Annotated in this window: 50 protein-coding genes and 1 pseudogene; 17 read left to right on the top strand and 34 right to left on the bottom strand. The window is 61.1% G+C overall.

What is annotated here, in order from left to right:
• Positions 1–402 (top strand): SRPBCC family protein (locus ACPYOI_RS15255; protein ID WP_481416591.1); only part of this gene is annotated, 402 nt, incomplete at its 5' end.
• Positions 403–468: 66 nt separating this feature from the next.
• On the opposite strand, the gene ACPYOI_RS15250 is transcribed toward ACPYOI_RS15255, so the two are convergent.
• Positions 469–777 (bottom strand): Dabb family protein, encoded by a 309-nt coding sequence (locus tag ACPYOI_RS15250; protein ID WP_481416592.1) that lies wholly within the window; start codon positions 775–777, stop codon positions 469–471.
• A gap of 21 nt (positions 778–798) precedes the next feature.
• Positions 799–1,482, bottom strand: a complete 684-nt coding sequence (locus ACPYOI_RS15245; RefSeq protein ID WP_481416593.1) for a hypothetical protein — start codon at positions 1,480–1,482, stop codon at positions 799–801.
• Positions 1,483–1,610: 128 nt separating this feature from the next.
• Between ACPYOI_RS15245 and ACPYOI_RS15240 the strand changes: the two genes are divergently transcribed.
• The gene (locus tag ACPYOI_RS15240; RefSeq protein ID WP_281408070.1) at positions 1,611–1,745 is read left to right on the top strand and encodes a hypothetical protein; all 135 of its coding nucleotides are present in this window, start codon (positions 1,611–1,613) and stop codon (positions 1,743–1,745) included.
• Positions 1,746–1,779: 34 nt separating this feature from the next.
• Here ACPYOI_RS15240 and ACPYOI_RS15235 read toward each other — a convergent pair whose 3' ends face one another.
• Both ACPYOI_RS15235 and ACPYOI_RS15230 read right to left on the bottom strand, forming a co-directional pair.
• Complete coding sequence (locus ACPYOI_RS15235) at positions 1,780–3,222, bottom strand: DNA-packaging protein (RefSeq protein WP_481416594.1); 1,443 nt, start codon at positions 3,220–3,222, stop codon at positions 1,780–1,782.
• Positions 3,197–3,871, bottom strand: a complete 675-nt coding sequence (locus tag ACPYOI_RS15230) for a hypothetical protein (protein ID WP_481416595.1) — start codon at positions 3,869–3,871, stop codon at positions 3,197–3,199. The genes ACPYOI_RS15235 and ACPYOI_RS15230 overlap by 26 nt, the downstream gene beginning before the upstream one ends.
• A 357-nt stretch (positions 3,872–4,228) precedes the next feature.
• Between ACPYOI_RS15230 and ACPYOI_RS15225 the strand changes: the two genes are divergently transcribed.
• Complete coding sequence (locus ACPYOI_RS15225) at positions 4,229–5,338, top strand: calcium-binding protein (RefSeq protein WP_481416596.1); 1,110 nt, start codon at positions 4,229–4,231, stop codon at positions 5,336–5,338.
• 119 nt (positions 5,339–5,457) lie between these two features.
• Here the strand turns inward: ACPYOI_RS15225 and ACPYOI_RS15220 are convergent, their stop codons facing one another.
• The 3 genes and pseudogenes from ACPYOI_RS15220 to ACPYOI_RS15210 all read right to left on the bottom strand — a co-directional run.
• Complete coding sequence (locus ACPYOI_RS15220; protein WP_168828882.1) at positions 5,458–6,060, bottom strand: hypothetical protein; 603 nt, start codon at positions 6,058–6,060, stop codon at positions 5,458–5,460.
• Between the two features lie 135 nt (positions 6,061–6,195).
• Complete coding sequence (locus ACPYOI_RS15215) at positions 6,196–6,495, bottom strand: hypothetical protein (protein ID WP_168828881.1); 300 nt, start codon at positions 6,493–6,495, stop codon at positions 6,196–6,198.
• A 253-nt stretch (positions 6,496–6,748) separates the two neighbouring features.
• Positions 6,749–6,982, bottom strand: a pseudogene (locus ACPYOI_RS15210) (transposase); the annotation flags it as partial.
• Positions 6,983–7,251: 269 nt separating this feature from the next.
• On the opposite strand from ACPYOI_RS15210, the gene ACPYOI_RS15205 reads away from it, so the two are divergent.
• Entirely contained in the window at positions 7,252–7,743 is a 492-nt protein-coding gene (locus tag ACPYOI_RS15205; RefSeq protein WP_481416657.1) for a c-type cytochrome, read from the top strand.
• Positions 7,744–7,871: 128 nt separating this feature from the next.
• Here the strand turns inward: ACPYOI_RS15205 and ACPYOI_RS15200 are convergent, their stop codons facing one another.
• Positions 7,872–8,786 (bottom strand): SDR family oxidoreductase, encoded by a 915-nt coding sequence (locus ACPYOI_RS15200; protein ID WP_481423002.1) that lies wholly within the window; start codon positions 8,784–8,786, stop codon positions 7,872–7,874.
• A 103-nt stretch (positions 8,787–8,889) separates the two neighbouring features.
• Between ACPYOI_RS15200 and ACPYOI_RS15195 the strand changes: the two genes are divergently transcribed.
• Both ACPYOI_RS15195 and ACPYOI_RS15190 read left to right on the top strand, forming a co-directional pair.
• A complete protein-coding gene (locus ACPYOI_RS15195) occupies positions 8,890–9,471 on the top strand; it encodes a TetR/AcrR family transcriptional regulator (RefSeq protein WP_481416598.1) in 582 nt (193 codons plus the stop codon).
• 72 nt (positions 9,472–9,543) lie between these two features.
• A complete protein-coding gene (locus ACPYOI_RS15190) occupies positions 9,544–11,052 on the top strand; it encodes a mechanosensitive ion channel domain-containing protein (protein WP_481416599.1) in 1,509 nt (502 codons plus the stop codon).
• 10 nt (positions 11,053–11,062) lie between these two features.
• Here the strand turns inward: ACPYOI_RS15190 and ACPYOI_RS15185 are convergent, their stop codons facing one another.
• Positions 11,063–11,443 (bottom strand): hypothetical protein, encoded by a 381-nt coding sequence (locus ACPYOI_RS15185; RefSeq protein ID WP_481416600.1) that lies wholly within the window; start codon positions 11,441–11,443, stop codon positions 11,063–11,065.
• 67 nt (positions 11,444–11,510) lie between these two features.
• Positions 11,511–11,987 (bottom strand): YcgN family cysteine cluster protein, encoded by a 477-nt coding sequence (locus ACPYOI_RS15180; RefSeq protein ID WP_481416658.1) that lies wholly within the window; start codon positions 11,985–11,987, stop codon positions 11,511–11,513.
• A 186-nt stretch (positions 11,988–12,173) separates the two neighbouring features.
• On the opposite strand from ACPYOI_RS15180, the gene ACPYOI_RS15175 reads away from it, so the two are divergent.
• Positions 12,174–14,312, top strand: coding sequence for a transglycosylase domain-containing protein (locus tag ACPYOI_RS15175; RefSeq protein WP_481423001.1), 2,139 nt, complete (start codon positions 12,174–12,176; stop codon positions 14,310–14,312).
• 111 nt (positions 14,313–14,423) lie between these two features.
• Here the strand turns inward: ACPYOI_RS15175 and ACPYOI_RS15170 are convergent, their stop codons facing one another.
• Positions 14,424–14,714, bottom strand: a complete 291-nt coding sequence (locus ACPYOI_RS15170; protein WP_481416659.1) for a GIY-YIG nuclease family protein — start codon at positions 14,712–14,714, stop codon at positions 14,424–14,426.
• Between the two features lie 366 nt (positions 14,715–15,080).
• On the opposite strand from ACPYOI_RS15170, the gene ACPYOI_RS15165 reads away from it, so the two are divergent.
• Positions 15,081–15,668, top strand: coding sequence for a DUF1214 domain-containing protein (locus tag ACPYOI_RS15165; RefSeq protein WP_481416602.1), 588 nt, complete (start codon positions 15,081–15,083; stop codon positions 15,666–15,668).
• Entirely contained in the window at positions 15,661–16,212 is a 552-nt protein-coding gene (locus tag ACPYOI_RS15160; RefSeq protein ID WP_481416603.1) for a DUF1254 domain-containing protein, read from the top strand. Before ACPYOI_RS15165 ends, ACPYOI_RS15160 begins: the two co-directional genes overlap by 8 nt.
• 3 nt (positions 16,213–16,215) lie before the next feature.
• Here ACPYOI_RS15160 and ACPYOI_RS15155 read toward each other — a convergent pair whose 3' ends face one another.
• Complete coding sequence (locus ACPYOI_RS15155; protein WP_168828871.1) at positions 16,216–16,383, bottom strand: hypothetical protein; 168 nt, start codon at positions 16,381–16,383, stop codon at positions 16,216–16,218.
• Between the two features lie 522 nt (positions 16,384–16,905).
• Here ACPYOI_RS15155 and ACPYOI_RS15150 point away from each other — a divergent pair.
• Both ACPYOI_RS15150 and ACPYOI_RS15145 read left to right on the top strand, forming a co-directional pair.
• Positions 16,906–17,112: a hypothetical protein gene (locus tag ACPYOI_RS15150; RefSeq protein WP_481416604.1), complete on the top strand. Its 207-nt coding sequence runs from the start codon at positions 16,906–16,908 to the stop codon at positions 17,110–17,112.
• A gap of 230 nt (positions 17,113–17,342) precedes the next feature.
• Entirely contained in the window at positions 17,343–18,371 is a 1,029-nt protein-coding gene (locus tag ACPYOI_RS15145) for a DUF2336 domain-containing protein (protein ID WP_481416605.1), read from the top strand.
• On the opposite strand, the gene ACPYOI_RS15140 is transcribed toward ACPYOI_RS15145, so the two are convergent.
• Entirely contained in the window at positions 18,368–18,724 is a 357-nt protein-coding gene (locus ACPYOI_RS15140) for a DUF1491 family protein (RefSeq protein WP_481416606.1), read from the bottom strand. The two genes, ACPYOI_RS15145 and ACPYOI_RS15140, sit on opposite strands and share 4 nt — an antisense overlap.
• Before the next feature lie 415 nt (positions 18,725–19,139).
• Between ACPYOI_RS15140 and ACPYOI_RS15135 the strand changes: the two genes are divergently transcribed.
• On the top strand, positions 19,140–19,769 hold the full coding sequence (locus ACPYOI_RS15135; RefSeq protein ID WP_481416607.1) for a TetR/AcrR family transcriptional regulator: 630 nt from the start codon (positions 19,140–19,142) through the stop codon (positions 19,767–19,769).
• 78 nt (positions 19,770–19,847) lie between these two features.
• Here ACPYOI_RS15135 and ACPYOI_RS15130 read toward each other — a convergent pair whose 3' ends face one another.
• The 6 genes from ACPYOI_RS15130 to ACPYOI_RS15105 form a co-directional block, all read right to left on the bottom strand.
• Complete coding sequence (locus tag ACPYOI_RS15130; RefSeq protein WP_481416608.1) at positions 19,848–20,963, bottom strand: porin; 1,116 nt, start codon at positions 20,961–20,963, stop codon at positions 19,848–19,850.
• Between the two features lie 398 nt (positions 20,964–21,361).
• Entirely contained in the window at positions 21,362–22,483 is a 1,122-nt protein-coding gene (locus tag ACPYOI_RS15125) for a porin (protein WP_481416609.1), read from the bottom strand.
• 327 nt (positions 22,484–22,810) lie between these two features.
• Positions 22,811–23,938 carry a porin gene (locus ACPYOI_RS15120; RefSeq protein ID WP_481416610.1) on the bottom strand — a complete coding sequence of 376 codons (1,128 nt, stop codon included), beginning with the start codon at positions 23,936–23,938 and terminating at the stop codon, positions 22,811–22,813.
• A gap of 341 nt (positions 23,939–24,279) precedes the next feature.
• A complete protein-coding gene (locus ACPYOI_RS15115; protein WP_481416611.1) occupies positions 24,280–24,903 on the bottom strand; it encodes a hypothetical protein in 624 nt (207 codons plus the stop codon).
• An 835-nt stretch (positions 24,904–25,738) separates the two neighbouring features.
• Positions 25,739–26,668, bottom strand: coding sequence for a peptidoglycan-binding domain-containing protein (locus tag ACPYOI_RS15110; RefSeq protein WP_481416612.1), 930 nt, complete (start codon positions 26,666–26,668; stop codon positions 25,739–25,741).
• A complete protein-coding gene (locus ACPYOI_RS15105) occupies positions 26,640–28,169 on the bottom strand; it encodes a sensor histidine kinase (protein WP_481416613.1) in 1,530 nt (509 codons plus the stop codon). Before ACPYOI_RS15105 ends, ACPYOI_RS15110 begins: the two co-directional genes overlap by 29 nt.
• A gap of 452 nt (positions 28,170–28,621) precedes the next feature.
• Here ACPYOI_RS15105 and ACPYOI_RS15100 point away from each other — a divergent pair, with 452 nt between their 5' ends.
• Together ACPYOI_RS15100 and ACPYOI_RS15095 are read left to right on the top strand one after the other, a co-directional pair.
• A complete protein-coding gene (locus ACPYOI_RS15100) occupies positions 28,622–29,113 on the top strand; it encodes a DUF5330 domain-containing protein (protein WP_481416615.1) in 492 nt (163 codons plus the stop codon).
• 205 nt (positions 29,114–29,318) lie between these two features.
• Complete coding sequence (locus tag ACPYOI_RS15095; RefSeq protein WP_481416616.1) at positions 29,319–29,741, top strand: SufE family protein; 423 nt, start codon at positions 29,319–29,321, stop codon at positions 29,739–29,741.
• Between the two features lie 6 nt (positions 29,742–29,747).
• Here the strand turns inward: ACPYOI_RS15095 and ACPYOI_RS15090 are convergent, their stop codons facing one another.
• Entirely contained in the window at positions 29,748–30,641 is an 894-nt protein-coding gene (locus ACPYOI_RS15090) for an AraC family transcriptional regulator (RefSeq protein WP_481416617.1), read from the bottom strand.
• A gap of 165 nt (positions 30,642–30,806) precedes the next feature.
• Here ACPYOI_RS15090 and ACPYOI_RS15085 point away from each other — a divergent pair, with 165 nt between their 5' ends.
• Entirely contained in the window at positions 30,807–31,535 is a 729-nt protein-coding gene (locus ACPYOI_RS15085; protein WP_481416618.1) for an SDR family oxidoreductase, read from the top strand.
• 92 nt (positions 31,536–31,627) lie between these two features.
• Here the strand turns inward: ACPYOI_RS15085 and ACPYOI_RS15080 are convergent, their stop codons facing one another.
• Positions 31,628–32,401, bottom strand: a complete 774-nt coding sequence (locus ACPYOI_RS15080) for a siderophore-interacting protein (RefSeq protein WP_481416619.1) — start codon at positions 32,399–32,401, stop codon at positions 31,628–31,630.
• A gap of 405 nt (positions 32,402–32,806) precedes the next feature.
• Between ACPYOI_RS15080 and ACPYOI_RS15075 the strand changes: the two genes are divergently transcribed.
• Positions 32,807–33,397, top strand: a complete 591-nt coding sequence (locus ACPYOI_RS15075) for an HdeD family acid-resistance protein (RefSeq protein ID WP_481416620.1) — start codon at positions 32,807–32,809, stop codon at positions 33,395–33,397.
• 51 nt (positions 33,398–33,448) lie between these two features.
• Here the strand turns inward: ACPYOI_RS15075 and ACPYOI_RS15070 are convergent, their stop codons facing one another.
• The 11 genes from ACPYOI_RS15070 to ACPYOI_RS15020 form a co-directional block, all read right to left on the bottom strand.
• Positions 33,449–34,243: a DUF6456 domain-containing protein gene (locus ACPYOI_RS15070; RefSeq protein WP_481416621.1), complete on the bottom strand. Its 795-nt coding sequence runs from the start codon at positions 34,241–34,243 to the stop codon at positions 33,449–33,451.
• On the bottom strand, positions 34,236–34,673 hold the full coding sequence (locus tag ACPYOI_RS15065) for a helix-turn-helix domain-containing protein (protein ID WP_246704368.1): 438 nt from the start codon (positions 34,671–34,673) through the stop codon (positions 34,236–34,238). The genes ACPYOI_RS15070 and ACPYOI_RS15065 overlap by 8 nt, the downstream gene beginning before the upstream one ends.
• Positions 34,674–34,880: 207 nt before the next feature.
• Positions 34,881–35,312, bottom strand: coding sequence for a Ros/MucR family transcriptional regulator (locus ACPYOI_RS15060; RefSeq protein WP_168828855.1), 432 nt, complete (start codon positions 35,310–35,312; stop codon positions 34,881–34,883).
• Between the two features lie 431 nt (positions 35,313–35,743).
• The gene (gene mnhG, locus ACPYOI_RS15055; protein ID WP_481416622.1) at positions 35,744–36,076 is read right to left on the bottom strand and encodes a monovalent cation/H(+) antiporter subunit G; all 333 of its coding nucleotides are present in this window, start codon (positions 36,074–36,076) and stop codon (positions 35,744–35,746) included.
• The gene (locus ACPYOI_RS15050) at positions 36,073–36,462 is read right to left on the bottom strand and encodes a cation:proton antiporter (protein ID WP_481416623.1); all 390 of its coding nucleotides are present in this window, start codon (positions 36,460–36,462) and stop codon (positions 36,073–36,075) included. The genes mnhG and ACPYOI_RS15050 overlap by 4 nt, the downstream gene beginning before the upstream one ends.
• Positions 36,459–36,932 (bottom strand): Na+/H+ antiporter subunit E, encoded by a 474-nt coding sequence (locus ACPYOI_RS15045; protein ID WP_481416624.1) that lies wholly within the window; start codon positions 36,930–36,932, stop codon positions 36,459–36,461. The genes ACPYOI_RS15050 and ACPYOI_RS15045 overlap by 4 nt, the downstream gene beginning before the upstream one ends.
• The gene (locus tag ACPYOI_RS15040; RefSeq protein ID WP_481416625.1) at positions 36,929–38,476 is read right to left on the bottom strand and encodes a Na+/H+ antiporter subunit D; all 1,548 of its coding nucleotides are present in this window, start codon (positions 38,474–38,476) and stop codon (positions 36,929–36,931) included. Before ACPYOI_RS15040 ends, ACPYOI_RS15045 begins: the two co-directional genes overlap by 4 nt.
• 326 nt (positions 38,477–38,802) lie before the next feature.
• Positions 38,803–39,180 (bottom strand): Na+/H+ antiporter subunit C, encoded by a 378-nt coding sequence (locus tag ACPYOI_RS15035; protein ID WP_481416626.1) that lies wholly within the window; start codon positions 39,178–39,180, stop codon positions 38,803–38,805.
• Entirely contained in the window at positions 39,180–39,599 is a 420-nt protein-coding gene (locus ACPYOI_RS15030; RefSeq protein WP_168828849.1) for a Na+/H+ antiporter subunit B, read from the bottom strand. Before ACPYOI_RS15030 ends, ACPYOI_RS15035 begins: the two co-directional genes overlap by 1 nt.
• Positions 39,596–41,974 (bottom strand): putative monovalent cation/H+ antiporter subunit A, encoded by a 2,379-nt coding sequence (locus tag ACPYOI_RS15025; RefSeq protein ID WP_481423000.1) that lies wholly within the window; start codon positions 41,972–41,974, stop codon positions 39,596–39,598. Before ACPYOI_RS15025 ends, ACPYOI_RS15030 begins: the two co-directional genes overlap by 4 nt.
• 193 nt (positions 41,975–42,167) lie before the next feature.
• The gene (locus tag ACPYOI_RS15020) at positions 42,168–42,368 is read right to left on the bottom strand and encodes a hypothetical protein (RefSeq protein ID WP_481416628.1); all 201 of its coding nucleotides are present in this window, start codon (positions 42,366–42,368) and stop codon (positions 42,168–42,170) included.
• Between the two features lie 192 nt (positions 42,369–42,560).
• Between ACPYOI_RS15020 and msrB the strand changes: the two genes are divergently transcribed.
• Positions 42,561–42,971 carry a peptide-methionine (R)-S-oxide reductase MsrB gene (gene msrB, locus ACPYOI_RS15015; protein ID WP_481416629.1) on the top strand — a complete coding sequence of 137 codons (411 nt, stop codon included), beginning with the start codon at positions 42,561–42,563 and terminating at the stop codon, positions 42,969–42,971.
• A gap of 25 nt (positions 42,972–42,996) precedes the next feature.
• Here msrB and ACPYOI_RS15010 read toward each other — a convergent pair whose 3' ends face one another.
• Both ACPYOI_RS15010 and ACPYOI_RS15005 read right to left on the bottom strand, forming a co-directional pair.
• Positions 42,997–43,503: a P-loop nucleotide/nucleoside kinase family protein gene (locus ACPYOI_RS15010; protein WP_481422999.1), complete on the bottom strand. Its 507-nt coding sequence runs from the start codon at positions 43,501–43,503 to the stop codon at positions 42,997–42,999.
• The gene (locus ACPYOI_RS15005) at positions 43,500–44,006 is read right to left on the bottom strand and encodes an N-acetyltransferase family protein (RefSeq protein ID WP_481416631.1); all 507 of its coding nucleotides are present in this window, start codon (positions 44,004–44,006) and stop codon (positions 43,500–43,502) included. Before ACPYOI_RS15005 ends, ACPYOI_RS15010 begins: the two co-directional genes overlap by 4 nt.
• Positions 44,007–44,013: the final 7 nt, after the last annotated feature.

The following is a 44,013-nucleotide window of genomic DNA, read 5'->3' as shown; positions in this document are numbered from 1 at the left end:
CCAGAGAAGGTCTATCGCGCGTTCATCGAGGCGGACGCGCTTGCCAAGTGGCTTCCCCCCAACGGCTTTGCCTGCACTGTGCACCACCTCGAAGCAACGGTCGGCGGCAAGTTCAGAATGTCTTTTCGGAACTTTACGACAGGCAAAGGCCATGCGTTTGGCGGCGAATACACTGAGCTCGTTCCGGGCGAACGCGTCCGCTACACGGACAAATTCGACGATCCCAATCTCCCCGGTGAAATGGAGGTAACCGTTACGTTGACGAAAGTCTCGGTCGGGACCGAGGTGGATATCACGCAGGCAGGTGTGCCAGACCTCATTCCGGCTGAGGCCTGCTATCTCGGTTGGCAGGAGTCGCTGCGAAACCTGGCAAGGCTCGTCGAGCCGGAGATCAACCAGTAGAGCAGCAGGATCGAGCAAAACGCTGTCGAGATCGGATCGCGTTGACGTTTCCCGCGATCCGGCTCCTCACGGCATCGGCCGCTTCACCGCCGCGTCACTGTCATAGTCCGCCGCAATCCGGATTTCCCTGAGCGGCCGCACCATGTCGATCGAGCGCTGGTAGTCGGGGTGCGCCTTGTAGGCGGCAAGCGCCGCTTCATCGTCGAATTCCCCGTAAACCACCAGATCGACGTCGGTTCCCAGCTGGTCGGTCTTCACATTGGTGCCGATTTCCAGAAGCCGCGCATGCGGTATCGCCGTCAGCACCGAGAGACCGGCCCGCACCTTCTCCAGATTTTCCGCCTTGGCTGTGAAGAAAACGATATGGCGGATCACCGGGTACTCTCCATCTCATTGTCAACCGAGCCGCGCGATAGCACGCGCGAGCCACCCCTTCAACCGCTGCCAGGCTCCTGGCGCCGCCTCGGGGCGCAATGCCGCGTAGAACGTCTTGCCGTATTCGGCGAGCTTTTCCGCCCGGTCCGTGCCGTTGACGATGCGCCGGGCATTCACCCAGTCCTCCTTGTCGGCGTTCAGGTGATCGACGAGCTTGTGTCCGGTGAAACTCCCGGCCACCATGCCTTCGATCAGGATCTTCACGGCCGTTGCCATCTCCATCGCCCGATCCGGCTCGGCCACGAGATCGATGCCGGTCATCGGGCTCATCGCCTCGTAGTTCCGCTTGTGGGTAAGCTGCACCAGCCCGCGACCCAGCCAGCTTTTGCCATCCTCGTCCGGGCGCCAATAGACCGTCTTCACCCAGGGAAGCTTGCCCGCCGCATAGGCGCGATCCAAAATCTCGATCGCCTTGGCGTCGCTGTCGGCCAGCGTCTCGCGCACCGGCTGCATCGTATAGGCCGTCTCGTGAAAAGCCGTCGCCAGGATATAGGCCAGCCAGCGCAAGTCGCCGTCCGGCATGTGCGTCTCGAAGTAGTCGAGGATCGCGGTCATGCCCTCGACCTGCCCTTCGGAAAGCGTGCCCTTGAACAGACTGTCGCGGACGGAATCGAAGAAGAATTTCCGGTCTATGTGGATAGTCATGAATCTGTCCTGCTCTTAATCGATTAAAATTATTTTAATCGTTTAAAGCATTTAAGCCCCTGATTTACAGCGCATTTACCCTATGTCATTCCTTGATCGTCGAAGCTCGTTGAAGGACAGGAGACCGAATGCAAACGCCCGCCAACAGCCAGCCTACCACGATTCCGCAGCACCTCGTCGACCAGATGGAAAACGAGTGGCGCCAGATCCGCACGCCGCGCGAAACACCGCGCCCGGCACCGCAGCCATCCAATCAGCGATAACTCCCTAAATAAAAAAGGCGAGACGGCGAACACGTCAAATGCCTCGCACCCGCGGTTCGCCGCCGCCATCCAGCATCAGCGCCGTCAGCGCCCAGACAAGCGCGTCCAGCCTGTCCGGCGAGCGGCCATTCGAGAGCCCATCATGGCCGAAATCACACATCTGGTCTTCGAGCGCGGTGAACCGCGCGGCATGCGCCACGCGGCCCTGCTCGTAAAGTGCCGCCACCGGCTCCGCCCGTAAAAATTTGCCGCGCGTCGCCCTGACTGCCAAAACCGGCAGCGTCGCATCGATGCTCCGCAGCATCGCAGATACCATGTCCCCGCCCTGGTTCACTTCGGCGACGATACGGTCGGCGCCGAAGCGATGATAGGCTTTCGCCACCGCACCCGCCCAGCCGGCCGGGCTTGCGCCCTCCACCGAACAATCGGCAAGCACCACCGCCCGTCCGGAAGCCTCCAGTCCCGCAACGACGATGCCGCAACAGGACCCGGCCCCTGCCGAGGCCGGCGGGTCGACCGCAACGACGATGCGCCGCAACGTTCCCGTAAACCGGATCGTCAGCGCCTCGATCGCGTCGCGCTTCCAGAGCCCGTCCTCGCGATCCTCGATCAGTTCGCCATCCAGCTCCTGCCGTCCCAGCCGCGTGCCGCCGTATCGCCGCGATAGCGCATCGATGAAGCCCGGCGCCAGGTTGCGTGCATTCGCTATGGTGCTGATGCGCTTGAGCCGCGTCCCGGGATCCGCAATCAGCGCCTTCAAAAGCGGCACCGGCCGCGGCGTCGTCGTCACCAGCTGCCGCGGCGCCTCTCCCAGCCTTAGGCCGAATTGCAGCATGTCGAAGGTCTCCTGCCCATGCTTCCACTTCGCCAGCTCGTCGCACCAGGCCATGTGAAATTGCGGTCCGCGCAGGCTTTCCGGATCTTCGGAGGAAAAGACCTGCGCCACCGCGCCGTTCGGCCAGACCAGTCTACGCCTGGAAATCTCGAATTCCGGCTGGTTCTTCCGGGCGATCCGGCAGATGCCGGAAATGCCGTCGATCATCACCTCACGCGCGTCGCCCAGCGTCTCGGCAATCAGCGCGATCCGCAGATCCGAACGGCGTCCAGCACTAGCAACCGCATGCACCCATTCCGCGCCTGCCCGCGTCTTGCCGGAGCCACGCCCGCCAAGCAGCAGCCAAGTCCGCCAGTCGCCCTCCGGCGGCATCTGTTCCAACCGCCCCTGAAAGCTCCATTCCTTCGGCGCCTGCGGAAAATCCGAAAGCAGCCGGGTGCTGAGATGCTCGAACTTTTGCAGCGCAGAGAACGTCGCATCAAGCGCCATCGGCCAAACCCTCGCGCCATCCTCTAGCGGCGGCGGATCAACCTCGCCCAAACCCGCTTCGCTGATCACCGCATCGCCCATTCCCGCATTGCCCGCGACATCAACGCTGACCTTGCGGAGAGCCGCTTCACGCTCCGCCGTGATACGGCCCATCCCTTGCTCCAGCGCGTTCGTCACCGCCTGCGCCCGGGCCATCGCCCGCAGAAGCTCCACTTCCCCGCCCCGGCGAACCTGCCGCTTCGAACCCGTCGCCGCTGTTTGCCGAAATGCCGTCATATCCTGCAGTCTCCAGCGCGCGCAGTCTCTCCTCGACGATCAGCGCGGCCTTCTCCTCGGCGCGCTCCTCGATGATCTGCAGCAGCTGCGCCTTCGCCTGGGCATAACCTTGTGCCTCTTCGCGGCTCTCCGCCTCGAGTTCCCGGTCACGTGCCAGCTGCCGCTGCAGCTGGTCGATCTTTTCCAGCGTGCGGACGATCAGCCCCATGGCGTCGACCGCCGCCTTCAGGTCGGCCCGCGCAAGCTTCCCCGCCGCCTCGTCGCCACCCTGGGCAGCCGCCGTCTCCGCCGCCTTTCGAAGTTCGACGAAAGCGGAAAACTGCTCCCGCATCTCCGCCGTCATCTGGTTCAGCATCACCCGCAGCTCCTCGCCGGCAGAAGCCTCGCCGGACTTGGTCTCAAGAAAATATTCCTGTACCGCAGCCCGCGTCTCCTGCTCGCTCCAGTCGGCAATCACCTCGCCGCCATAGACACGCCTCTCCGGCCAGAAGCCGCAAAGCTCCGGCGCAAACCCTTCGACGCTCATCATGAAATCCCCATCGCGTAGCGCTAAGCTATGCAGCAGAAACAAAAAACCGGGTCAACGCCCGGCCCGATCTCGAAACCACGGCCGCACCACTCTGCAGCCGCAACTTTCCGACTATGCCTGAACCCTATCAGACGGCCGTCACGCTGTCAAGGATTATTTTCCTATTTCTGCGAGATGCAACCCAAAGTGATCCGATATAAGGAATAGCAACTGTTTTTATGCCGTTGTTAACGAAATGCAATCGATAGTCGCATCGTCTCATCCCTATATAACGCTTTGGGCATGATGCCACGAGGCCCTGTTTTCAATAGGCCGGCGCCGATGTTGGTTTCCGGTCGATGAGAGGAAAGCTTCATGACATCCATTTCATCTCTTCATGCCTCGTCGGCCATGGTCATTCTCAACGCCGCCCGGGCACAGACATCACAGCCTCCTGCCTCTGCCACCGGCGTCATTCTGGATTCCATCATCGGGGCGGATCCGTCCGCGAAGAAAGCCCAGGACTCCCTGCTCGGCATCCTGACCGGCGTTCTCGTCAACGGAAGCAAGGACGACGACAATATCTGGGCGAATACCGGCACCGCCATCAAGACCGGCAAGGGCAATGACCATGTCGATGCGAACAGCGGAAACATCATCAAGACCGGCGCTGGCGACGACAGCGTTCACGTTAATGCCGGCAACACCGTCTTCACCGGCAAGGGAAACGATTACGTCCAGGCGAACGCCTCGAACGTGATCCACACCGGCGGTGGCGATGACCTGCTATTGGTCAACGCCAGCAACACGATCGTCACCGGGAGCGGCGACGACAAGCTCTTCGCGAATGCCTCGAACACGATCCACACCGGCGGCGGCGACGACCAGCTGACGGTCAACGCCGCCAACACGATCACCACCGGGGCCGGCAATGATAAAATCTTTGGGAATGCCGAGAACACCATCGACGCCGGCGATGGTGACGATATCGTCTCGGTCAATGCCGGCAACATGGTCGCGGGCGGCGCCGGCAACGACAGGATCAACGGCGGCGGGAACAATGTGATCGACGGCGGCGATGGCGACGACCGCATTTTCACCGGCTCCGGTCAGGCCCTCGGCGGCGCGGGCAACGATATCGTCACCGTGTTTGGTAGCGGCGGCGTGATTGCGGGCGGCACGGGCGACGACCAATTGACGATCGGCTCCGGGGGCCTCATCCGCTACGATGCCGGTGACGGCAAGGATATCGTCCATGGCGGCAGCAATTCCACGCTGGCTTTCGGCGAGGGAATATCGGCCGACGACCTGCGGATCGAAGTCTCTGGAAACACCACAACGATCTCCTTTGCCGGCAGCGATACGGACAGCATCACGCTGGACACCTCGGCGGCCAGCACGCTGACGCTCGCCTTTGCCGATGGCAACATGCAGAGCCTTGGCGGTCAGGCCGCCAATGTCACCAACGCCTACCAGCAAAGCTGATCGCGCTACCCTGCGGAAATGACTGACGGAGGGCGATGCACATCGCCCTCCGCTCCTCGAAGCATTCAGTTGCCTTATTCTTGGGGTCGAGAGCTTGGGCGCTGGGTGTCCCCGGAGGACTACCCAGCGGATCCACGCGATTTAGTGAGTTGGGTGTATTCGGATATGGCGAAGTACGCCGACAACTGCGCGGACGCCATTGATTTACCCCAAAGGTAGTCCTCTTCCCCTTCTAGCCAGTCGTAGAACTGAATGATGGACCCAGCGTAATTTTCCAGCGCTCGTATTGCTCTGGAAAGGGCGTAAATCTCGTCGGAAGATATAGGGGCGTAGTCGCCAAGAAGGATCTCAAGTTTATTGAACGGCACCTTCTTGAAGCGAGTTTTGTATGTGTGTCGTTCGAATGATTCAGATCCATAGTAGTAGATCGGGTCATGCACATATCTGTTGCGGTTTACTCTGATGTCTCCGTCGATCATGTCCACGAGTACGGGGATATGATCGCAGTGATCGTGCCAGTGATTTGCGACAGCATGGCCTTTACAGACTTGAATTGCTCTCCTGAAATCCAGCTCGTTGCGAATAAGTTGATAGGCGGTGTCTTCGGTGCCCATGATAAAGAAGAGGATAGAGAAGCAGGCCTCCTCTAAATGCGCCCACGCGGTACACATATCCCCTAAGGCGTGCTTAATCCTGTCAATCTCGAACTCATCGTAGGCCATGTCAGAAACCGAAAAGAAAATTGACGAAAAGAAAGGCGACGACATTTTGAAGTGAATGCTCAAGTCGCCGCCCGATCACAAAACCCCTCCCAAGCCGAAGCCTGGGAAGGGTAAGCCTCACAAAGGCTCCGATGACTAAGCAGCCTTGGAGCGTTCGTTTGCTTCGAACGATGCCTTAAAGGCATTGCCGTCAACAAGGAGGCGTGTCCATGCCGCATCTGCCATCTCGGTCACAATCAGAAGATCATTCTGACTCAGGATACGCCGTATGTAGTCCCTCAGTTGCGGGGAGTTGGTCGGTCCCGCAAGAAACCATACGGTTTCCAGAATGCGGCCACGCAAGAACGCTGGCCCCAGCGCCAGCAAATGATCGTCCATTTGCTTGTGAGACGGAGCAGGTCCGTTCAGATCGTAGGTGATAAGAAAGTTTGCCAATACTGGCTCCTGTGATTTGCGCACACGGAGCACTTGACGGGCTCGCCTAGAAAAGTAGGTTGGCGATCGAGATACATGACTAAGTCGCTCCGTGACTTGGTTTCAATAGCGGTGACAGCTTTTTTGGGAGAATCAGGTGTCACCGCTATTCATGTAATCGCAACTTTGACGCGGAATCAAAGTTAGGGAGCGCGCTTTCCACAAGCGCTATTTGTTCTTTTTTCGTTTCCACAGGAATTTGCGCGCCTTTTGCTTAGGCGTGAGCGCTTTCGTCAGACCGCCGATAGGTAAGGCGCTTGTCACGAGCCTGACGAAGCAAGTCTTCGGCGCGTTCTGCATCTGAGATTTTCAGGGCAGCGCGGCGGTTATACCTGAAATCGAACTCGGCAAGGTAGCGGTGAAGATGGGCTTCGCCGCAGTGCTGATAGACGCCGATCATGCCACGCTTGAAGACACAGAAGACGCCTTCAATGGTGTTTGAGTGGATCGCAAAGCCTTCGCGTCGCGCGGCTGGAACCATGCCCTTTCGCCGTTCCACCAGGATCCCCTACGCTAGGGCTGTCACCGCTATTTTCTCCCCCATCAGCTGTCCGCCATGTAAATCCTAATGCAAGCAAGAGGATGACTCGAAGCAAAAATACTCGCTTCGCTTTCGGAGTGGTCCGAATTGCTAACTCCTTTGCTGTAGTTGCCGCCCGCATTCCTCGCTGATACTTTCGCGCCTCTCAAAACGGGGAGATCATTTTCATGCATCCGATGCGGAAATTCGCAATTCTTGTCAGCCTTCTCTGTCCCATTCTCCTTCCGGCGCCGGCTTCGGCCGCAGAGAGTACCGTGGAGCGCGGCAAGTACCTCGCCACGATCGGCGGTTGCAATGATTGTCATACACCCGGCTATTTCTTCGGCAAGCCCGATACCGCCCGCACGCTCGGCGGCTCGGATGTCGGCTTCCAGACGCCAGGCGGCACCTTCGTCGGGCCGAACCTCACGCCGGACAAGGAGACCGGGCTCGGCAAGTGGACGAGCGAGGAAATCGTGACCGCGATCCGCACCGGCGTAAAGCCCGACGGGCGGATGCTCGCCGATGTCATGCCGTGGCGCGGCCTTTCTCATCTCACCGACAGCGATGCACAGGCGATCGCCGCCTATCTGAAGAGCCTGCCGCCGGTCAAGAACAAGGTGCCAGGCCCGCTCGGTCCTAACGAAAAGCCGCAATTCCCGGTCCTGACGATCGTCATGCCGCAGTAACTGCTTTGCTCCGGGGCGGCCCACGACCGTCCCCGGAGGCGTGCCGTGATCTAAGACGAGCCGGTCGCCTTCGCGCTCGGATTGCCGCACCATTGAGGCAAATGGACGCGTGAGCTCCTGAGACCGCCTCACCGATAGCCCGCGGCATCCGCCTCCTTACGGGCCTCCATCACCTCGTCCATATAGCGCCAGCAATCCGGCCGCGAACCGTCCACGTCGTCGAAGCCATAGACCTTCGCCAGCCCGCCGCTCGACAGCGACTGCCCGTTGAACCGGGCGCGATCCGGATCGGCGGCAAGGGCTGCGACGGCGCGGCCGGTGAAGCGCGGGGTTTCGGAGATGATGAAATGCGGCTGCACCTTGGTCGCGTCGCGCCAGTTCTCCTCGCGCACCTGATAGGCATCCAGCATCATTTCCGAGCGCATCCAGCCGGGCGTCAGCGAAACCGCCGTCGCGCCATGCGGCGCGAGGTCCTTGGCACGCGCCCAGGCCATGCGCGTCACGCCGGTCTTCACCAGGTCGTAGTAGGGGTTCAGCCGGTAATGCGTGGCGTTGTATTCGCTCGTCCCGTCGGTCAGCTCCACCAGCAACCCGCCCGGCCCCTCGATCATCAGCGGCAGCGCGAAATGGGCGGTGATCAGATGCGTGTCGATCGCCAGCCGCAGCATGCGCAGCCCCTTGTCCAGCGAGTGCTCCCAGACCGGCTTGTTCCATTCCGTCAGGTGCTCGCCGCCCCAGATGTCGTTGACGAGAATGTCGAGCCGTCCCTCCTCGCGGCGGATCTTAACCACCAGTGCCTCGACCTCGGCCGCCTCAAGGTGATCGACGCGCACCGCAATGCCCCTGCCGCCGGCGGCCGTGACCATTTCGGCGGTTTCCTCGATGGTCTCGGGTCTCGCATATTCCGATTGCCGGTCTTTCGTCGTGCGCCCGGTCACGTAGACGACAGCACCTGCCGCGCCGAGCTCCACCGCAATCCCGCGTCCGGCGCCGCGGGTGCCGCCCGCAACGAGTGCCACCTTTCCTTTCAGGTCTGCTGTCACTTTCTTCTCCTCCACGCTAGAAAAAATCGGCCGGCCTCACCGGCTTGCTTGAATATAAACGAACGTTCGTTCATAAATATGACGAACGCAAGAGGAAGTTTTCATGCCGCGTCCCCGAACGCTTTCCGACGAGCAGTTGCTTGCCATGGTTCTCGCGCTTGTCCGGGTCGAAGGGCCGGATGCCGCGACCTTCGCGGCCGTTTCGAAGACAAGCGGGCTTTCCGGCTCCACGCTGGTGCAGCGCTTCGCCACCAAGGCCGGCATGCTGCGCGCCGCCCTGCTCTACGCCTGGGACCGGCTGGATGCCGAGACGGCGCGGCTTGCCGAAAGCGTGCCGAAGACCCCGGAGGGCGCGATCGCGCTTCTCACCGGCCTGTCCCGGGACTACGGCGACAACCCCTCGGCCTATGCCGAAGGGCTGCTTCTGCTGCGCGAGGATTTTCGCGATCCCGTGCTGCGCGCCCGGGGTGCTGCCTGGGGTGCAGCGCTGACGGCAGCACTGGCCGAACGCCTTGCCGGACAGAAAGAACCGCAGACGGTCGCCCGGCTGATGCTTTCGCAATGGCAGGGTTGCCTGCTCTGGTGGGGCTTCTCCTCGGAAGGCGCGGTGGCCGGTTATGTGGAAGCGGAACTGCGGCTGATGCTGAAGGCGCTCGGCATCCCCGCCAAATTCGCACCAACCTGACCCCTGTGCCAACGACATCGTTTATTCATCCGTGATATACGGGCGGAGCACCCCTCACTCAGGATGAAATGCATGTCACCGCATATGCTGGCAGATCCGCTGGTCCAGTTCATCGCTCTCGTTCTGCTCAGCGCCGTCGCGCGGTTGATCTTCGGGCGAAATCCGACTTTCCGGCTGATTGCCAGTGTGATCTTCTTCGCGCTGCTGACGATCCTGCTCGTTTCACACGGTATCGCGCCCTATACGGCCGACACGGGTAATGCCGACGATCTCTTCCGACGGATTTTCGTCGGGATTGCCAAGGCCGTCTGGTGGATCGGCGGGGCGATGGTGCTGACGAGTTCTGTGCGGCTCTTCCTCATCTTCGAGCGAAAGCCGCACGAGGGGCGGCTGCTTCAGGATCTCGTCGTCGGCATCATCTATCTCGGCGCAGGCCTTTCGATAGTCGCCTATGTGTTCAGAGTGCCGATCGGCACGCTCATCGCCACATCGGGCGTCTTCGCCATCGTGCTCGGTCTTGCGCTGCAGAGCACGCTGAACGACGTCTTTTCCGGCATCGCGCTCAATCTCGGGCGGCACTACAGCGTGGGGGACTGGATCGTTCTCGATGATGGCGTGCAGGGCCGCGTGGTCGAGACGAACTGGCGCTCCACCCATCTGCTGAACGGCACGAACGACCTCGTCATTGTTCCCAACAGCGCGCTCGCCAAGGCCCGGCTCACGAACCTCACCAGCCCTGAGGAGGCGCACGGCGTATCCCTGAAGATCCGCGTGCTCCCATCGAGCCCGCCGGCGGCGATCGAGGAGACGATGCGCACGGTGCTTCTGAGCAGCAATGCCATCCTGAAAACCCCTGCCCCGACCGTCAGTGTCGTGGGGCTGGACAGCAATGCGATCGAATTCGAATTGTCCTTCCGCGTCAGCGGTCTCGGCGAGGCAAATGCGGCCAGGAACGAAGTCTACGATCTCGTCTATCGTCACGCCAAGGCGGCCGGCCTGCAGCTTGCGCCGTCTGCCGGGTCGCCGGTTTCCCCAGGTCCCGATTCGCCGGAGGCGGCCGGGAAGCATCCGGACTCGGCCCGGCGGCTGCTCAACGCCATACTGCTCTTTGCCTCGCTGACGGAAGACGAGAAGGAGACGCTCGCCGCAGACATGAAGCGCCTGACCTTCCGGAAGGACACGCTCATCGCCACGCAGGACACCTCGCTGACCTCGCTGATGATCGTCAGGCGCGGCGTTGCCGTGGTGGAGCGGAAGGAAGCCGGCGATACCGTCGAGCTGACGCGGCTTGCGCCGGGCGACCTGTTCGGCGAACGCGGCGTGCTGATGGGCGCGCTGGAGCCCGGCAATATCCGCGCGCTGACAGCCGTTGTGGTCTACGAGATTTCCAAGGAGCATCTCGCCTGCATCATGCAGGCACGACCGGCGCTTGCCGAAGAGCTGGGCCTGCTGCTTTCGCGTCGCATGGAATCCGAAAAGCATCTTTTCAGCGCCGGCATGCCGGGGGAAGGCAGCCATCCGACCACGCTGGCAACGCGCATCAAGCATCTGTTCCAGATCCCTTACGGCACCCGGTCCTGATGGTAGAGCCTTATCTTGCCCCTTCCAACTCGGGGTAACGATAGTAGCGCAAACGCTTGTCATGGCAGCGATAATCGTTGACGGTCGACCCGAGGATCGTGCCGTTGCGCATCGATACACCGATGTAGTCGCCGCCCCGAAAGTCGCTGTTCTTTGTGGCGCGCACGCAAAAGGCATAAGTCTTCGATTTTGCATCCAGCAGAACGACGCTGGAAATATGGGCGATGCCGACATCTTCCGGTCCAACGCCGGCATTGCGCGCCACCTTCAAGAAATGCTGGCGAACTGCAGTCGACGGCGGCTGTTGTGACGATGCCACGGCTTCCGGCGCAGGTGGCTGGCAGCCCGTCAGACCGAGAACGGCGGCGGTTGCAAGCAGTCTGATTTTCATGTCAGATTCTCCCCGGATGCGAGCATCGGCCGACAATAAAACCGCTACTAGAAATTGTCTATACTATTTACTCGGCCCTTTCCTCCGCATCGTCGCCCACCGTCAGCGGCCAGTCGACGACGTAATCCTCCAGGTCGTCAGGGTCGATCTCGGTCTCGCTGATCGTTCGCCCGCGGGCGGAAATCCCCGCCTGATGCACGGTTTCCGGATCGCCGGAGACGAGCGGATGCCACCAGTAGAGGTCGCGTCCCTCGTTCACCAGCCGGTAGCCGCAGGTCGGCGGCAGCCAGGCGATCTCCGGCACGTTCTCCCTTGTCAGCTGCACGCAGTCCGGCACGAAATCCCAGCGCTTCTCGTAGTTCGAACAACGGCAGCTCTCGCCATCGAGAAGCTTGCAGGCGACGGAGGTGAAATAAACATCTCCGGTCTCCCACTCCTCCAGCTTGTTCAGGCAACAGAGTCCGCAGCCGTCGCACAGGCTCTCCCATTCCTCGCGGCTCATTTGGTCCAGCGTCTTGCGCCTCCAGAAGGGTACTTCGTCCATCATCTGTTTTTCTGCAACAGCGCTCCGCAAATCAGCGTGAGACGCCTTCAACTCTCTTGTTATCGACCGCCAGATCAACCAATTATTCAGCATGCTCCTTTAGTGAAGAGCGCAGTGCCGAAGATTGGCTGTGCTCTGACGCCTGGCTCGCCAGCCGTCAAGGGCGATCAGGCGGGAATCTAGAACGTGCAGGATCCGGACAATCCAGAAAAACGCCCGCGCAAGAGTCGGCACATCCTGCTGAAGATCGACTCGTGGATCGATTCCACGCTTTGGAATGCCGGTTTCCGCTCCGCTGAAATCTGGGAAGACATCACCATCTTCTTCCGCCGTTTCCGCGTGCGCGGGTGGAAGCGCATCGTCTTCGAACTCGGCGGCGAAGCTTTGACGCTCGGCACGGCCGGTTTCGTGCTGATGCTTGCTCTCGCCCAACCCGCATTCGAAGCTACCAAGGAAGATTGGCGCAATCGCGGCGATTTCGCCGTCACCTTCACTGACCGCTACGGCAACGTCATCGGCCATCGCGGGGTCATCCATCAGAACTCGGTGCCGATCGACGAGGTGCCGGATTCGCTCATCAAGGCCGTGCTTGCCACCGAGGACCGGCGCTTCTTCGACCATTTCGGCATCGACGTCATCGGCCTCTTCCGCGCGTTCGTCACCAATGCGCAGGCGGGCGAAGTCGTGCAGGGCGGCTCGACGCTGACGCAGCAGCTTGCCAAGAATCTGTTCCTGTCCAACGAACGCTCGATCGACCGCAAGATCACCGAAGCCTTCCTGGCGCTCTGGCTCGAGGCCAATCTCTCGAAGAAGGAAATCCTCTCCACCTATCTCGACCGCGCCTATATGGGTGGCGGCACCTTCGGTGCGGCTGCGGCAGCGCAGTTCTATTTCGGCAAGAACATCACAGACGTCAATCTCGCCGAATCGGCCATGCTCGCCGGCCTCTTCAAGGCGCCGGCGAAATATGCGCCGCACGTCAACCTGCCGGCGGCCCGCGCCCGCGCCAACGAGGTGCTGACCAATCTCGTCCAGAGCGGAATGATGACCGAGGGCCAGGTGATTGCCGCCCGCCGCACCCCGGCGACCGTCGTCGATCGCAACGAGCAGGAAGCGCCCGACTTCTTCCTCGACTGGGCCTTTGACGAGGTCCAGCGGCTCGCCTCGCGCTTCCATCAGCATTCGCTGATCGTGCGGACCACGATCGACATGGGCATCCAGAAGGCGGCGGAAGATTCCATCGAGACCTCACTGCGTGAATACGGCGAGTCCTACCATGCCAAGCAGGGTGCGATGGTGATGCTTGAAAACGGCGGCGCGGTGCGGGCCATGGTCGGCGGAAGGGACTACGGCGAGAGCCAGTTCAACCGCGCCACCAAGGCGCTGCGCCAGCCGGGCTCTTCCTTCAAGGCCTACACTTATTCGGTGGCCATGGAGAGCGGCATGACCCCGAAGACGACGATCATCGACGCGCCGATCTACTGGGGCAACTGGAGTCCGCACAATTATGAAAACCGCTATGCGGGCCGCGTGACGCTGGAAACGGCGATCGCCCAGTCGATCAACACCGTTCCCGTCCGCCTCGCCAAGGAAAAGCTCGGCATCCAGCCGATCCGCGCCATGGCCAAGGCGATGGGGGTGGAATCGCCGGTGCGCGACGACGTGACGATCCCGATCGGCACGTCCGAAGTCACGGTTCTCGACCAGGCGACCGCCTATGCCGTCTTCCCGGCGGGCGGTTACCAGTCGCGCCGCCACGGCATTACGCAGATTCTCGATTACGACGGCGACGTGCTCTACGATTTCGATCGCGACGAGCCTCCGGCGAAACGCGTGCTGTCGGAACAGGCCGACACCTACATGAACCAGATGCTGACCCGCATTCCTTATGTCGGCACGGCGCGCAGGGCCGCACTCGACAACGGCATTCTCACCGGCGGCAAGACCGGCACGACGCAGGCCTATCGCGACGCCTGGTTCGTCGGCTTTACCGGCAACTACACCTGTGCCGTCTGGTTCGGTAACGACGATTACACGTCGACGAACAACATGACCGGCGGCTCGCTCCCCGCCATGACCTTCAAGCGCGCCATGGACTACGCCCATCAGGGCATCGTGCTGCGCTCAATCCCCGGCGTTCAAAATCCCGCGCCCTCGCCCAAGGACGCCGCCAAGACCGTCGCCGCCAAGCCGGAAGACGGCATCCCCCAACTCATCCGCCCCCGCATGCTCTCGGTCGAATCGACAAGGATCCTCAAGGACCTCGGCGAAAAGCTCAAGGACGCCCTACCGCTCGATGCGCAGAAGGTGGCGAGCGCGAGGTAGGACCGTTCCTGGCCGCACACCGCCAGCTGATGCGCAGACGCATCGCTACTTCCCTCATTCCTGTGCTCGTCACAGGAATCCAGCCGCCGCGCGTCGGCGCGGCGAGAAGACTCATAAACCGTGCAGGTAGTGCGAGATATCCTGCCAGTCAGGATTCGTCGCCTCGATCAGATTGAGCTTCCACTGCCGCGGCCATTTCTTGATGGTTTTCTCGCGGGTGATCGCCGAGACAAGGAGGTCGTGTTCTTCGAACCAGACAAGCGTTTTCACGCCGTACTTCGATGTGAAGCCGGGTGTCAGTTCATTCTGATGCTCATAAAGCCGCCCGGCAAGATCGCGGGTGACGCCGGTATAGAGCGTGCCATTGCGTTTGGATGCAAGAATGTAGACGTAACCCTTCATGGTTGAATGATGTCCGGGCTTTTCCTTGATTTCAAGCATCATTCACGGCGCAGACGCGCCGTAACCGGATTCCTGTGACAAGCACAGGAATGAGGGAGTGTGAGGTGAGCGCCATGCTCAAACGGACAGATCGAGACTTGTGGCACCCGGCAATCGGCTTCTCGTATCACGCAAGCGCTTCACCGCTCTCGCCCTCATTCCTGTGCTTGTCACGGGAATCCAGCAGCCGCGCGTCGGCGCGGCGGAAGACTCCTTCCGTAACAGCCGGGACGGAACGCCGACACCAACGGGAAAATTGACCGCACCATTCCACCCTGCCGGAATCAATGCTAACCCTTTCGCCTGATTTGTTTTCAAGGGCCTGCAGTGTTTCGATTCCCGCTCTTCATCGCGATCACGCTGGTTGTCGCTTTCGGCGGCGGGATCATGGTTTCGCTTTATGCGCTGGATGCCACGCAAGGCTTCGGCGCGATCAAGCTCGGCGCGTGGGAGGCTTTTCCCGAGCTGCAGACGGCCGATGCCGATCCTTACGCGAAGTCCCACCGCGCGCGCGCCGGCAAGCTGCTTTACGGCACAGCCGAAGGGCTGGCGTTCACGGCGAGCGTGGACGACAACGGTGAGCGGCTGAATGCGGTGTGCACTTATCGCATGAGCGGGCAGACGCCGCCTGCGCGGCTTTGGACGTTGTTCACCTCCGATAATAGCGGCAATCCCGCGGCGGTGCGCGCCGGCCTGCCGGCTGCGTTGAATTCCTGGACGGTGCTGCGCAACGCCGACAGCAGCTTCACGATCGAGATCTCGTCGCATGCCAAACCGGGAAACTGGCTGGCGCTGCCTGCTGCCGGCACCTTCCGTCTCGTCCTGACACTCTTCGACACCCCGACCGCCGGCAGCTCCGGCGTTATCGATCTCGCCATGCCGAAGCTTGAGAAGATCGGGTGCGGCAATGCTTAGGATGATCTTCGCGGTCCTGACTGGCCTTTTCGGCGCTGCGCTGCTGCATCTCGTCATCATCCTCGCCCTGCCTCACTATACCGGCAGGGATGCCGCGACGCGGGTGCTTGCCGAGGGCGATTCGAACACGTTCTATCTCCTCTCGGCACTGGGCGATGAAACGGGGCTTGCAAACAATGATCCGTTCGTGCGCACCGCCGTCTGTTCCTTCGATCTGGAGGACGGTCCTGTTCGCTTCACCGGTCAAGGGAATGTGCCATTCTGGTCGATCGCCGTCTATGACAGCGCCTCGAACGAGGTCTTCAGCATGAACGACCGGACATCGGTTGGGGGAATGCTGGATGTTCTCGTCGCAACCCCGATTCAGCTGACGGGGCTTCGGAAATCGCTTCCGGCAGAACTTCAGCCAACCATCCTTGTCGAGATGACGCAGCCGCGGGGCTACGCGGTGCTGCGAACCCTTGCACCGCAGGCAAGTTTCGATGAGGCAGCCAGAAGCTTCCTACAGGACGCCGGCTGCAGTCTCTACGCACCTGCCAACTAGACTCTACTCGTTTTCCACAACCGGTGCGCGCTGCGGTTTACGCTTCGGCATCTCTACGAGCCGCTCATACCGCACGCCGGTGAAGAGCAGAATCTGAGCCTTGACGGGCTCTCTGTCTTTCGGGCGGGGGGCTTGCGGCCTCCGGTCCGCCAATGCGACTACTATGGCCATTCTCGTCTCCATGTATTGCCCGAGACGGATGAATGTGAGCGGATTTCACCCTGCCCGCCTGCGCGAGCCAGCGCGTCCTGAGGTCCCGAACTTTTCGGGCCCAGGGCATTCGCGCCTTTCTCACGGCTCCTGTTCGAAATACCGTGAAGCGGAATCTTGACGACCGAAGCACTCAATCGCGCCATTCCCATCCGAATTGAGACACATGATAGTTAACAGTTTACTAATATGCGACTTCATGGCGTCTGGGCGACAGACCGATAACTAAACGTCGCTGCCGGCCGATTGGTTTCAAACCGTACAAACAAAAAAGCAGATTATGTTTCCACATAGGTTTCAGGGAGTTAGAAATTCGAGGCGGCCCAATGACATGAAAGTGTCCTTGCAGCCTGTTCGCGTCACGAAAATATCGATTGCGGTGCGTCGATATGGGCGTATGGTCGTCTCATCGGTCGTACATATGAAGGCAACGACCGCTTGGGAGACCATATATGCTCTTGCCGTAATAACGGAGGGCAAGAAATGTCTTTGCTGGTGAATTCATCATTCTCATCAGAAGACCTCGATGTTCTGAGAAGCGCATTGGATGCATGGTGCACGGAACGACGCGTGGACATTAAAAGCACCGAGGCACAGTCTGCCGCCTCTGCCGCGCTCGATCTTTACCAGGCCGGCTATACCGATAACGAGAAGCTGCTGACGGCTCTGCGGGCCCACAAGGGTCTTTGAGACTTCATCTTCAGTCATGTCCGGACGCGCCTTGCGGCTGCAGGGTGCGTTTTTTATGGCTCTGCGAACCGGCCAACGCGCACGCTTAACGTGCGTCATTCCTGGGCATTTGATTAAAATCTTAAGCGAGCGTTAACCCTGCCGGTCTAGACTTTGTTCATCTTCGCGTGGGCTGATTGTGCGTGCCGCCAGCGCATGTGGTCCGAGTTCGGCGTTTCCAGGGTGTTCGTGTGCGTGACCGGTTTCGAGACCTAGAAGGCCCCTTGGGCATCCGGAAAAAGGATGTGGTATTGATGGCGACCATCAGCAGCTTCGAGGGGTTGGTGCATCCCACGCGATCCGAGCTGCGTCAGTTCGCCGAACTGTTCGTGCCGCTCTTCCAGGCTTCTTCCGACGAAACACGCCGCCAGGCGGTTGCCGCGCTTTCCCAGTGCAAGACCATACCTCCGGCAGTCGCCCTCTTCATCGGAAGTCAACCGATCGCAATCGCCGCGCCGTTTTTGACGGCGTCGCAGGCGATCGACGACGATACGCTGATCATCATTGCGCGGTCGCAGGGTGTGGCACACGCCAGAGCGATCGTCAGTCGCGAGAGCCTGTCGCCGAAGGTCATCGATGCGCTCGTGGCGCTGCGCCAGGCAGAGCCGCGTCAGGTCCGGCCCGGCGCGATTGTCGAAGAGCCGGCAGAGGTACTCTCACCACCGCCGGTCACTGCCTCCATAGAAGACGCCGAATTCGCCGAGCGCCTTGCCAGCGAAGAAGCAATGCGGAGGCGAATCAAGGGGCTGGCGAGACATCTCGGACACAGAGACGGCGACCGTCTCGGCCTGCGCACGCTCACTGATGTTCAGCAAGCTCTGCTTGTCCGCTTTGCCCGGGCGCGCGACGCCAGCCATTTCGCAACGGCGCTTGCCGATGCGCTTGCGGCCAGCCGCTGGCTTGCCGAACGCATCATGCTCGATATTTCCGGCCATCAGCTCGCAATGACGCTGACCAGCCTTGGAATGGGTTTTCTCGACGCGGTGTTCGTGCTGGAGAGACTATACCCCCAGCTTGCCGAACGGCAGCACAATGTCACCCGTGCCTGGGCGGTTCTTGATGCGCTCGATCCCGAGGAATGCCATCAGCGGGTCGAAGCCTGGCGCCGCGCCGACAGCTATACGTACAAACCCGAAGACGAGGTTCCCGCAGCGCCGCGCCTGGCGCGCCGCATGCCGGCCGGAGACGACATCCGCATCGTCAGCCGCCGTAGGATCTAAAGGGGGTTTTTCCGCTCCTCGGCAAGCGGAAGGAGTTCCGCAACCTCGTCGGCTTCGAGTTCGACGATCCAGAGGTCCGGGTCGAACTTGCGTTCACGCTCGAGCAGTTCCCACACGTTTTCGGCCTCAGCCTTCTCAAGCCTGATCTCGAAAAGACGGATGCCGCTGTCTTCCTCGTCGAAGAAGCTTTGCGGCGCAGGGCCGTATAGCGTCTCCAACCCGTTGCGGAAGCGCTGGCGAATGAAGATTGCGCCCGCCGCCTCCGCGCCCTTCTTCTCGACGGCTGCGAAATCGCCCCTGGCGAAGACCCGCCGCAGCAGGGCCGAAACGAAAATGTCGGTGCGCAATCTCATGGCCGCGGTATAGACCGGGCGGGAGCAAGCGGCAACGCAATACCTCTGCCGCCAGCCGCAGCCCGCTCCGCTACCGTCCCTGGACGGAAATCGCGCGGACAATCTTTGATCACCGGAATGCTGCCTATGTCGCCACTCCCCGCGTACATTAGGGAAGCTTCACGTAATATGGTTAATAAGTTGCAAACAGCGTCAGATTTTGCTGGCCGGTGGCAGACAATTAGAACGTGCCTGCAAGGAACTTCATATTCTCTTCAAAGTTTGCAACAATGAATGACCGGTCAGGCGGGCAATTGGGGGTCCCCTGAGCAGAACGGAGGCTATCTGAAACGATTTAGTTGATGGTGCTGTACCAGCTGCGCGCGTTCATGTATCGGTGAACGCAAGGGGAATGAATTATAAGCGGGGAGAAATCGTGAACTCTAACGCAGAATTGAAGAGGCCGCGCGGACGTCCCAAGTGCGTGGACTCCGATCAGCGGAGAAATGACATCATCAGCGGGGGGCGTGATGTTTTCATTGAAGCGGGATACGTCAACACGACGGTTGACGTGATCGCCGCCAAATGCGGCATTTCGAAAAGGACTTTCTACGAGTTCTTCGACGGAAAGGCCGACTTGCTGCGCGAAATACTGAAGTCTCGAAGCGAGTTCATTTTCTTCATCCCTGCGATGGATGAACGGTCTCCGATCGAGGAGATGCTCGAGCGAACCTTTTTTCTCGATAACGGTAGCGGCGCCCAAGCCGCTGATATGAGCGACTACTTCTTGGTTGAGGTCGGCTGGGAGGCCGCCGACTATGTTCCGGAATTGAGAGAGGATTTCACCGTTGCCCGTGAAAAGCTGTCCGACTGGTTCAGGAGGCTCAGGCAGGAAGGCCGCATTACCGTGATCGATGCCGACGCCGCAGCGACGATGCTGATCGGCATCGTCTTCGGAAGCCTGAGCATCGACCGTGCGGGGGTCGAGCTGGAGGCACGCGCAAGAAAGACGAAAAGCTATCTGCGATCCAGCCTGCGAATCTTCGCGCAGGGATTGCAAGTCTGAACGACGACGAAGAGCCCGGCCAGCGCCGGGCTCCCCTTAGCGAAACCGGTCGGAGATCAATCCGATCGGCTGTATTTCCTAGAAGTCGCGCTCTAGGCGAAAGAAGCCCTCAACCCAGTCCTGATCCGGCGCAGCATCGTGCTTGTCGGAGACGTAGGTTGCTGTGAGCCTCGTGGAGAGGTTCTCGACGATCTTGTAATCGAGGGTCACGCCAGCGCGCCACTCGCTACCGCCGTCCCAGTTGCCGTTGGCGTCGGCATCGATGTTGTCGATGTACTGAACAGCCGGGGCGACCGAGAACTTGTCGGTTGCCTTGAGCTCATACTGGCCGACAACCGACCATTCGCCGGCATCGTAGTAGCCGTTGAAGTGGTCGCCGTCAGAATCTACAGCATCAGACAAGCCGCTGGAGTAGATGCCGGCGACCGAGAGGGTGCCCGGGCCAATGTCAACACCCATCTTTGCAAGGACTGCGCCTTCCTGGGCGTCAGAGTCGTAACCGGCCATCACCGCGTAGGTGAAGCCCCCGACCTTACCGCCGATCGAACCGTCGATACCGAGGTTGTTGGCGCCGCCGTTGGTTTGAACCAGCTCTTCGAGAGCGATACCGGCGTAGAAGTTGTCATCGCCGTACTGATAACGAATGGAGTTCTGCTTCGTCGAACCGTTGATCGTCGTCATCAGATCGGTTTCGCCTGAGAAGTCGTCATCCCACCAATTGGCGAACTTACCAACACGGAAGCCGGCGATGTCGAGGTAGGCTTCGTCGATGACAGTGCTGCCGTCCTGGTCACCGCCGACCGAGGACGACCATGTCGCCGTCTTGGCGGAGGTAGGAACGCCGTTCGGGCGGAAGTTGGATTCAAGAATGATCGCGCTCGTGAGCGTGCCGTATTCCGTATCGCTCTTGGCGATGACGTTGAGGTGCGCACGCGTGTGAGCATCCCAGTCGTCCGAACCGTTGTTGTCGTAGGCATCGCCCGCGCCGAAGCCTACTTCAAAACGGAGGTAACCGCCGATATTGAGGCAGGTTTCGCTGCCGGGGATGTAGAAGTAGCCGGCGCCGTAGGCGTCGCAAACGCGAACATACTCAACCGGTTCCGGCTCAGCAGCGACGATAGCATCGGCAGCATGGGCGCCGGATCCTGCTGCCAGAGCAGCAGCGGAGCCGAGAAGGAGGCTCTTGATGGTCATCTGTGTCTCCGTTCCAGAGGCTAACCTAACGGTTTGGCTCTTTACTTGCGCGATGGATGCGGTCCCCTGAAAGTTCAGTCCGCCAGGAGTTCCCGAACACAACGCCCTTAAAAGACAGGAGACCTCGCGGCCCGTCAATTGTTTAGTAAACGTGCCGGTATTGCCGAGTAATTTTCCATTGCGGACGACATGGGCAGGTTCGTCCGCAAAGCCGCAGACATGGCCCTCATGAGAGATTGTGGAATGGAGGATCGATAGGGCGGCCAACGCGACCGTTCCGGGGTGGACTAGCCACAGGGATTACAAGTCTGAACGACAAAAAGAAGAGCCCGGCTGGGATACCGGGCTCTCCTCTCGAAACTGATCGGAGGTCAATCTGATCAGTAGTATTTCTTTGATTAGAAGTCGCGCTGCAGGCGGAAGAAGCCTTCAACCCAGTCCTGATCCGGCGCACCATCGTGGTTGTCGGAGACGTAGGTAGCAGTGAGCTTCGACGAGAGGTTCTCGACGATCTTGTAATCGAGGGTCACGCCAGCGCGCCACTCGTTGCCGTTGTCCCAGTTGCCGTTGGTGTCGGCATCGATGTTGTCGATGTACTGAACAGCCGGGGTGACCGTGAACTTGTCGGTTGCCTTGAGCGCATACTGAGCGAGAATCGACCATTCGCCGACGTCGTAATAGCCGTTGAAGTGGTCGGCATCGTCAGACAAACCGCTGGAGTAGATGCCAGCGACCGAGAGCGTGCCCGGGCCAATGTCAGCACCGATCTTTGCGAGCACCGCGCCTTCCTCGGCGTCCGTGTCGTAACCGGCCATCACCGCGTAGGTGAAGCCACCGACCTTACCGCCGATCGAACCGTCGATACCGAGGTTGTTGGCAAGCGTATCGCCCTTCGCATTCACATTATTCGTCTGAACCAGTTCTTCGAGAGCGATACCGGCGTAGAAGTCGCCGCTGTCGTACTGATAACGGATGGAGTTCTGCTTCGTCGAACCGTTGACGGTCGTCATCACGTCGGTTTCGCCGGAGAAGTCGTCATCCCACCAATTGGCGAACTTACCAACACGGAAACCGGCGAGGTCGATGTAGGCTTCGTCGATGCCCGTGGTGTTCTGAGAACCGCCGAACGTGGAAGACGCACCAGCCGTAAGTGCATCGCTACTGAAACCGTTCGGACGGTAGTTGGATTCAAGAATGATCGCGCTCGTCAGAGTGCCGTATTCGGTATCGCTCTTTGCAATAACGTTGACGTGCGCACGGGTGCGGACATCCCAGTCGTCCGCGCCGTTGTTCTTGAATGCATCGCCCGCGCCGAAGCCAACGTCGAAGCGGAGGTAACCGCCGATGCTGAGGCAGGTTTCGGTGCCGGGGATGTAAAAGTAGCCGGTGCCGTAGGCGTCGCAAACGCGAACATACTCAACCGGTTCCGGCTCAGCAGCGACGATAGCGTCGGCGGCATGAGCGCCCGATACTGCTGCCAGGGCAGCAGCGGAGCCGAGAAGGAGGCTCTTGATAGTCATTTGTGTCTCCGTTTCAGAGGCCAACCTGACGGTTTGGCTCTTTACTTGCGCGATGGGTGCGGCCCCCGGTCCGCGAAGCGTTGCCGAGCAGGCGCTTCGGCAACGAGGCCCATGAAACAGAGGGCCTTCCGACTCGTCAATTATTTAATAAACGTGTTCGTACCAGAAATTATTTCTTTTAAGTTTACGTTGTATTTTTGTCACGTGAAGCGCTGACCCCGAAGCCTCTGCCGAGCCTCCCTACGAAAGAAAAGAGCCCGGCTGGGATACCGGGCTCTCCTCTCGAAACTGATCGGAGGTCAAATCTGATCAGTCGTATTTCTTCGATTAGAAGTTGCGCTGCAGGCGGAAGAAGCCTTCAACCCAATCGTTGTCCGAAGCGTTGTCGTGATCGGCCGATACGTAGGTAGCAGTGAGCTTCGTGGAGAGGTTCTCGACGATCTTGTAGTCGAGGGTCACGCCAGCGCGAATCTCGTTGCCGCTGTCCCAGTCGCCGTCGGTGTCGGCATCGATGTTGTCGATGTACTGAACAGCCGGGGTGACCGTGAACTTGTCGGTTGCCTTGAGCGCATACTGAGCAGCAACAGACCATTCGCCGGCGTCGTAGTAGCCGTTGAAGCCTTCGTCGCCCAGGCCGGTCGAGTAGATGCCGGCGACCGAGAGCGTGCCCGGGCCAACGTCAACACCGATCTTTGCGAGCACTGCGCCTTCTTCGGCGTCCGTGTCGTAAGCGCCGATGACGGCGTAGGTGAAGCCGCCGACCTTACCGCCGACCGAGGCGTCGATACCGAGGTTATTGGCGATTCCGTCATTCGTCTTGCCGGTAGCCAGATTTACGTTGTTCGTCTGCACGAGTTCTTCGAGGGCGATACCGGCGTAGAAGTCGCCAGCGTCGTACTGATAGCGGATGGAGTTCTGCTTCGTCGAACCATTGAGGGTCGACATGATGTCGGTTTCGCCCGAGAAGTCGTCATCCCACCAGTTGGCAAACTTACCAACACGGACGCCGGCGAGGTCGATATAGGCTTCGTCGATAGCCGTGGTGTTCTGAGAACCGCCGAACGTGGAAGATGCTCCAGCCGTCGGCTCGTCGCTGCTAACACCATTCGGGCGGAAGTTGGATTCGAGAATGATCGCGCTCGTCAGAGTGCCGTATTCCGTATCGCTCTTTGCGATAACGTTGATGTGCGCACGCGTGCGAGCATCCCAGTCGTCCGCGCCGTTGTTGTCGAGTGCATCGCCGGCGCCGAAGCCAACGTCGAAGCGGACGTAACCGCCGATGTTGAGGCAGGTTTCCGTGCCGGGGATGTAGAAGTAGCCGGTGCCATAGGCGTCGCAAACGCGAACATACTCAACCGGTTCCGGCTCAGCAGCGACGATAGCGTCGGCGGCATGAGCGCCCGATACTGCTGCCAGGGCAGCAGCGGAGCCGAGAAGGAGGCTCTTGATGGTCATTTGTGTCTCCGTTCCAAAGGCCAACCTGACGGTTTGGCTCTTTACTTGCGCGATGGATGCGGTCCCCTGAAATTTCAGTCCGCCAGGCGTTGCCGAGCGATTTGCTTCGGTAACGCGATCCTTAGAACAGGACGGGTACGGGTCGGTCAATTATTTAATAAACGTTGTCGTACCATAAATCTAATACAAGCGAACCGAGTTGCATTTTTGCCACGAACCGATCCGCTGGCTGCTCGATTTGGTTGATTCATGAAGACAACAATCCTGATCCTGCGCCTTCGCACGATCGGGAGGAGCGGTGCCGCCCCAAGGGAGGGCGACTCAAAAATCTCGGAATAGTGTTAGGGATTCTGGGAGTCGGGCGCGCGCTCTTGCCTGCGGCAGCCCCGCACGAAAAGCTGAATGCAGCCTTTGAGGTAGGTGATCAGTTGTGCCCGGTCGGGCAGCCCCTCACCGGCGGTCACGCGCGACGCCATCCCTCCAAACATCATGGAGATCAACATCGTCGCCGCCTCGTCCGGATCATCTATCAGGAGCACCTGCTTGGCGCCCTGGAACGAAAGCCAATCAGCCAGCTGCGCCACGGTTCTCTGACCGTCGTTTTCCTGATGGTCCGCCTGCAGGCGGGGGCCGGAAGGATAGAGAGCGGCAATACAGGTGGTGATTCGTCTCTCCACCTCGACCGGATCATTCAGATCCAGATGGAATATCGCCATCAGCACCTCTTCAGGCGCCCGCGATTCCTCTAGAGGACGGGGAAGGTTGAGAAGTCCGCGCGGCGGAGCGACCCGGGACGTATTCCAGTGAAGCGCTACCCCCTTCGTGTACTTCCGCGCTCTCGAATTCAAAAGCCGCGTGACGGAAGCAAAGCGCGAGATGTCGGAATAGGTAACCTCGAAGGTCAGGTCCTGCGAACCTCGAAGCAGCCGGAAGGTCTGATCTCCACCCAGATGAAACTCTGCCATGCTCGATTTCGAGACCGCAGGATAAACGGTGGAAAAGTGGTCAAACAGCGTCTTGTAAAGACGTTGGTTATCGGAACTCGTTAAAGAGGCAATTGACTTATACATCGTGCGACCAAGGATATCGGTTTGCGGGGTCGCCGCCGGAGGCTTCGCGCATCATTCGGCTAAACTGGCAGATGTAGAACACGGCTCATTCCGGCCGCACACCCTCTGACCAACCGTATGCTGGGACACGCAGATACCTTCCGATCGGCATCTAAGCGAATAAGTGACTTTTCAATCACACCTTTCAGTTCCTGACTGACCCCCCGGTCGCAGGTCGACTCGATAACACCAGGGGCGACTCTGCGCGCATCATTTTTTTGTGAAACGAGGGGCATGCGGCATATTCGGCAGTGATTCCCTGCCCGCTATGCGCGCAAAATCTGGATGAGCCGAAGGGTGACGGGTGGGGCAAGCATTTTGTCATATGATTTATAGCGTGCTAATTAATTCCGCAGATAGGATCGCGCTGGAATTAATTCAAGGAGTTCCGCGACATTATGATCTGGCTAGCTCGGGAATCTGTTACGCTTTGAGTGACCGACAACGCGGGTATTTGCGCCCGCAACCTCAATGAATCCGGCCAGAACTCCCGTATGGCGAAGGCATGCGAGCAGCTGCAGGGGAGCAGCGGGTTGCGGCATCCGGTCACACCCATCCGCCTCGCCTTCGGTCAAGAAATGACGCGATGGGCTGCCGTCGATCGATCTGGACGAAACGGGGCCTGCCAATGTTAAAGGCAGATCTGAGCACCTGCGAATCTTAATTTGCAACTTCAATCTGAGAATCGTCTTCAGATCGCGCCGATTTCCTTGAGCTTGTTCAGCACCGCCGTATTGGGCTCGCCATTTTCCGGAAGGTTGTAGTGCTTCTGGAAGTGGCGGATGGCGGCGCGGGTTTGTTCGCCAGCGACGCCGTCGACGCCGACATTGGCGTAGGCCATGTTGGCGAGGCCCTTCTGGATCTCCAGCACCAAATCGACATTTGTAAGCTCGGATGACGGGACGCGCTTCGGCGTGGAAGGCGCCGTCCTCACCTGCTTCTCGGCGCTGCGGATTGCGGCAGCAACCGGGTCTTCGGCAGAGGCTTGCGACGACACGTCCTCGGGCGGCTTCTCGGCCGGAATGGTCGTAGGCCCGATGGAACCGGTCTTCAGCGCCGCGAGCACTTCCGGCGTCGCATCGCCGCCCTGCGGCATGCCGACGGTCTCCTCGAAGAACAGGATCGCAGCGCTGGTTCGCGGGCCGATGACACCATCGGCCGTGCCGTTATAGAGACCCCGGTGAATGAGCTCCTGCTGGATATCCATGACGAGCTGGCTCGGCTGCTGGCCGGGTGCAGCCGCAGGCGGCGTCGCGCTGGTGGTGACGGCAGCACTTTCGTCGCCCGGGCGCTCGATCTTGAAGGTCGTGACGTCGGCCGGGTTAGGTTCGTTTGAAGCCGAACGGCCAATCGAGAAGGGAAACCGCGCATCGCGGGTGCGGAAGAAAGGATGCGGATGTGTGCCCGGCTGGTACCACAGCGCATTGGCGGCGACGAAGCTGAAGATCACGATAAAGGCCGCGGTACCGCCAGCCAGCGACGGATTACGCGCAATGACGCCGCCGAGCGCCGAAGCGCCCGTCATGCCCACGCCGCCCAAGGCGGCAGCCCCTGTGAGGAGCAGGCCCGGCTTTTGCCGGCCCCTCCTTCCGTTAGGCGATTTTCGCTTGCGCGCGGCCATCGAAAAATCCCTCTTCCCGTGCAGCGACAGTCTTCAGGCGCGGCGGAAACTCGACGGTCCGGTCTCTGGCCGCCTGCGCGGCGCCGGCGCCGGAACCATCCGCCGCGATCGAAATGGTGATGATCGTGCCTTCGCCGGGCACGCTGGCGATCGCGAAGTGACCGCCATGCAGCGCCACGAGGCCCTTGACCAGCGACAGGCCCAAGCCGGTGCCCTCATACTGGCGAGTATAGTCGTTCTGGACCTGCACGAAGGGCTGGCCGAGCGTTTCCAGCCTGTCGGCCGGGATGCCGATGCCGGTATCGCTGACGCTAAGCTGCAAAACGCCGCCACGCACCGCTGCATCGACCGTGACCGCCCCTCCCGAGTTGGTGAACTTCACCGCATTGCCGACGAGATTGATCAGGATCTGCTGAATCGCCCGCTGATCGGCGACGACCTCATCAAGGTCGCGCTGGATGCGGCTGGTCAGCGTTACCCCCTTCGACTTCGCTTGCAGCGCAAGCATCGCTTCGCACGACCGTACAGAGGCGCCGATATCGAAAGGCTCGAGCACCAGCTCGTAGCGTCCAGCCTCGATCTTGCTCACGTCGAGCATGGTGTTGACGACGGAAAGCAAGTGCGCGCCGGAATCACGCACAAGGTTCACATATTCCCGCTGGCGCTCGTTCTCGAACTTGCCGAAATATTCGCCGATCAGGATATCCGAGAAGCCAAGGATGGCGTTCAGCGGCGTGCGCAGCTCGTGGCTGACGGCGGCGAGGAAGCGCGATTTTGCGTCGTTGGCTGATTCGGCATCGGCTGCCCGGCTTTCGGCTTCGATGCGCAGCTGATGCTCGATCGACACGTCCCGTAGCTGAGCAACGATGGCGCAGAGCCCGCCGTCCAGATCGCGCTGCGCCGTCATGTCCATTCTCAAATGCGCAAACTGGCGCAGGTCCCGCGATACGCTGGGGCGATCGACCCGTAGGTCGACGCTGGCGCTTTCCGCACCTTGCCGCAGCTGGTCGAGAGCCTGGAGAAACAGAATGCGGTCGGAGATATGCACCTGCTCGATGAAGCCCCGGCCGCGCGGATCGCGCATCCAGGCAAGGAATTCGCCGCTGTTGCGGCCGCCCGCAGCCGTCACATGGCCGTGCTGGTCGAGGAAAAGAACGAGGCCGGCACTGTTTTCAAGGAAGAACTCTTCCGCCGGCGCCGCCGCCACACTTGCCGCGACGGCGCTGTGGCGCGAAAGCGCGATGCCGCCGACGGCCGAAAAGAGGAATGCAGCGCAGACGGTGGCGACACCCGCCGGCAGAGCAACGGCCGGGCTGGTGACGAAGGAGAGGCCCGCCGGGGTCGCGACGAGCGCTGCCGAGGAGAGAAAGATGAGGCGGCGCAGGATCACAAGCTCCCGCTCGGCAACGGCTTCGCCGCTTCCCATACGGGAAAGCCAGCCTCTCGCCGCACGATCCACAAGGGCTGCCGCCCGTCCACCAATGTCACTCAATACTCGCACGCAATACCCGCCCCAAGAGGCCTTCAAGACAGCCGGAGAATAGGCCCGCGCGGCTTAAGGAAAGGATAAGGCAAAGACGCGCTCCACAGCCCAAACGCCGCAAAAATCCCATTTTGAGCCATCCTGAAGGCGCTTTGTTTTTTGTGGTTAATAGGGGGTAAGCGGCGGATTTCGCTCACATTTCAGGTTCGCGTTAACTTTTGGGGCAGGCGCGCGCCGGAGAACCCTTGCAATTCCAGAGGGCAGCCTCTGGCATGCTTAACGCCGATGGCTACAATTTGACTGAAATGCGGTGCGAACGCCTTTATTTAAAATTCGAATTAAATTTGCCGCAAATGCCACCAAGTTTCGAAAACCGGCATTTGCACTTCATCGCTAGGGTGAAAGCACACCGGAAAACCGGGCCTGATTCGGCGGCAAGACCGAACGGGAAAACAGGATGGGCAACGACAATGTGGTTTCTGATCAAAGGATCGTTCTGGTTCGGCCTTGTGCTGCTACTGCTGCCGCTCTTCAGCTCGGAGAGCTCGACGCGGCTGGCGGGCGACCCCCAAATTCAATTCTCCGACGCCTTCACGGCCGTCAGCGGCGCCTATGACTACATTATCGGAATGTGCAGCGAGAAGCCGGAGGTCTGCGCCAAGGGCGGCGAGACCCTGACGGCACTCGGCTACCGGGCCCGCGAAGGCGCCCGTGTCGCCTATGAGCTGCTCGATAGCAAGTTCGCCGACAACAAGACCGCCGCACCGAAGCTGGCAGAGGCAACGCCCGCCGCTCCGCTTGGCGCAGCACCCGTTGCGACCGTTGCGCCTTCCGTGACGGAGGAAAAGGCTGCGGCGCTGAACCAGCCGATGCCCTATCGCCCGCCGGTGGATGACGATTCGGCCTCCGACGAGGTCGTGACCGGCACCATTCCGCTGCCGACGCCAAAGCCGGTTCTCTAAGAATTCCGCGGCCCAAGCCGCATCCCAAGCTTGCACCGGCAGTCCGCCTGAGGCGGAGATGTCCCGTGCCTGACGTGCCTGCCCTGTTTGCTTTCAGCGTTTGCTGCGCCGTGAGGATGCCCATCCTTCACGGCGTTTTTCCTTTTACTGGTTCAAAAGCGGCGCCACTTCACCTATATCACTGGCAACAGCGAAAGGCCCGACCATGGCATCTCTCGACGAGATCATCGACGATTTCTCTTTCCTCGACGACTGGGAAGACCGCTACCGCTATGTCATCGAGCTCGGCAAGGCACTGCCGGACCTTCCGGACGACAAGAAGACCTCCGAGAACAAGGTGATGGGTTGCGCAAGCCAGGTCTGGCTGGTGACGCAAACCGCGGGCGATCCGGAAAATCCGGTCCTGACCTTCGAGGGCGATTCCGATGCGCACATCGTGCGCGGCCTCGTCGCCATCGTGCTCGCCACCTATTCCGGCAAGAAGGCTTCCGAGATCGCCGCGCTCGACGCCTTCGAGATCTTCTCCAAGATCGGCCTCGTCGAAAACCTCTCCTCGCAGCGTTCCAACGGGCTGCGCTCGATGGTCAACCGCATCCGCGAGGAAGCACGGGTCCGCGCCGCGGCGTGAGCACGCTCAGACGTCGAGCAGTTCGCTGCTTTCGGAATTACGCGCCCTCAATCTTCCGGCATCGCGTGCAGGTGACGCGCCGAACTGGCGCGCATATTCCCTGCTGAACTGGGTGGCGCTTTCATAGCCGACGGAAAAGGCGACGCGCGCCGTATCGCCCGGATCGGCGAGCAGGCGGCGGCGTGCCTCATGCAGCCGAAGCTTCTTCTGGTACTGGATCGGGCTCATCGCCGTCACATCCTTGAAATGCTTGTGGAAGACGGACGGGCTCATGCCGGCAATGCAGCTGAGCGTTTCGATCGTCACGCTCTGATCGAAGTGTTCGCGGATGTGGCTGATGGCGCGGCGGATCTGGCCGAGGCGGCTGTCGCTACGGGCGAGCTGGCGGATCATCGGTCCGTGCGGCCCCTGCAGCACCCGGTAGATGATCTCGCGCTCCAGCATCGGCGCCATGATCGGAATGTCGGCAGGTGTGTCGAACAGCTTCACCAGCCGCAGCCATGCATCGGCAAGTTCAGGCGTCACCGGGCTGATGCCGAAACCGGGACCATCAGCCGTTGGCGGGAGGCCCGGCATGTCCATGATGATTTCCGCAACCGTCGGGATATCCAGCGTCAGGGCGAGCGCAAGATAGGGACTTTCAGGACGCGCCTCGACGATCTGGCAGGCCCCAGGGACTTCGATGCTTGCCACGAAATAGCTCGCACGGTCGTAGTGCAGCCTTCTGTCGCCGATGATCGCGCATTTTGCGCCCTGGAGAACAAGGCAGAGCATCGGCTCATAAATGCCCGGCGTCATGCCCGTCAGCGCCGCGTCCTTGGTGATCGTCACGCGCGGTACCGGCGTTTCGGTGCGCTGGCCCTGCGCGTATCTCAGCGCGCGATCGCGCAATTCGTCCATCGCTTCCATCATCGACATATGGTGGCATGGCCGCCGGACGCAAGACAAGGCACCGGCGCGCTGCCGACAGCAGGTCAGGAGGAATAGGCAAGAAGCCGGGATTTTGCGGCTCACACCAAGGGCGTGATCTGCACGATCTGTGATACTCCACAAACGGAGTGACACATGACCAACATGAAGACTGCAATGGTGACGGGCGCCAACAAGGGTATCGGATTCGAGATCGCAAGGCGCCTGGCGGCGGAGGGTTACCGGGTCTGGCTCGGCTGCCGTGACCGGGAACGCGGCGAAGAAGCCGCCGCGAAGCTGAGGGTCCAGGGCCTCGATGCGCATTGGCTCGAACTCGATGTGACGGACGACCGCAGCGTGACCGCGGCAGCCGCGGTTCTTGCCGAACAGACCGGCTCTCTCGATGTTCTGGTCAACAATGCCGGAATCGCCGGAAGCTTCGGCCTCTCGCCGCTTGAGGAGCCGATGGAGTCCATCAAAGACGTCTATGAGGTGAATGTCTTCGGGCCGATCCGAGTGACGCAGGCCTTCCTGCCGCTGCTCAAGGCATCGAAGGCCGGGCGCATCGTGATGATGAGCAGCGAACTCGGCTCCATCCAATCGCTGCTTGATCCTGACAACGAGTTCTACGGCGTCAACGTGCTGGGATACAACAGCTCCAAATCCGCGCTCAATGCCGCGACGGTGTCGATCGCCAAGGCGGCTGAGCCCTTCGGCATCAAGGTCAACGCCACCGATCCCGGCTATACTGCTACCGAGATGAACGGCAATACCGGATACCGGACGGTCGAGCAGGCAGCCGAGGTCGCCGTGACGCTGGCGACACTCGAGGATAGCGGCCCGACGGCGGGCTACTTCAACCACAACGGCACGCTGCCCTGGTGATGACGGGAGCCAGAGGGCACCCCTAGAATGACCGGACCGCGCCGGATGCCCTGCTCTCAGGCATCCGCGCGCCTTCCGGAACTGGGGCAAAGCTAGCCGAACTTCTCGGTCGTATCCGCCTTGCCCTTGACCCAATAGCCGGAGGCTTTGATCCAGGCGAGCGGGTAGCCGCGCTCCTCGACGAGATGGGCGCGGATTGCCCGCACCACCGATGCTTCGGCAGCGACCCAGACCAGTGTTTGCGGAGCTATGTCGATGCCGCTCAAGGCGGCGATCAGGGGCGCGGCATTGGTGGCATCGGATATCGGGCGGTGCACCCAGCGCGTTGTCAGCGCCGCGGCCGTTTCAAAAGATTGTTCCTCCTGCGGTCCGGCGACAGCGCCGAGAAGGCTGATCGCCGTTCCCGCGCCGCTCCCCTCGATGCGGCGGCCGATTGCGGGCAGCGCAGTTTCGTCGCCGACTAGCAGCCACCGCTTCACGGTACTGGAGACCACTGCCGAACCGCGCGGGCCGCCGATTTCGAGCGTTGTTCCCGGGCGAGCATCGATCGCCCATTGCGTGACGGGACCAGCCTCGTGAAGGGCGAAATCGATGGTCAGGCTGCGAGCGGCGTTGTCATAGCGGCGCGGGGTGTAGTCGCGGCGCTCCTCGGCGCCATCGGTGGTGGGCACGATGACCTTGATATGGTCGTCGGGCGCAAGACTGACGAAATCGGCGAGGTCTTCGCCCGTGAGAACGATTCGCCGCATGCCGGGCGTGATGTCGGCCACGCTCTCGACCGTCAGCAGGCGGCGACGCAATTCATGGCGGACCCGCTCGATGGCAGGTGCGGATAGCAGGGGGTTTGCGGATTGATTGTTATCCATCATGTCCTTCCGGGGCTTCGGGAAACGATCCGCAGGACACAGTCGCGCAGATCGAAGCCGCAGAGCCGTTCGATCATACGCGTTGAGTGACGTTAACGCTTACGTGGCCGGAACGCGCCCGGCCAGTGACGGTTCTTCTGTAGTGGTGGTCCGCCAGGGGCGCAATGGCGAAACATCGAATGTTGCTAAACTTTAATTTTCGGGCGGCGCACCGGGCGGTCCGCCCGATGAGGAGCCGAATCAAGGGTCGCGGGTGAGAGTGGCGGCCGACGGAGGCGTGGCAACCGCAGCACCTGACGAACTCGCCAAATTCGTGCTAAAATAGCAAATATCGGGTAGCCGCTCCGACATAGGCTTGGCCGTCGGGCGACTGCAAGCGAGGGGATTGCCGGGGGAGGAAAAGCCATGTCGATGTCGATGGATGCGGCGGCGGAGGTCTTTCGCGAAGCCGTGAGGCAGACTGTCAAGCGTTACTCACTGTGGTATCTGATCCAAGGTATCCTGCTGATGGCGGCGGGGGTTCTCGCGATCATCTATCCGGTGATTTCATCGGTGGCGGTCATCGTCCTTTTAGGATGGCTGCTGATCATCAGCGGTGTGCTGCAAGGTTTGAGCCTCCTCGGTGCGCGCCACGTGCCGCATTTCTGGCTGCAGTTGATCTCGGTGATTCTTGCCCTGCTGATCGGTTTTCTTTTCCTGCGCGATCCCGCGCAAGGAATGCTGACGATCACCCTGCTTCTGATCGTCTTTTTCATGATCGAGGGCATCTCCAAGGTGGTCTTCGCGCTGACGATCCGGCCACTCCCGAACTGGGGCTGGGTGCTGGCAAGCGGGCTGGTCGGGATTCTTCTCTCGCTGATCCTGTGGAGCAGCCTGCCGGTGACGGCCCTGTGGTTGGTCGGATTTCTGCTGGGGATCGAGCTCATCAGCGTGGGTGCGGCACTCGCGTATTTTGCCTGGCAAATGCGGCAGAGCAGCCCTGCGGCGCCGGTCTGACAGCAAGCTGAAGCCCTTGGGATTTCAGCCATCCTCTTCGGCTCCGACACTTCACAGATCGGGCCGATATCCTTCCGCGCCCCAGTGCTGCACGCGGGTCTGGCGGCGGGGCGGGTTGTAGTGCCGGGAGAGCGCAAGCAGCGCCGTTCTCAGCATCAGCTTGGCCGAGCGGACCGGCCATTGGCGTTCGCGCTCGACGGTTTCCAGCCCTTTCATGAAGCAGCAGACGTCGAGAGCCACGCCGGAGAGCTCCGGTCCCATGGCTTCGATCGCGCGGTTGACGGCGATGCGCGCGGCGACGGCGCTATCGGCAAGATCCGCCATGCCGCCGCGCTCACCCTTGATGCGGCCGGACAATCGCGGCTGCCAGGAGGATGTCACGCGCGGCTGGAGCTGCGCCCGCGTGAAATCCGCAAGCAGCCGCTCGCCGGCGGCAAGCACCTCCTTCGGCAGGAAGGGCGAGCCGCCCTTGTCCTTCAGCCGCGACAGCGCCGCGAGCGGCGATTCGGCCTCGTTGACGCGCACGGACTGGCGCGCACCATCGATCTCGGCGACGCGAAGCGCAATCTCCCCGTGCTGTTCGAGAAACGCCTCTTCGCGTTCGGCTGCGGCGCGGCGCAGATAGGCGCGGGCCGGTGGGGCGAGACGGGCGCTGCTGGCGGCGGCAGTGATGAGGCCAAGCGACACGGCCTCCTCAAAAAGCGCCGTCGGGAGCGCATGGGTGCCTGCTGCGTGGCGGAGCGTCAGCTCACCGCTCTCCCCGCGCTCCACCGCTGCCTCCCCCTTCGCGAGAAATTTCAGCAGCCGAACCAGGGACTTGCGGACAGTATCGGTTCTTTCACTCATGCGCAGCGCCTCCGGCGGAACGAAAGATGGATTTGACGGCCCGTTCGACGGCAGAGACAAAGTCGTCGAAGGCGGCATCCTCACGCCGTTCTTCGACGGTCATGCAGGCATGACCGACCGTGGAGCGATTGCGGCCGAACGCGCCGGCAATATCGTCATGGGGAATCTGCAACGCCACATGGCAAACATACATCGCGATCTGCCGGACGTGACAGAGCGTGCGCCGGCGGTCTCGGCGCGCCAGAAGTCTGCCGCCCACGAGCATGACCATCTCGGTGGTGAGCTCCTGGGCAATTCGGCAAACCGCATCGATCGGAAGAGTGGAAGAAGGCGGCGCGTAGCCCTGGAAAGCGGGAGGGACATCGCTGATGAGAGGCCGCAGGGCAAGTTCGAGCCGAAGACGCGGCAGAGGTGGATTTTCAATAGGCATATATGAAAACTCCCAACAAAATAGGAATTAATTCATATAATGTACGCGACCAAAAGCCTGCTGGAAAGCACTGCCGAACAACTTTCTCGTGTTACAGCGGTGCTTTCTTGACAAGGCTCTGAAAATAAATAGGATTATTTTCCTTAACCTCTCGCAGTCGCGCAAAAAGCCGGGTTGCCCCGGCTCTTACGTCTGGGAGCGTCAGGCTCAGCCGCGCCCGCGTTTGCGGCGCTGGCCGAGGCCCATTTCCTTGGCGAGGCGCGAACGTGCCTCGGCATAGGCTGGGGCGACCATGGGATAATCGGCGGGAAGATCCCACTTCTCGCGGTATTCTTCCGGCGAGAGGCTGTGATGAGTCATGAGATGACGCTTGAGAGACTTGAAGTTGCCGCCGCATTCCAGGCAGGTGATCTGATCGTCCTGTACTGACTTGCGCACTGAAACGGCGGGCTTCTGCTTTTCGATGATGGCTGCGGCGGGTTGCGGTGCAGACGTGTTGCTCAGTGCGGAATGCACGTCGGAAATCAAATTGGCCAGGTCACTGACCGGGACCACATGATTGCTGACATATGCCGCTACGATATCAGCTGTCAGCTCTACCAGCAATTCCGGCCCATTGCCGGTCGCGGTATCCGTCATATTTCGTTCTCCTGTTCGCATGCGTGAATGACCCTCCTTGCGGAGGACCGTCTTCGTAGAGGCAAACAGTAAAAGCCCAGACCCTGGCTTCATGTCCTAAAACGCGAATCCACCCCTAGATTCTTGAGACCGAAAGCTGCTCTTATACTGTCCGAATACGAGTCAAAATCGCTGCGTTTTTCTAACCACAACCTTAATTAGACATTGGAAATTAAAGCTAAGGACGAATAACGGCAACGATTCTAGTTCGAAATTCGAACTCTACTTACAATTCAATTAGCACCGATTTACGCGGAGGCCAATTGTTATTTGTGTCGTTTCTACTGAAAATTCACAGAAGAGTAAGATTTTCGGGCGTAGATACGACTTTAGTTTGGCTGCCACATACGTAAATTTGCGTTAATCCAGCTCCGTTGGTCAAATTTATACTCTTATCGGCCCTCCATATCATCTCGAACAGAAAATTCCCATAGCCTATGTCCGGTGTCTCGCGCAGCTTTTGCCAGCAGGTGCGCCGCGACCGGAGCCGTCAGCAGCAGAAATACAACGCCGACGGCCGCGCGGGCAAAGACTGCAACCTCCCCGGACGAGAAACCGGCAGCCAGAAGCAAAAGACCGGAGCCGACGGTCCCTGCCTTGGACGCGGCATGCATGCGCGAATAAAGGTCCGGCAGGCGCACGACACCGATGGAGGCCGAAAGCGCGAAGAAAGCGCCGGCAAGCATCAGCACCGCGATGGCTATGGCAAGTACGTATCCCATCATCCTGCCTTTCTTGCCGGTTTCCCGCCCGGTCTCTTTGCCGACCTGCGCTTTGTCTCGTTTTTTCGCTTGCCTGCCGGTCTCCCGGGGGGTGGCAGTTCGGGCGCTGGCGCGCCGCGCGACAGGACGAAGCGGGCGAAGGCGACCGTGGCGAGGAAGCCAACCAGCCCCAGCGCGATCGCGATATCGATGTAGAGCGCGAAATGCGTCTTGACGGCAAGTGCCGCGATGAAGCCGATGGCGATGCCGGTCAGCGTGTCGAGCGCAAGGACGCGGTCCGGCAGCGTCGGCCCGGCGATGACGCGATAGGCGGTGAGCACGAAGGCGATGCCGAGGATCGCAAGCGTGAGCGTCGCCGCCCCCGAGACGATGGCGAGCGGCGGCATCATCGGAAGGCCTCCATGATCTTGCGTTCGAAGCCGTTCGCGATGGCGCGCTTCACTGCCTCCGGATCGGCGCAGTCGAGCGCGTGAACGTAAAGCGTCCTGCGATCCGCCGAAACATCAACGGAGAGCGTGCCCGGCGTCAGCGTGATGAGATTTGCAAGCAGCGTGATCTCGAAATCGCGGTCGACGGTCAGCGGAAAGGCGAAGATGCCGGGCCGGATGTCCATCCTCGGCCTCAGCACCGTCTTTGCGACCACCCAGGCGGAGAGCGTCAACTCCTTCAGGAAAAGCAGCGCCAATGACAGGATGAGGCGTGTGCGGCGAAGATAGCCCTTGCCGCCGAAGGCCTCGCGGACGACGGCGAGCGCGACGGCGCTCAGCACGAAACCGAGGACGAGATTATGCAGCGAGGCGCTGCCGGAGACGGCGACCCAGGCGATGGCGAGCAGCAGATTGAAGAGGAAGGCAGTCACGGCGCGGTTCCTCCCGGGAAGACAGAATGGATATAGGCGCCGGGGTCGGCAAGGCTTCCGGCTGCCGCCTGCGCCAGCGACAGGAGCTGTTCCGGCAGGATGCCGAAACCGATGACGAGTGCGGTGAGCACCAGCAACGGCAGCGCCGATTGCCAGCCGATGGCGGCCGTGTCGACCGGCCGGCTTGCCGGGCGCCAATAGACAAGCAGGAAGACGCGGCCGAAGCAGATGGTCGTCAGGAAACCACCGATCAGGAGGGCGGCGGCAAGCCACCATGCACCGATATCGAGCGACGCCTTGACGAGGATCACCTTTGGCCAGAAGCCGGAAAACGGCGGCAGGCCGCAGGCGGCCAGAAACAGGATCAGCGAGACGGCGGCAAGCCAGCCGCGTCCGCGATAGAGCCCGCCGAGCGCTGCAAGCGAGAAGCTGCCGCCGAGCCACGCCACCTGCCCTGCCAGGAGATAGAGCGCCGTCATCAGAACCACGGAGTGCAGCGCGTAAAAGACGGAGCCGCTGACACCGCCCGGCGTGCCGATCGCCACACCGACGAGCATGTTGCCGATGCCCGAGATGAGGACATAGCCGAGCATGCGGCGGATGTCGGTCTGCGCCAGCGCGCCGAGCGCGCCGACGATGATGGTGGCGGCGCCGGCCACGGCGATCATCAGGCTCAGCGCCTCTCGCTCGACCGGCAGCAGCATCACCATGACCCGAATGAGGGCGTAGATGCCGACCTTAGTGAGCAGACCGGCAAAGAGCGCGGAGACGACGATGCGGGGCGTATGATAGGACGCCGGCAGCCAGAAATTCACCGGGAAAGCCGCGGCCTTCATCGCGAAAGCGAGCAGGAAGAGCGCCGCCAGCGTTATGAGCGGCGCTCCGTCCCGCAGGCCGGCCGTTTTCAGCGCGATATCGGCCATGTTGAGCGTGCCGAAGATCGCGTAGAGATAACCGACGGCGATCAGGAAGAGGGTCGTGCCGATCAGGTTCAGCACCGCATATTTCATCGCGCCGTCGATCTGCTCGCGCTCCGATCCGAGGACCAGCAGGCCGAAGGACGAAATCAGCAGCACCTCGAACCAGACATAGAGATTGAAGACGTCGCCGGTGAGAAACGCCCCGGTAACGCCCGCCATCAGGAACATCAGGAACGGGAAGAAGCCAAAGCGCCGCCCGCCCGCATCGATGTCGGAGAGCGCATAGACGCTCGCCGCAAGGGCCGCGATCGCCGCTACAAGCGCCATCAGCGCGCCGAAGAGATCGACGGTGAAGGCGATGCCGAAAGGCGGCAGCCAGCGCCCCATGACCATTGTGACGGGGCCGCCATCGACCACCATGGTCAAGAGCACCGCATCGATCAGCACCAGCGCGGCAAGGCCGAGTACGGCGATCATCGCGTGCAGGCGCACATGGACGCGCAGCACCAGCATCAGTGCGCCGAGCACGATGCAATGCGCAACAGGCAGGATCACCAGCCAATTGTATACCGGCACGGGCGCTGCGACGAGTGCGGCGGAGAGGTCGGAGACAGGCGCGGCCATTTAGCGTGCCCTCCTCTTCTCCCCAGCGGGGAGAAGGTGGCCCGAAGGGCCGGATGAGGGGGCGGCAGCAGGTGAAAAGCCCCCCTCTGCCCTGCCGGGCATCTCCCCCACGGGTGGGGAGATGACTCGCAGCACGCTCCCCGCTTCCTTTCGAACTGATGCAATCGCAGCAGTCGTCAGTAACTTAGTCGGACGAGCGACCGCGCCCAGCCAATCTCCCCCCTTGCGGGGGGCTCGAAGAGCGGGTCGAGGCGCGTGGCTCGACCCCGGAAAGCCGGCAGGGCAGAGGGGGGTCAGCATCCGCACGATCACTCTCATCGCCATGCTCAGTACCCCAGCGGCGGAAGCGCCGGATCGTCGGGCTCCGCCACCCGCATCTCGTCGGTATTGTCGGTTCCGAGGTCCTGATAGGCCCGGTAGGTCAGCACCAGCATGAAGGCGAGGAAGGAGAAGGAAATCACGATTGCCGTGAGGATCAGCGCCTGCGGCAGCGGGTTGGCGGCGCCGGCCGGCAGCGTGTCGAGACCGGCCGGAATGATCGGCGGCACCTCGCGGGTCACGCGGCCGGCAGTAAAGAGCAAGAGGTTCACGGCGTTTCCGAGGATCGCGATGCCAAGCATGATGCGGATCGAGAATTTCGACAGCAGCAAATAGACGGCAGCCGAGAAGAAGAGGCCGACGAGGATCGCAAAAAGCGGCTCCATCACTCCACCTCCCTTTCCTCGAGCGCCAATGCGATGGCGGTGATCGCGCCGACAACGACGAAATAGACGCCGATATCGAAGAGCATGACCGTCGAAAGCGGTACCTCGACCCCGAGGATTACGGGATAGACCCAGAGGCCGGTCATGAACGGAACGCCGGCGGCAATCGAGGCAAGCCCCGCGACCGACGACATCAGCAGCCCTGCTCCCGCGATCGACAGAGGATGAAAGCGGATCGCGCTGCGAACCGCGGGAACGCCGTTGGCAATGCCATAGATCGCCAGCGCCGAGGCAGCGATCAGCCCGCCGATGAAGCCACCGCCCGGTTCATTGTGGCCGCGCAGCAGGATGAAGACCGAAAAGACCAGCATCAGCGCGACGAGGAACGGCGCCATGGTGCGGAAGATGAGGGTATTCATGGCCGCTCCGTCCCCAGATCGCGCGGCTTGCCCGGATCCTTTGCGGCGAGCTTCCGCTCAGTTCCCGCCCGCAGTCCGATCAGCGCGACGATGGCAAGGCCGGTGATCGCGACGACGGCGATTTCGCCGAGCGTATCGGTGCCGCGGAAATCGACGATGATGACGTTCACGACATTGGCGCCATGGGCGATGGTTTTCGAGTAAGTGTTGAAGAAGTCCGACAGCACCGTGCCGAACGGCCCCTCCGTCGCCTTCATGAGAAGGAGCGAAAAGCCGAGACCGCAGGCAAGTGCGACCGCGCTGTCTCCGAGCCGCTGGCCGAGCGGACGCGGATCAGTCGGCGAAAGGCGAAGCCGCGTCATGACCAGCGCCAGAATGACGACCGACAGCGTCTCGACCAGGAATTGGGTAAAGGCAAGATCCGGGGCGCCGAAGAGCAGGAAAATCAGCGCCACCGAAAAGCCCTGGATGCCGAGCGAGACCATCGCCGTCAAAAGATCGCGGGCGACAAGGACAGCGGCAAGGCCGACCACCGCAAGCAGGAAAACCGCCCATTCATGAAACTGCACATCGTGCGGCCAGGCAGGAAGGGCAGGAAATTCGCCGTAAAGCGCCGGCACCAGCAGCAGGAGCGCCGCGACGCAGAGAAAGGTGCAGATCACGTAGATTTCGAGCCTGCCCGGCTGGACGATGCGGGTGACGCGCCAGCCGAAGCGAACGAACCCGGCAACGAAACTGTCGAAGCCGCGGTCCGGCCCCGGCCCCGCCGCGTCCAGGAAAGACACCATGAGGCCGCGGGCACGTTCTATCTGCCAGTAGGTCGCCATCCCGAGCATGATGGTCACGATGGAGAGGGCAAGCGGCAGGCCAAGATGCGGCACCGCCGAGACCGTGACACTGACCGCATCGCCCTGGACGGCAGAAGCCATGGGCGAAGAGACGTAGCCGTGGGTGAAGCCGGAAAAGAGGGCTGCGACCAGACCGAGGACCGCCAGCACGCTGGGGCCGAGCCAGAGCAGAACGGGCGCCTCATGCGGATGCTTCGGGGTTTCGGCCACGGTGCCGATGAAGGGCCGCAAGCCGACCGAAAAGGCGATCGCAAACATCAGCACATTGCCGAAGATGGCGACGACGGTGAAGACCACCGCGCGCAGGTCGCCTCCGGCGAGCGCGGCGTAGACTTCTTCCTTGGCCAGGAACCCGAAGACGGGGGGGAGCCCGCCCATCGAGATCGCCGCAAGGAGCGCGATCGCGAAGGTCAGCGGCATGGCGGCGGCAAGTCCGCCGAGCTTGGTGATGTCACGCGTCCCGGTTTCGTGATCGAGAATGCCTGCGACCATGAAGAGCGCGCCCTTGAAGAGCGAGTGCGCCACGAGATAGAGCACTGCGGCTTCTACGGCATATGCCGAGCCGAAGCCGGTGAGCAGGACGAGAAGGCCGAGCGAAGAGACCGTCGTATAGGCCAGCTTCAGCTTCAGATCGGACTGGGCAATCGCCAGCGCCGAACCGGCAACCAGCGTCATGCCGCCGAAGAAGGGCAGCAGGATTTCCCAGGCGGCAGTTTCTCCCATGACCGGGTTCAGGCGCATCAGAAGAAAGACCCCGGCCTTCACCATCGTCGCGGAATGCAGGTAGGCGGAAACCGGCGTTGGCGCTTCCATCGCGTTCGGCAGCCAGAAATGAAACGGAAACTGCGCCGATTTGGTGAAAGCGCCGCATAGCACCAGCACGAGCGTCGCGAGATAAAAGGGGCTGCCGCGTACGACGTCGCCGAAGTGTGAAAGCAGCGACATCTGCGTGACACCGGTGATATCCCACAGCAGCAGCAGACCCGCCAGCAAGCAAAGTCCGCCGCCGCCAGTCACGACGAGCGCCTGAAGGGCGGCCCTTCGCGCCGGTTCCCGCTCATGATCGAAGCCGATCAGCAGGAACGAGGTGATGGAGGTCAGCTCCCAATAGATGAAAAGCATCAGGAAACTGTCCGAGATGACGACGCCCAGCATCGCGCCCATGAACAGGAAGATGAAGGCGAAGAACCGCCCCTGCTCCGGATGCCCCCTCAGATAGCCGCCGGAATAAAGTACGATCAGCGTACCGATGCCGGTAATGAGCAGCGCGAAGGTCAGAGACAGGCCGTCCAGGAACCAGGAGAAGCTGAGATTGTCGCTCGGCACCCAGACATAGCCGCCGGTCACGACCTCGCCGCGGGCGACCTCCGGCACGAAGCCGAGAAAGTGCAGGAAAGACAGAAGCGGCACGACCGCCAGCAACCAGGCGCCGTTCGCACCGAGGCGGCGAATGACGAAAGGGGAGATCAGGGCGCCGAGCAGAGGCAGGCACAAGGCCAAAAATGTCAGACCAGTGACACCGGCCATGTCCCCTCCTTCAAACGAAACCCGGAGCCCCGGCGATAACCGGATGGTTTCGAAGAATTAGGTCAATCGGCGGATAGCCTCAAGCGTTTTCGGAACCTGCCCACTGCAATCATGCACTTTCATGCTGCAGAAGCGTCGCCACCAAAGGTAGCGGCCGCCCAAGTGAGCAAAAAGTAAGTGAGCGTCGGAACAGCTAAAGGGTTTGCTGCGTAGCCGCGTGGCGAGCATGCAGCACGAAGACGACAATCAGGAGCGGCCAGAAAAGGCATGAGGCGAAGCCTGCCATCCGCCGCAGGCCCCAGCCGTCGTGATTGGCCCAGCCTTCCAGAAAGGTCATGGTTACGAAAAGAGCGGCTCCCAGGCCATAGGCCCAGAGCAGAATATCAACGAACACTTCAAATCCCCCGCCGGCAAAGCCGTTAGGATTAATAGTACGTTAATCACACAGCCGAGATCAAATCATCATTTCGGATTAGAGCCGCTGAGTATATTGCCAGGTAAACTGGCCTATCTTGATCCATTGTGCGTTGCGCACCACATTCTGGCCGAACGGAATCGCCTCTCCGGCGCGAAAGGAGTAAGCCTCATGTCCGATACCGGAACCGTCAAAGTCCAGAAGACCGATGCAGAGTGGAAAGAGCATCTGACGCCGGAGCAATACCGCGTCACGCGCCAGCACGGCACGGAGCGCGCCTTTACCGGCCCCTATTGGGATAGCTTCGAGACCGGGCTCTACCGTTGCGTCGGCTGCAATGCCCCGCTTTTCCGCTCCGACACCAAATTCGATGCGGGCTGCGGCTGGCCGAGCTATTTCGAGCCGGTCTCGCCGAATGCCGTGACCGAGCACCGCGACGCCTCCTATGGCATGGTGCGCACCGAGATTCGCTGCGGCACCTGCGAGGCGCATCTCGGCCATGTCTTTCCCGACGGCCCGCCGCCAACCGGCCTGCGCTACTGCATCAACGGCCATTCGATGGTGTTCGAGCCAGGGAAATGATTGCGAAGACGAGGCGGTGCGGACTTTATGCCCTTAGCCGGGCAACGACCCGGGCAACGGCCTCGTCAAGCGTCAGTGTTGAGGTGTCTAGTATCTCGCAGCCCGCCTCCTCAGCCTCGCGGCGAAGATAGGCTGCCCAGTTCATCATATCCGCGCCTGCGATTTCCGGCTGGTTACGGTCAACGATGAGACGTGTTCTGCGCGTCTCGTCGTCGCAATCGACGAGGATAGGCAGGCAATCGATCCCAGCCGTCGCGGCGGCATCCTTGAGGAAAGCAAGCCGCATCTGCCCTTCGAACAGCGCAGGGCGCTCCGGCTGCATTTCAGCCGCGAGGCGTGTCATCCATCCGACGGTCATTGCGTATTGCCATCCGGCGGGCGAACCGTGTTCGGCGATCATCTCCTCGACCGGCGGAACTCCGATGCTGTCGAAATAGCGGACGTCGAATTCCTCACTGTGACGCACGTCAACTGCTTTTGCGATCGCCGTCTTGCCGGAACCGGATGCGCCCGTGAGAACGACGAGGCTCACTTCGAAACCCTGAGTTCCATGCAGGTGAGATCGAGCCAGCGGCCGAACTTCGTGCCGACCTCGGAGAAGGTGCCGGCGACGCGGAAGCCGAGTTTTTCGTGCAGGCGGATCGAGGCCACGTTCTCCGCCTCGATGCCGGCGATCATGACGTGAATGCCGTTTTCCGCCGCCCTCTTGATAAGCGCCTGCATCAGAAGCTTGCCGACGCCGCCTCCGCGGCAATCCTTGTCGACATAGACCGAATGCTCGACCGTATGGCGATAGCCGTCGAAGGCGCGCCAGTCGCCGTAGGAGGCGTAGCCAACCACCTGCCCCGCCTTTTCCGCGACCAGAACCGGAAAGCCCTTCGCCTTTCGCGCCCTGAACCACTCGGCTCGATTTTCGAGATCGACGAGCGTCTCGTTCCAGATCGCCGTCGTGTGTTCGACGGCATGGTTGTAGATGTCGCGGATCACTGGAAGATCGGCTTCGGTTGCGTCGCGCACGAGGACGGCGTCGGTCATATCAGGT

Source organism: Rhizobium sp. SVR5-2C, assembly GCF_056755115.1.
Note: the sequence above shows the minus strand (reverse complement) of the source record. Positions and strands in the feature narration are given on the sequence as shown.

Excerpts from the sequence above, each read along its gene's own strand:
- ACPYOI_RS15245 (WP_481416593.1), bottom strand. The coding sequence starts at position 1,482 with ATGACTATCCACATAGACCGGAAATTCTTCTTCGATTCCGTCCGCGAC.
- ACPYOI_RS15240 (WP_281408070.1), top strand. The coding sequence starts at position 1,611 with ATGCAAACGCCCGCCAACAGCCAGCCTACCACGATTCCGCAGCACCTC.
- ACPYOI_RS15235 (WP_481416594.1), bottom strand. The coding sequence starts at position 3,222 with ATGGGCCGTATCACGGCGGAGCGTGAAGCGGCTCTCCGCAAGGTCAGC.
- ACPYOI_RS15230 (WP_481416595.1), bottom strand. The coding sequence starts at position 3,871 with ATGAGCGTCGAAGGGTTTGCGCCGGAGCTTTGCGGCTTCTGGCCGGAG.
- ACPYOI_RS15225 (WP_481416596.1), top strand. The coding sequence starts at position 4,229 with ATGACATCCATTTCATCTCTTCATGCCTCGTCGGCCATGGTCATTCTC.
- ACPYOI_RS15220 (WP_168828882.1), bottom strand. The coding sequence starts at position 6,060 with ATGGCCTACGATGAGTTCGAGATTGACAGGATTAAGCACGCCTTAGGG.
- ACPYOI_RS15205 (WP_481416657.1), top strand. The coding sequence starts at position 7,252 with ATGCGGAAATTCGCAATTCTTGTCAGCCTTCTCTGTCCCATTCTCCTT.
- ACPYOI_RS15195 (WP_481416598.1), top strand. The coding sequence starts at position 8,890 with ATGCCGCGTCCCCGAACGCTTTCCGACGAGCAGTTGCTTGCCATGGTT.
- ACPYOI_RS15190 (WP_481416599.1), top strand. The coding sequence starts at position 9,544 with ATGTCACCGCATATGCTGGCAGATCCGCTGGTCCAGTTCATCGCTCTC.
- ACPYOI_RS15185 (WP_481416600.1), bottom strand. The coding sequence starts at position 11,443 with ATGAAAATCAGACTGCTTGCAACCGCCGCCGTTCTCGGTCTGACGGGC.
- ACPYOI_RS15180 (WP_481416658.1), bottom strand. The coding sequence starts at position 11,987 with ATGGACGAAGTACCCTTCTGGAGGCGCAAGACGCTGGACCAAATGAGC.
- ACPYOI_RS15170 (WP_481416659.1), bottom strand. The coding sequence starts at position 14,714 with ATGAAGGGTTACGTCTACATTCTTGCATCCAAACGCAATGGCACGCTC.
- ACPYOI_RS15160 (WP_481416603.1), top strand. The coding sequence starts at position 15,661 with ATGCTTAGGATGATCTTCGCGGTCCTGACTGGCCTTTTCGGCGCTGCG.
- ACPYOI_RS15155 (WP_168828871.1), bottom strand. The coding sequence starts at position 16,383 with ATGGCCATAGTAGTCGCATTGGCGGACCGGAGGCCGCAAGCCCCCCGC.
- ACPYOI_RS15150 (WP_481416604.1), top strand. The coding sequence starts at position 16,906 with ATGTCTTTGCTGGTGAATTCATCATTCTCATCAGAAGACCTCGATGTT.
- ACPYOI_RS15140 (WP_481416606.1), bottom strand. The coding sequence starts at position 18,724 with ATGAGATTGCGCACCGACATTTTCGTTTCGGCCCTGCTGCGGCGGGTC.
- ACPYOI_RS15130 (WP_481416608.1), bottom strand. The coding sequence starts at position 20,963 with ATGACCATCAAGAGCCTCCTTCTCGGCTCCGCTGCTGCTCTGGCAGCA.
- ACPYOI_RS15125 (WP_481416609.1), bottom strand. The coding sequence starts at position 22,483 with ATGACTATCAAGAGCCTCCTTCTCGGCTCCGCTGCTGCCCTGGCAGCA.
- ACPYOI_RS15120 (WP_481416610.1), bottom strand. The coding sequence starts at position 23,938 with ATGACCATCAAGAGCCTCCTTCTCGGCTCCGCTGCTGCCCTGGCAGCA.
- ACPYOI_RS15115 (WP_481416611.1), bottom strand. The coding sequence starts at position 24,903 with ATGGCAGAGTTTCATCTGGGTGGAGATCAGACCTTCCGGCTGCTTCGA.
- ACPYOI_RS15110 (WP_481416612.1), bottom strand. The coding sequence starts at position 26,668 with ATGGCCGCGCGCAAGCGAAAATCGCCTAACGGAAGGAGGGGCCGGCAA.
- ACPYOI_RS15100 (WP_481416615.1), top strand. The coding sequence starts at position 28,622 with ATGTGGTTTCTGATCAAAGGATCGTTCTGGTTCGGCCTTGTGCTGCTA.
- ACPYOI_RS15095 (WP_481416616.1), top strand. The coding sequence starts at position 29,319 with ATGGCATCTCTCGACGAGATCATCGACGATTTCTCTTTCCTCGACGAC.
- ACPYOI_RS15090 (WP_481416617.1), bottom strand. The coding sequence starts at position 30,641 with ATGGACGAATTGCGCGATCGCGCGCTGAGATACGCGCAGGGCCAGCGC.
- ACPYOI_RS15085 (WP_481416618.1), top strand. The coding sequence starts at position 30,807 with ATGACCAACATGAAGACTGCAATGGTGACGGGCGCCAACAAGGGTATC.
- ACPYOI_RS15080 (WP_481416619.1), bottom strand. The coding sequence starts at position 32,401 with ATGGATAACAATCAATCCGCAAACCCCCTGCTATCCGCACCTGCCATC.
- ACPYOI_RS15075 (WP_481416620.1), top strand. The coding sequence starts at position 32,807 with ATGTCGATGTCGATGGATGCGGCGGCGGAGGTCTTTCGCGAAGCCGTG.
- ACPYOI_RS15070 (WP_481416621.1), bottom strand. The coding sequence starts at position 34,243 with ATGAGTGAAAGAACCGATACTGTCCGCAAGTCCCTGGTTCGGCTGCTG.
- ACPYOI_RS15065 (WP_246704368.1), bottom strand. The coding sequence starts at position 34,673 with ATGCCTATTGAAAATCCACCTCTGCCGCGTCTTCGGCTCGAACTTGCC.
- ACPYOI_RS15060 (WP_168828855.1), bottom strand. The coding sequence starts at position 35,312 with ATGACGGATACCGCGACCGGCAATGGGCCGGAATTGCTGGTAGAGCTG.
- mnhG (WP_481416622.1), bottom strand. The coding sequence starts at position 36,076 with ATGATGGGATACGTACTTGCCATAGCCATCGCGGTGCTGATGCTTGCC.
- ACPYOI_RS15050 (WP_481416623.1), bottom strand. The coding sequence starts at position 36,462 with ATGATGCCGCCGCTCGCCATCGTCTCGGGGGCGGCGACGCTCACGCTT.
- ACPYOI_RS15040 (WP_481416625.1), bottom strand. The coding sequence starts at position 38,476 with ATGGCCGCGCCTGTCTCCGACCTCTCCGCCGCACTCGTCGCAGCGCCC.
- ACPYOI_RS15035 (WP_481416626.1), bottom strand. The coding sequence starts at position 39,180 with ATGGAGCCGCTTTTTGCGATCCTCGTCGGCCTCTTCTTCTCGGCTGCC.
- ACPYOI_RS15030 (WP_168828849.1), bottom strand. The coding sequence starts at position 39,599 with ATGAATACCCTCATCTTCCGCACCATGGCGCCGTTCCTCGTCGCGCTG.
- ACPYOI_RS15025 (WP_481423000.1), bottom strand. The coding sequence starts at position 41,974 with ATGGCCGGTGTCACTGGTCTGACATTTTTGGCCTTGTGCCTGCCTCTG.
- msrB (WP_481416629.1), top strand. The coding sequence starts at position 42,561 with ATGTCCGATACCGGAACCGTCAAAGTCCAGAAGACCGATGCAGAGTGG.
- ACPYOI_RS15005 (WP_481416631.1), bottom strand. The coding sequence starts at position 44,006 with ATGACCGACGCCGTCCTCGTGCGCGACGCAACCGAAGCCGATCTTCCA.